We start from the raw sequence: 41,725 nt of genomic DNA on the forward strand, positions 1-41,725 counted from the left end.
CAATATAAACGGTATCGTGGTTGTGAGAAATGGATACATCGCTTATGAGCGCTATTCTCATCAATATGGACCCGACGATACGCATCATGTAGCATCAGTAACCAAAAGTATCATGTCGGCCCTCATTGGGATTGCAATACATGCAGGATACATCAAAAGTGTCGACCAAAACGTTCTGGACTTTTTCCCGGATACTCCTAATAAACAAATACAAGCCATCACCATACGCCACCTTCTCACGATGACAGCTCCCTATCCATTTGAAGACTGGCACGAACCACTCGACAAGATGTGCATGCAGCCTGATTGGATCACCTATACGCTGGATATGCTGGGCCAAGGAGGCACAATCGGCACTTTTAAATACTCCACCGCAGGTGCACACCTGCTATCAGCCATCATCACCCGCAGCACAGGCAAGAGCGCCCGCGAGTTTGCCAACGAGCACTTATTTAAACCGATCGGCATGAAAGAAATCCCCTATTATGGTATGAAATCATTTGGCTTTGACGATCTATTCGGAAAAAACGTGAAGGGATGGGTAAATGACCCGGACGGCAACTCAACCGGAGGATGGGGACTTACGCTGACTCCACGGGATATGGCTCGGTTTGGTTATCTATATTTGAATCATGGTACTTGGAACAATCAACAGATCATTCGGAGATCATGGATTGACGAATCAACAGAGATAAACCCCAATAACTACGGTTATCTATGGTGGCTGCGTGATGAGGATGGCGTTTTCTCATACTCAGCACTGGGCGATGGCGGGAATGTGATTTGCTGTGTTCCGGAGAAAGACTTGGTTGTAGCAATTGCATCGGAATTGATTATTAATGCTCGTGACAGGTGGAAGCTGATTAAGGAATGTATTGTCCAGTCTGTGAAAGATTAAACTTATTTATGGCAACTAGACAGATAAGAAATAAGCGGTAGCCTCCTCAATATCTTTCTCCTTGAGAAGGCTGCCGATAACCGCCAATAAGAAATTCTCGTCCATTCTTATTTTTACCGAAAATCCCATGAAAGTGTCATCTGCTTAGCGATACAAAACCTCCATATCTACTATCCTACCTTCAATCCTCCTTATCTTTCAGCTGAAAAGCAATCAGTTTTCCTAATGCCTCTTCAGCCGCAAACGGAGCAACTATTCCTGAAGGATGTTCATGCTCGTGCTTCAGGCATTCATACATCTTCGGTTCAATGCAAGCCGGATCGATCCATGCAATACACCAGGATGCCCAAAAACGTGATTGCCCTTCACTTTCTTGAGCGATTTTGATGACAAAGGGCAGACTGGGCTTCCCGATTCTCATGAGTGAAATGGCTGCAGCCATTCGTGTATCTTCGGCATGACTTGTTAATAAACGTGATAGCTCCTCCGCTGCTTCACTCGCATCTTCCCCAAACTCACCTAAAACAGCCGCAGCGATATTACGTAAAGAGCCTTCCTCTTTTAAGGCCTCAACCAAAACAGGTATTGCATCTTTTCCTGATCTCTTTAGCTCCCCTATCGCTTGAACAATTGTGATCTCATTTGTATTCGCTAAATTCTGAACAGATAACGACAATTCATCACCATTTGATTTCATAAAAGGGCCCCCTCTCTCGTTTGATAATAGACACTCAGCGTATTCCACAAGGATATACCGGAAAGTGTATTATCTTCCAATTAACATTTAAATACTACAAACACTGTAAATAATCCTGTGAGATCCCATTATAAGAAACTCCGCCGCCTTTTTTAATGTTATCTCGCATCTGCTGAGCACTGACACAAAAGACCCCTTTGGTCAGTTAACCAAAGAGGTCTTATTCATTAAATTCATCTCATCTTATAGAATCAAAAAATTCCTAACGATCTAAAAAGGACGGCTCTACATGGACTGGTAACTATGCAATCTAATATATATTAGGGCAATTGAATTTTAAGAACTAAAACAAAGCAGTGCATTATTGATTGATATCTTTTAGCGCTTGTTTCGGTTGCGAATTGAAAATCAACAATGATGAAATAATGGCAATCATAACCCCTAACGCACCAATCCAGGTAATCGAAGCCAATGATACGTTTTCTACAAAAACGCCCCCTATCCCTGCGCCAACTGCCATAGCGAGTTGCATCATGGACTGATTAATACTGAGCAAAACACCTGACATTTCCGGTTCTATTGTAGCCAGGTGAAATTGCTGTGTCGGACCGGTAGACCATGCGGCAAACGACCATAATATGAGAATCACCAACACTCCGATATAGGAATGAGTGACAAATGACAGCCCAACCAGTGTGATGATATGCAATGTCATCCCGCCAACGAGTGTAAAGGGCACTCCCCATTTATCGGTGCTATATCCCCCAAACTTCGATCCAACCAAACTGGCAATTCCAAATATAAGCAGAACACCGCTAAGCAGCTTGCCGCTTATTCCTGAAATGTTCAAGAGATACGGTGACAGATAGGTATAAGCTACAGAATATCCCCCGAGCCAGAAGAAAGTGATTGATAATCCCATCGCCACTTTCCGTTTTTTGAAAAGAGCAAGCTGTTGAAGCAAAGGTACAGGCTTATCCCCTTCAGTATGCGGAAGAGTAAAGAATATAACGGCCATTGCGATCAATCCCAACAAAGCAATTGCACCAAATACAGACTTCCAGCCTAATGCTACTGCTATCATTCTTCCAAGCGGAACACCAATGATTAAAGAAGCGGTAAATCCCATAACGACAGTAGCGATGGCACTGCCTTGCTTCCCTTCCGATGCAATCTTAGCGGCAATCGTTAATGCGGTGACAACAACCATACCTGCTCCCATCGCCATAATGATCCGCGCTGCAATAAACCATCCATAACCAGGCAGGACAAAGGCCAAGATATTGCCGAACACAAACAAACCGAGAGCATACATCATCAATCTGCGTCTATCCATACTTGCTGTCAATGCCATAAGTACGGGTGTGGAAAGAGCATAGACAAGTGAAAAGATCGTTATAAGCTGGCCCGCGGCAGCCAAAGTTATCCCGAGTGTATGAGCAATGTGATCCAAAATACCCGAAATAATGTACTCTGAAGTTCCGACTAAAAAGCTGACAATGGCTAACATATAAATTTTCCAGGTGTTAGACATAAACGTTCACTCCTTAATTTTATTAGAACAACATATCACGAATTATCGATATGTTAAATTAAAAAATAAACACATCGCAATATGTCGATATGTATGGCGTAAAAATAAACATCTTTTGATGTTTATTTTTATATCTCTGTTTTAAGAAAGTCAGCAAGTTTCCCAATTGCTTCTTCATCTCTTTTGTAATACGTGTACTTTCCGATTCGTTCCGCCTTAATCAGGCCGGCTCTTAAAAGGATGGTGAGATATTGGGAAGCCGTCGATTGCGTCATTTTCAATTTGTCTGTTATTTGACTGACACATACCCCGATTGTGTTCATATCAATCCCTTCATGGGGTGCAAAATGACGATCAGGCTCCTTCAGCCATTGTAAAATTTGCAGCCTTGATTCATTAGATAAGGCTTTGAATACTTCAATTGGTTCCATATCGATTATTATATCGTTATATTCCGATATGTCAATTCGTTTTTTGATGCTAGCTTTTTTTAGGCTTATTTATGACTAATTCTGTGAAATGAAACTGTAGACAGCATACCAAAAACCAAATACTTTTGTTCCTGCTTAAATGTATCATAAAGCTTTAGAAATTGGTCTCTAATCATGGCATTGTACGCTTTGGGGAACCCGGCAGTGGCTTTGTTAATTTTGGCGTCCGCTTAGATTGTGAATTAAAACAATGATGGCATAACTCTAAAAAAAGAAGCGGAAGTTGATTATGTTCAATCAGCTTCCAACCTCTTTGACAAACATTTAATTCTTTATATTAAAGATTTTTCTCTAAATCATTACATAATTTAAATACCATCACTCGTTCACCTGTCCGGGAGCTTAAATCAGTATGAAAACTTTTCACTTCTTCTCCAGTTATCGTAAGGATAATATCCTTAAGACCTTCTATACCTGATTCAACTAGCTCTGAACGAGTTTGTTTGATAGATAACATACCCTCTTTTGATCCACAAACTGCGTATTCAGCTGGTGTTAAAATTCCTTTTAAATTAACGATGATCATATCCCGCAGTATATCAGTTTTAACAGATACAGACCCACGCCCAAGATAATCCTTCTCCCATTGAGTAATGGACTTACTGATCTCTGATTCAATAGAACCTCTCGTTTTTTTCATATATAACACATCTCCTGGCAAATAAATTGGCATATTCTATTAGTTATTTCGTCTCATTAATATTCTCTTACAACATGTCCTTCATATACACCTTCAATATCCAAATCAGTTTTACCGTTTCTTGAGACCACTATCATTTTGGATAACATATTTTCTTCCATCATAGAGTGGACATGCAAAAATCGAACGCTCCCTAAATGGGTTTCCTCAACTTCTTCATAAGATTTTAAATGATAAAAATCGATTGCTTTTCTAATTACTTTTTTCATACATTCCATATTTTCTCGATCAAACGAGCTCATTTCCTCTATTGTTTTCGTTACAAAATCAGTTAAATTAGCGTTCATACAATCTCCTTAGAACTGCTTCTTTCTCCATAGATGGGTGCGTTTAGAAGCTGAACCTTCATTTCATCATGACAAGCAATGATCAGGTAGGGCTTGACCTGTTTTAACATCAGGAACCTCCACAATTGAGGCTTTTCCATCCTTATGATTAACGAGTAAACCTCTAACTTTAACATATGACGGCACTAGTGGATGCTGACGAATGATATCAACACTTTTTTCAACACTAGTACTATTTTCATTTAGCCATTCATCGACCGTACCACCTAAAAATTCAGGCCTGCAGTTTTGAAATAGATAATCCAATGTTTGTATTTTATCTTTCATTGTTTCAAGTTGAGTTAGTACATTACCTGTGGAAGTCCTCTTATCTTTTGTTCCTACAACAACAACCTCCTCAACATCTTCCTGGTAAATCGCAAAAATAACAGACCTCATTATTTCTCCATAAGGATGTGAGATACCGGCACCATAGCTTTGTATAGTCAGCATATTTTCTGCTGGAGTGTTAGTCACTTCTTGTAAAATAGGCTCCAAGCCGTTTTCAATGTCCGTCAAAAATAATACTTTTTTATTTTGATTTCCATTCATATAGCACACCTCTTCTTTATGTTTTTCATTTTTATATTGAGTAACAAATCCATTTGATAATGTTTAGATTCATAATTACCAGCTTTCCCAGCATCCCTCTGGATCAATACTAGCCAGTCGGACCCATCCATTTTGAACTTTTTGCAGAAATACTGAGTCATTATTTAATAACCGTTCTACATATTCTCTAGGTGCTTGGATGACAATTAACAAACGAAGAGGAGAATGATAAGCCTCATAATCTGATTGCATGACGGATTGCCAAGGCAGTCCGGCTAACAAGTCACTTGCATTCCCCTGCATAACTCCGAGACCTGCAGTAACGGTTTGAGTTGCTTTATTTCCGCTGCCATAATAATGAGGTGCTACCGTTGATGCGTAATATTGTAAATTAATCCATTGGGCCACAGTTCCAGGTCCTGCAATAATATTTGCTAGGAGTTCACCGCTTTCGTCCTGCTTCCAATCATAATTATGAAGGAAGGCTCTTCCTTCCAAATCACAATCCTGAGTTAGTTCACGTTGGCCGATAATAAAAGCGGCATTACGAGCCAGTCCCCATTCCGGACGTATCTCACTCCAATCTTCCGCAAATCGGTGTGCCTCAGCCTTCGGGTTTTTAAGTTTCGATTGGACATTCGGTAATTGGGCTAGACGTTCTGAATTTACGTTATGTCTCACTTTCGGCATAACAGCTTCGATACGTTCAAATGCTTCCTGTGCAGCTTTTGAAAGCTCTGGTACATAAAGCCAATGTAATTCATCCACCGTTGTATTATGTTCAGCGGCAGCAAAAACCGTATCCTCAGGGATTTTAATTCCTTCAGTTAAAAGAACTTCTCTTACTTCTGAAAGATTACATAATGCAGCTAAAACTCTTGCATTGAATCCACCGGCCGCTCCACCGCAGGCACCACAGTCAAGAGCTGCCGCATAAGGGTTATTGATACTTTGGCTGCCATGCCCGCAAATCACGACTAATGGTGCGAAATTCTCTGTTAATCCCATCATTTTTAAAGCTTGGCGGGCATGGTTCACTTTTTCTTCCTCAGTAAAACCTACAGGTATTTCTGCCTCTGTGTCATACTCATGATGAAGCGAGAGTTTTGTATCAGGTTTACGTAACCAAGTCTCACGGAGATTACGAATGAAACGATCCGTTTTTCTTGGCACAAAGCTACGTGCTACCATTTGCAGACTAAGCCAAGGCCCGCTTAGCTCAGGTAAAAGCAAGCTCGTAAGTACATTCTGTTTCATCTTTTTAAATGTATGGCTTAATGAATAAACCGCTTGCGTGCGTTGGTTGTATTTTTCGAGTACATCTTCATCTACGAACTCTTTTATTGTATTTTGCGGTTTTTGTATGATCGGCAAGGAGGCATGACTGTGTTTACTGCCGAGTTCACAAGTTGCAATCGGCACCCCAAAGAAACCAGCAATACCAATCGTTTCAAATGGACCTTCTTTTTCTAGTTGACGACGAAAAGGCTCTGATCGTACATCGATGCAGAATGCCAATTGAGCTAATGCAGATTTTTTACCATTGGTTTCACGTTGTTTTGAGATGATCTTCTGACTTAATCGATCAGTGTATGTTTGTTCCCAAGCTTCTAACCAAAGTTTCCTGCGAAGTTTCTCATCAAAGCTGTAGGCAAATGATAAATATTCGTTTTGTTCATCGGCCGACATCTGTGGCCATTCCTCTAATGTAAGTCCCCCCCAATGAATCCAAGCTGCTATAAGGGGAGCAGTTGAAATTTTATTCTCAAATCGTTCATTATGAATAGGTAAATATGGCTTTATAAGAGCCCACTCCATGGATATTCGGACAGCTAAATAATCTGTCAGGAGTTCATGTTCATGGCTCGATTGTTGGGAGCGCCAAAGCATCATCCCTGCCCATCCAGGTAAGGAAAGTAAATGACCTTCAAGATAAGCCTGAAATTCTGATTCTGGGATTTCTAGCGCAACTAAGGCTTCCTGTAAAGCCAAATGTGCCTCTTGCGGCCAACCTTTTAACCTTTCACGCTGCTTTTTACTAAGTGCTGGATCATACTGAATGAGATGCTGCCAGGCACGATAGAAACCTTCCTCACGATTGGGCATTATCCAACCTGCTTGAGAGTCATCAAGATATAATTTACACCACTTAATGACATGATGATCTAGTATATTGACTAACCTTTCACCATCTTGATTCTCTATATATGAACTTATTGGTTGCATATAAAAACTCTCGATATGATCCAATCCACGGCATTCATTCACCAATTTCTCCAGCTTATGCGATGATAAAAGGTCGGAAGGCAGTGGATCTAATTGTAATCCAGCATGACAAAATCGTTCTGCCACGTCCCGTGGGATATTAAAGGAATGTGAATCAAGCCAGCGCTGCAGCCCCATTTCCACAAAATCTTCATCAATCTCACCTTTATTCTTTGCTGAACGGATCATAGATGCACTAGGGTATATATCAACATCCCGAGTGTTTTTCAACCAACCTGCAACCTGATCAAAAGATTGGTTTTCAAGCCCCATCCACGGATTACGTGCAGCAAATGTGGAAATAGGCCAAAGTGGCGCAATCACTCGGCTGGCGGATGTAATTAAAACGTTAAGATCACTTTCTTGAACATCAATATCTGTATCTTTCTTTTTTACATTTTCTTTCGTTAATACGGATGTAATGCCCATCTCAGATTAGCTCCTTATGATAAATATTGTTTAAGGTAGTCTGGGTGACTCTCTACTAACTTTGGTTTTGCTTCACCTAATCGAACTAACCAAAGATAGATTACCGCGAAGAGCACTGAAGAACGATGACGAGCAACCCACGTACCTAAAGCACTGCCAAATAGTAAGAGACATACAACAATGATGACAGCTGACATTGGAGGTTGAACACTTTGAAAATCGATTGTATGCAGCCACTTATAGAAGAGGTTATGAATGATAAAATATACGAGGGCTGCTCCTCCTAAACATATTAAGCCAACAATTCGGCCAATTTTCCCCTCTCCAAAAGCTACGAGCTGAGTCCAAGAAACGGACAATGACCACCCTAAGATCAGCGCACTGATTAATTGATACCCCTCTCCAGGAGCAGCGAGCCAAAAAGCAACGCCTATTACTAAGGCTAACGTACGGCCAGCCGCGATCCATAAATAGGATGATCCCTCATTAGCCCGAGTCGATCCTTCATGCCGCTGTACTGCTGAACCAGCCTGTAAAAACAACGTAGCTTTGAATAAACCATGTAAAATAAGATGAATAATGGCTGCTATATAGGCTCCTAATGCACACTGAATGAGCATAAACCCCATTTGTGCAATCGTGGAGCCTACTAGCTGGCGTTTATAGTCAACCTGGACTAAACTAATACCAGTTCCAATCAATACCGAGATGCCAGCAAGCAGAAGTAAAATAATTGATGCTATACCACCATTAAATAGAGGTGAAAATCGAGTTAGTATAATCCCGCCTGCGTTTACTAAACCTGCGTGCATAATCGCAGAAACAGGAGTTGGAGCAACAATAGACTCAATTAACCATCTTTGGAATGGCCATTGAGCCGCAGGAATGATCACTGCTAACACAATCAATAAATGAATCCCTGTTCTCTCCCAAATCCCCAGTTGAGCTAAACTTTCATTTGTTAAAACCAACGATAACCGCCATTGACCTGTGACTTGAAAAAGCCACATCATCGCGAAAAACAAAGAAAACCAACTTAACAAAAATAACCGGCCAGAAATCTTGGCTGCTTCACTAGCCACATGCCAAGCACTGTTTAACCTAATAAGTAAGGTTAAACCGACAAGAGTTGCTCCCCAAAATATAACCATCAAGCGGAGATCGCCACTTAACCATGTAATTGAAGCAGCACCTGTAGTGAAAGTAAAAAGCGTAAAATATTTTCGATATGATCGATCTCCCATTAAGTAACGTACAGAAAAACGCTGAATGACGAAACCAATTGCAAGAACAAAGAAAGTCATTAAACAAGCTAAGGAATCTAAGTGCCAAGGGCCAATATCTCCACTCACACTACTATCGGCAAGAAGCAGGAAGGAAACCAAAAGCGGTAAAGCCAAGATACCAATATGAATACGAACATAACTCAAGGGTACTCGCGGATGTAAAAACAATAGTCCACTTATCCCGGAAATAATAAGCATAATAAAAAATAATGATGACAAACTCAGCGAAACTAACATTTCAAATTCTCCCTTAGGTAAAATTCTGTCTGTAATTGAATATACATTTCTTTATCACTTTGAATAATTACTTATTTTTTCCAACAAAAAAGCCGACAACTTCAAGATTCAATGATTATCTTAGTCATTGAATCTTGAAAATTGTCGGCTTCACTTCAACTAACTTCAGCAAAGTTTTTTGAAGAGCTACCTTATGATTGGTCATTTTACTATATACAATATTTTAAGTTCCGTCTAAAGGAATGGAATATCGTTAATTTAGTACCTTGATTTATAAATTAAATCGACTTATGTTACTCTTTGTTTTTTATTAGGATACTTTTTCACCCTATCAAAATTTAAAATGAAATATTAAAAGAATGCTAAAGGCCTAATTTTAATAACAAACAAAAATAAACATCTGCGCCGATTATTAAGTTAAGTATAAGATATGCTAAATTTTAAACATTGTCAAGATGTTGGAATACGGAGAATGAAGTATCAAATCCTTCTTTCCCTTTAAATATACATCCTGAATCTTTAACCAAGGCCTATGATATCTACCATTCTAATTTTTTTGTAGAAATACAAGAAAATTTTTATAATCATTTTCTATTTTCTTGTTTAATAAATAACTGAGTTCAATTAGCAACTATAAATGAATACTGGTTCCTACTTTATTTTCAACAGCCTTAACGACCAAAAAATTGAACTAGTTGTTGTGGATATTGTTATAGCTAGAATTCCCCAATTTCTCCGTAGATGTCACTTTCCTTGAAAATACCTTCTTTATATTTTCATATTCTTATGGCAATCTTAAATATCTGTAAAACTAAACATAGCCATCTTTAAAACAAAAAACCCCTTTGGCTAAAACTGTAGCTTTGAAATAAAGGATGATCAAAAATAACACATGAACCTTCAGTTTACGGCAAATTTAAAGAATCCATTTAGAAAAAAAGATAGATCAAAATGGATTCTACAGTTTTGAATACAGATGGAATCTTTATAAAAGAGTTTGATCATTTTAGGTTACGATTTTTTGAACATTAGCACCCGATTGTTGAATAAATCTAAAAATTTTTTGACTTGTTTTCCTTTCTTTTGAAGCGATAAAGAAGCATGTTTTCACATTTTTCATAAATTTTTATGGTAGTTTGAATAACTTTTAGTTTAGGGAATGTTAAATATATAAAAGTTGAAACTGCTAGGCTTATTAATACTCCTGCTAATACATCAAAAGGATAATGAACCCCAACCCATATACGGGAGACTCCCACAAGAACAGCTAACAATACCCATAAAATTGACCAGCCTCTCTTAAAGAGCCAGAATGAAATACAATATGAGAAGAATAAAATTGTATGGTCACTTGGAAAAGAATTGTCTTTTTCTTTATGTATCAGTTTATTAACCTCTCCCAATTCAACAAAAGGTTGATAATTCGAGTGAAATGCCCCTGCAACCTTCCCTATCGTAAAGGCACAAATGAAAGCGATAGATGCACAAAGAATCATAATTCTATTATCCGTATCTCTTGTAAACCAAATAAAAAGAACACTTAGTGCAAGTAAAAAAACCATATATTCAGCAATAAAACTAAATACAGGATTCAAAAAGGGATGTTCTTTTCCTAAGTCATTAACTAGTCTAAACAGTGATATATTAACTTCTGAAATATCCAAACCCAACACCATCCAATCTCTTTTTAGAACATAGTAAAAGAAAATTAGATGACCTGCCATCGAATCAAATTACATTATTTGAGATTAAAGTTACATTTTTGTAAGATTGATGTCACATCATTTATGTAAAAAGGGGACCCAAAATCAATTGGAATCCCCTTATAATTTTTAGTAACCTGCCTCTTTTGTTAAAATAGAAAAATACCCTTAGACAAAAATTATCTAAGGGAAAAAGCATCGCAACATTTTTATAAACGTCGTAACTTTATTTTAAACATCACATCTTTTTTACAAAAATCGTGACTTTATTTCAAAGCAACAAAAACAACCAAAGGGGTTAAACAATTTATTCCACAGTAACACTCTTCGCAAGGTTACGAGGTTTATCAACATCACAGCCGCGATGCAGTGCAGCATAGTAAGCGATCAGTTGCAGTGGAACAACAGACACCAACGGAGCAAGCGCTGGGTTTACTTCCGGCAGTACGAATCTGTCATCCGCATCGTCTAGGCCTTTCAGTGAGATGATGCATGTGTTTGCTCCGCGAGCGGCAACTTCCTTGACGTTTCCGCGGATGCTTAGGTTTACGTGCTCTTGTGTTGCCAGTGCGAATACTGGTGTACCTTGTTCGATCAAGGCAATCGTGCCGTGCTTCAGCTCTCCGCCGGCAAAGCCTTCTGCCTGGATGTATGAAATCTCTTTCAGCTTCAGTGCGCCTTCGACACATACGAAGTAGTCAAGGCCGCGTCCGATGAAGAAAGCGTTTCTGGATACAGTCAGGTATTCACGGGCGATCATTTCCATTTCGTCTTTCTGGTCGCAAAGGGCTTCCATTGCGTTCGCAGCGATACCAAGTTCTTTGACGAGGTCAAATCCGATATCAATGCCGTTTTTGTCAGCAGCCACAGATGCAAGAACCGCAAGAACTGCGATTTGTGCAGTGTATGCTTTCGTTGACGCAACAGCGATTTCAGGACCCGCATGAAGCAGCAATGTGTAGTCAGCTTCACGAGAAAGTGTTGATCCCGGTACGTTTGTGATTGTCAGGGCTTTGTGTCCGAGTGCTTTGACTTGAACAAGTACCGCGCGGCTGTCTGCTGTTTCTCCGCTTTGAGAAAGGAAAATGAAGAGCGGTTTTTTAGACAGAAGCGGCATGTTGTAGGAGAATTCACTCGCTACATGCACTTCAACCGGCACGTTTGCCCACATTTCAATATATTGTTTACCGACAAGTCCTGCGTGGTAGCTTGTTCCGCAGCCAATGATATAGATGCGGTCCGCTTCCGCTACAGCGGCAGCGATATCGCCAGGCACAGACAGTTTGCCGTTTTCATCTTGATACGTTTGGATGATTTTGCGCATGACAACAGGCTGCTCATCCGTTTCTTTCAACATGTAGTGAGGGTACGTGCCTTTTTCGATATCACTGGCATCCAGCTCAGCGATATAAGACGCACGTGTAATGACGTCACCATCAAGATTTTTGATGACAACTTGATCATCAGTGACGATGACCATTTCTTTATCCATCAGCTCTACGTATTCGTTGGTTACTTGAAGCATCGCCATCGCATCAGATGCTACGACGTTGAATGTGTCTCCAAGACCGACTAATAGAGGGCTTTTGTTTTTCGCTACAAAAATCGTTTCTCTGTTTTCGTTGTCGAATAAAGCAATTGCATAAGAGCCTTTTAACAGTGTAAGTGTTTTACGGAACGCTTCTTCTGTATCAAGTCCTCCGTTGACAAATTGCTCGATTACTTGAACAACTACCTCTGTATCGGTGTCACTTTTGAGCTCTACATCTTGTAAATACTCTTGTTTCAGCTGAACATAGTTCTCGATCACGCCGTTATGAACAAGTGTAAAGCGGCCAAGTGCGCTTTGATGCGGGTGAGCGTTTAGATAGCTTGGTTCGCCGTGTGTTGCCCAGCGAGTATGGCCAATTCCGGCTTTCGCTTCTACATTGGCATCCACAACTTCACGAAGATCCGCAATGCGTCCTTTTTCTTTGAACACATGGATTCCCTGTTCGTTGGCAACAGCGATACCAGCAGAGTCATATCCGCGGTACTCAAGCTTTTCTAACCCTTTCAGTAAAATTTCCTTCGCATCAAGCTGACCGATATAACCTACAATTCCACACATATTTTTCTTCCTCCTAAGATTGTAAAAGGAGACGAAGAAAGTCAAATTTCAAGGGGACTTTCAATCGTCCCCTCCTACATGTTTTTTGGAAGATCATGTGATTTCTCTTTGTTCAAGGAGTCACCCCCTTGGTTTGAAGAAATCCTTACGGCTGTGATCTGCATACTCAGCCGGGAGGCATCCGCCGAAAATTCGATAACCTCCATCCTCGTCAACTAAGCCTTTTTCCGGGCGCTTAGTTCGGGCGCTATCATTATAGGTAAAGCAATAATCCCGTCTTTTCTTCCTCAGAGAAAATAAGAACAAGACAAGCTTGATTTTACAGCATGTGCCATGAACGGTCAATTGTTTTTTAAACAACTTTGCCACATGTCTCACAATTATCATATGTAAATCTCGCTTGTCTTGTTCGCTCTCTAATTATAGACTTCGTTACTCCAATCCCATTTCTGACCGGACGACTTCAGCAATGCGATTTACATATTCATCGCACAGCTCTTTCGTCTTCGCTTCAGCCATGACACGGACGAGCGGTTCAGTGCCTGAAGGGCGCACCAAAATCCGGCCGTCGCCGTTCATTTCTTTTTCAACTTCAGAAATAACAGCTTTTACTTTTTCGTTTTCTTCGACTTTATATTTATCAGTTACTCTCACATTGACTAACAGCTGCGGGAACTTCTGCATTTCAGCTGCAAGCTCTGACAGCGGCTTGCCTGTCGCTTTCAAAGTGTTCATCAGCATAATAGCAGACAATAATCCGTCTCCTGTCGTGTTGTAATCAAGGAAAATAAGGTGTCCTGACTGCTCTCCGCCGACATTGTAGCCGTCTTTTTTCATCGCTTCTACTACGTAGCGGTCGCCGACAGCTGTCTGTACGCTTTTGATGCCTTCTTTTTCGAGCGCCTTATAGAAGCCGAGGTTGCTCATTACGGTTGAAACCACTGTATCATCCTTCAAACGGCCCTCTGATTTCAGGTGTTTTGAGCATATGTACATGATTTGGTCGCCGTCAACGATATTTCCTTTTTCATCGACAGCAATCAGGCGGTCGCCGTCACCATCGAACGCAAGACCCAGATCGGCGTTTTTCTCTTTGACAAACGCGCTGAGCGCTTCCGGATGAGTCGATCCGACGCCGTCATTAATATTTAATCCGTTTGGAGAAGTTCCCATTGTTGACACATCTGCATCTAAATCAGCAAACAGGTGTGTCGCCAAGGACGATGTTGCGCCATGAGCACAGTCAAGCGCCACATGAATACCTGTGAAATCTTCATCAGCTGTCTGTTTTAAGAATTGCAGATATTTTTGGCCGCCTTCAAAATAATCGTTTACAAGCCCGAGATCAGCTCCGACCGGTCTTGGCAGCTTATCCTCCGGTTCGTCCATCAGGCGCTCAATTTCAGCCTCCTGTTCATCAGAAAGCTTAAATCCGTCTCCCCCGAAAAACTTGATGCCGTTATCCTGCACTGGATTGTGAGAAGCAGAAATCATGACGCCTGCCTCTGCATCCATTGCTTTTGTTAAATAAGAGACACCAGGTGTAGAAATGACACCCAGACGCATGACTTCTGCGCCAATCGATAAAAGTCCGGCGACAAGGGCTCCCTCCAGCATATGGCCGGAGATGCGTGTATCGCGGCCTATCAGCACTTTTGGACGTTGTTTGTCTTTTGTCAGTACATAACCGCCGAAACGTCCGACTTTAAAGGCCAGCTCAGGTGTAAGCTCACTATTGGCGACACCTCTTACACCGTCTGTTCCAAAATACTTGCCCATTTTATAATCGCTCCTTTTTTATTCCGATGAGGATTGTGAATCCGCAGTGGATTCGTCCTCATCCTGATCTTGGTTTTGATCTTTATTTTCGTCTTGTTTTTGATCATTGCTGTCTTTATCAGTGTTCGTTGTATCTTCTTGCTGCTTGTTATCTTGATCATTCGTTTGTTTATCTGTGTCATCCTGATTTCCTGATGTATTGCCACTGTTATCATTAGTCGATGTATTGCTTTTTTTGGACGTCAGCTTGATTTTGGCGTTTTTCTGCCCCAAGGACCAGGTTACATTTTGAGGCCCATTTACTTCAAGCTTCACGCTATGCTCCCCATCATCTAAATCTGAAACATTCACATATAATTCAATATCAGATTTCTTCAGGCTTTTTATATTAGCGGGAGAGCCTTTAGCCGTCACGTCTATCGCCTGCGATTCAGGATCTAGAAACTCAATGTTTTGAGAGCTGCTCAGCCCTATAGTCTTAATAGGAACATTCTCAAATTTTTGATCCGCTTCACTATCAACTTCAATATGCAAAATCACCTTTGACGGCGAGATTTTTTTGACGCCATCAGGAAGCGGGATGTCTGCCTCGATATCGGAATCCTTGTTAATTTTGCTTAAATCTAAGCTGACGCCGTCAATAAATTCAAGAGAATCCAACACATCCTGAGAGCCGTAAACTGTTACCTCACTGGGGCTGGATTCAATATTCGCTATGCTGACACCGTCAGGAAGGCTTCCTGTCCGTTCAATTTTAAAAGGCACTTTTTTACTCGGGCTTGTCACCGGAACGGTAATCTTGATGACCGAGGGCTCCACGTCGACAGGAAGCGCGTTTCCGTCTTTATCATAAACAGTTACTTTCGCTTCCTTTTCAATCGTTTCATCTGCGTTTTCCAAATTCACTGAAGCTTTCACAAGAGAAATGTTATCAATCACATTTTTAGATCCCGTAATCTGCACATTTTTCGGACTGACAATCGGCTGCTCCGGAGAATAGCCTTTTTTCATCTTGTTTTTATTGTAGTACTCCACTTCTACGGGAAAGCTTTTGGTCGTCCGTTCTTGAATGGTCACTGTCGTAACAGACGGATTGATCGAGATTGTCAGCCCATCCGACACGTTTTTGGCCTTAAGCTCGACCTTATGTGTGCCGGTTTTTAAATTTTCCATGTCGGCATAAATTTCAAAGTTCTTTGTCTGCCTAGCCTTTTTCACGGCGCTTGTCGAGCCTTTTATCGTGACATTAACCGTTTGCGGGACACCTGTCACGACGTAATTTTCATCATCATAATACGCTTTGACCGGTATATCGGTCAGTGTTGCTTCATCAATTGTTGATGTCGGAAAGAAAGATTCACCCGGTTTTTTCGGAGTCGGTGCTTGATTGCTGTTAACCGCCACATAAAGCAAGAGCGCGAAAAGCAGAGCAACGATTTTCACAGCCCAGCGGTTGTTTAAGAATTTATCCATTTTTCTTGCCCCTCCAATACCAGCGGTTAGAAGAAGTGTCTCTGGTGTTTTTCTTAAACTCGGCTTCAAGCATTTCTTTCAGCGCTTCTTCCGTCAGCTCTCTGTGAAGGTCGCCGTTCTTCGCCACACTGACGCCGCCGGTCTCTTCAGACACAATAATCGTCAAACTGTCTGTTACTTCACTAATGCCGACAGCCGCTCTGTGCCGCGTACCCAGTTCTTTTGAAATAAACGGGCTCTCCGAAAGCGGCAGATAACAAGCGGCAGCGGCAATTTCATTATTCTTCATAATCACCGCACCGTCATGAAGCGGAGTGTTCGGAATAAAAATATTGATCAGCAGCTCAGAGCTGACCTTGGCATTCAATGGTATGCCGGTCTCAATATAATCCCCCATTCCAGTATCCCGCTCAATGGTCAGCAGGGCGCCTATACGGCGTTTCGCCATATAATTGATCGCCTTTGTGATTGCCTCAATCGTTTTCTGCTGCGCTTCCTCTACAGGCGTGCCGCTCCTTGAAAAAAAGCGGCCGCGGCCAAGCTGTTCAAGCGCTCTTCTCAGCTCAGGCTGAAAAATAATAATAATTGCTAAAAATCCCCATGTTATCGCTTGGTCCATCAGCCATTGAAGCGTGCTGAGGCCCAAGTATTGGCTGGCCATACGGACAAGCACGATTACTACAATTCCTTTTAACAGCTGAACCGCTTTCGTGCCGCGTATCACCATAATCAATTTATATATCACATACCAAACAAGGAGAATATCAACGGCATTGCCGAGGTACTGCAAAAAAGGGATATCCTCAAAAGCCATTTCCTCGTCCTCCAAGATTTCAGTCATTTCGTATTTTGTGTTTTACGTGTTACGCATATGTACTTTACATAGCGAGCCCATTATACCACATTTCGATTTAGCAAGTGAAATGTGCCCGCCCTCTCAGCCCGTAAAAAAAGAGCAAAGCGACTGACGCGCTTTACTCTTTTCCATTTGGATCTAATGCATGGAGTACACTTTTCCCCGCAGACTTCATTTTGTACCATGTCCAGTCGAATAATTGATTGATTTCTTCAATCTGACCGGTGACTTGTCCAGCAGAGGCCATATACTTTTCGCCGTTTACGACGGTTACATCCCCGTCTATTTTTCCTTTAATAATCAGCTTGCCGTTTTTAACAGTGACATCACCTTTGACCGTCTCACCTTCAGGCACGATCACAGTGTTGTTATGCACCACAAGATTCGGCTGCTTGGACACGCTGAAATTGTGGTCATTATGCCAGCTGTTTAAAAAACCTCCGCCCATCAAAATGATGAATACCGCAGCAGCTGCGATAACGGGATGGGATCTGAACCATCTTTTCACAGAAGCTCTTTTCTTCTCCTTAGGCAATTTTGCCATGACGTTAGCGGTAAAATTCGCGGGGGCTTCAACATGCGATGTGCTCCGGACGAGCGCTATGGATTTTTCCATCTCATAAAAATGCTTTCTGCATTTCTCGCATGTCTCAAGATGTTCCTTTAATACGTCTTCATCTTTTGGAAGGATATCTCCATCAAGATGCATATGCATAAGCTGCACAATTTGTTCAGGACAGCTCATTTCATCACCCCACTTAAAGATCCCTTAATTGTTTTCTGAGAGCCTCTCTGCCTCTGTGAATCCGCGTTTTTACAGTCCCCACAGGAATGTTCAGAATCTCGCCGATTTCAATTAATGAGAGTTCGTCAATATACTTTAATACGATGACTGTTCTGTATTTGTCAGGAAGCTTTAAAATCTTCTGCTGAATCGTGCTTGAGAGCTCCAGCGACACTACTGCATCTTCAGGCAAAACCCCATCTGCGGCGATTTGTGAATACATGGTCAAGCCTTCCGTACCAGCCACCTCTGCATCGAGGTAATAATCAGGCTTCTTTTTGCGAATGCGGTCAATGGTCAAATTGGTCGCGATTCGATAAAGCCAAGTTGAAAATTTCCGGTTAATATCAAAACTGTCGATATTAACGTACGCTCTGATGAAAGCCTCCTGTGCAATATCCTCCGCCTCATGCACATTGCCAAGCATACGGTAGCAAAGCTGATAAATTTTATCCTTGTAAATATCTACGATGTCCGCAAATGCATTTTGGTCGCCTTTTTTGACTTGCTTAATTCTCTTTTTAATCATCATTTCCATATTTATCTAACCTCTGCCTTCACCGGTCTGTATGTATACGAGCTTCGTTTCAAAAGGTTTCAACTTTTTTATAAAATAAGTTTATCAAATTTTTGGCAGGGTGTAGATGGTAATTCGTGAATAAACTACCTTAACATATTTTTAAAATTACTATACAGACTGAACAGTTAGAAATCGGAATGATTTTAAAAAGAAAAAAAGACACCTTTTGGTCAAAGGTGTCTGTGACTGGGCTAGCTGGATTCGAACCAACGCATGACGGAGTCAAAGTCCGTTGCCTTACCGCTTGGCTATAGCCCAATAATGGTGGAGGGGGGCAGATTCGAACTGCCGAACCCTGAGGGAGCGGATTTACAGTCCGCCGCGTTTAGCCACTTCGCTACCCCTCCATATAGATGTAAGAAAAGAGTGCCGGCAAGAGGACTTGAACCCCCAACCTACTGATTACAAGTCAGTTGCTCTACCAATTGAGCTACACCGGCAAGATGGTGGAGGATGACGGGCTCGAACCGCCGACCCTCTGCTTGTAAGGCAGATGCTCTCCCAGCTGAGCTAATCCTCCAAATGGTGACCCGTACGGGATTCGAACCCGTGTTACCGCCGTGAAAGGGCGGTGTCTTAACCGCTTGACCAACGGGCCGTTTGTGTTCTCGTCGAGCTGACAAAAGTTATTATATACAGGTTACCCCCTGTTTGTAAAGAGGAAAATTAAATTTTTTATTTTCAAACTTTTTAACTCCTTTTTTAACTGAAAAAGCCTCCCAACATTTATCATTTCTTTTATGATAGAGACAAACAAATCAAGAGAGGAGAAACCAATATGATTCTAGTCAGTTCTTGCCTTGGCGGCATTGAATGCAGATACAACGGCTCTCATGCCGCATCGGAGAAAATCAGAAAACTCGTCGAAGAAAATAAAGCAGTTATGGCATGCCCCGAGCTTCTCGGCGGCTTCTCAACTCCCCGCGAACCTGCGGAGATCATCGGAGGCAAAGGCGAGGATGTTCTCAATGGAACCGCGAAAATCGTGACAGCTTCAGGAGAAGATGTAACAGAATTATATATGGAAGGCGCCGCTAAAACATTAGCTTACGCAAAAGAAATCAATGCCTCTGCCGTCATATTAAAAGAAAACAGCCCATCGTGCGGAAGCAGTTTTATCTATAACGGCACATTCTCTGGCAAAAAAATCGCCGGCAGCGGAGTGACTGCCGCACTGCTAAAACAAGCGGGCTACCGCGTCATTTCAGAAAACCAGCTAGACGACATATTGTAAGGAGGCCGCCACATGACTCAAGACATTTCTTTATCCTTCTATAAGCCTGAACATTTGCCGGAGCTTCAATCATTCACGCTAAATAACGATGACAAACGTTTTACCTCTCTCCCCAAAGAGGTGCTGACTCAGGCCCTGGGCATACAGGACCGATATCCAGTTGTCATCTTAAAAGACGATCTGCCAGTCGGTTTTTTCATTTTACATACATCAAAAGAAACGCTTGCACCCTATTCTAACAATCCATTTGCTTTACTGCTCAGTTCCCTGTCTTTAAATGCTATGCATCACGGAAAAGGCTATGCCAAAAAAGCAATGCTTCAGCTTCCCTCTTTTGTGAGCGGTTATTTTCCATGGTGCGATGAAATCATCTTGGCCGTCAATCACCTGAACACACGAGCAAAGCACCTTTATATGAAAAGCGGGTTCCTTGATAAAGGACGGCGAAGAATCGGGCCGCTCGGGGAACAGCTGATTCTTCATTATTTCTTATAGTCTTGTATGAAATAAAATTTCAAAAATACAAAAACATAGTTGAAATATCATGACAGAAATGAATATACTGAATAATAAGATATATTATTTTTAAACAGGGGGGCATCCTCATGTCAGAACCATTAAACCTTCACCGTCTTACAACGGAATCACGTAATAGCCAAACAGCGGAAATCCACAAAGCAAACACGCTCGGCATCCTCAAAATGATTAATAACGAAGATTTGAAAGTTGCTGCCGCCGTTCAGCAGGTTCTCCCCGATATTAAAACAGCTGTAGACTGCGCGTACGACTCGTTTCAAAATGGAGGCCGCCTCATATACACAGGCGCCGGCACAAGCGGCAGACTCGGTGTCATGGATGCTGTTGAATGTCCTCCCACCTACAGCGTAAGCTCAGATCAGGTCATCGGAATCATGGCTGGAGGCCCCAAAGCATTTTTGCAGGCAGCAGAGGGCATTGAAGACAGTGAAGAAGCAGGAGCTGAAGATTTAAAAAACATACAACTTACTTCAAACGACACCGTCATTGCCATCGCAGCAAGCGGGCGCACACCCTATGCCTCAGGCGCCCTAACATACGCCCGCAAAGTCGGAGCACACACCATCGCCCTTACTTGTAATGAAAATTCCGCCATCAGCAAGGATGCGGATCACAGCATTGAGGTTGTCGTCGGACCTGAGGCCATTACAGGATCAACACGTATGAAAGCCGCAACCGCTCATAAAATGATTCTAAACATGATATCCACCGCAGTAATGGTCAAAATCGGCAAGGTTTACGAAAACTTGATGGTGGACGTCAACGTCAGCAACAAAAAACTGAAAGAACGTGCCATCAGCATCATCCAAAGCCTCACAAACGCTTCATACGACACAGCCAGAAATACACTGGAACAAGCCGATCATCACGTCAAAACGGCAATCGTCATGCTCAAAACACGTACAGATCAGGAACAAGCTAAGACATTGCTTAATGAAGCAAACGGTTTTATAGACAAAGCAATCGAAAATTACCATTCATGATAAGGAGAGACAAGAATGGCAGCAGGCGGTTTAGCCATCATCCAATCAATGAAGCACAAGCTCCCTCCATCCGAGCGTAAACTTGCAGATTACATCCTAACTCATCCCCACAAAGCAATAGAAAGCACTGTCAGTGAAATCAGCGCCTTAGCCAATTCAAGTGACGCTGCCGTCATCAGGCTCTGCAAATCACTCGGATTAAAGGGATTTCAAGATTTAAAAATGAGAGTAGCAGGGGATCTGGCAAAGCCTACTTTACAAGGCTACCGGGACATTTCTCCCCACGAACCGCTACACTCCATTTCTGAAAAGACAGCCGGCAATGCCATTCAGGCCATTCAGGATACTTCAGACCTGATGGACTACAAAGAGCTGGAACGAGCGGTTTCTCTGCTTCTCAAAGCTCATACTGTGCATTTTATTGGCGTCGGGGCTTCCGGCATTGTCGCCAAGGACGCCCAGCAAAAATGGCTTCGCATTCATAAACAAGCTACCGCGTTCTCAGACACTCACCTTGTAGCATCTTTAATCGCAAATGCAGATAAGGATGACATCGTATTCGCCATTTCGTTTTCGGGAGAGACGCAGGAAATCATTGAACTGCTCACCATGGCTAAGGAAAAAGGCATCACAACGATCAGCCTCACACAATTCAGTCAGACATCCGTCTCTGCGCTGGCTGATGTCCCGTTGTACACAGCACATTCCAACGAAGCCCTGATTCGAAGTGCAGCCACTTCCTCCCGCCTCGCTCAGCTTTTTATGATTGATGTTTTGTTTTTAGGCATGGCCGCTGAGCAGTATGAAGAAACAACCGGCTATATCGATAAAACGAGAGCAGCCATACAATCTATGAGAAAAAAATAAGACATCTTGAAGAGGAGGGGTTTTGATGAGCAAAGATAATAACTACAATCATCTCGCAAAGAAAATCCTTGAGCTATGCGGAGGAAAATCCAATATTTCCTCATATACTCATTGCATGACACGCCTACGTATTACGCCTTACGATGAAAACAAAACAGATATTCAGGCCTTAAGAGATCTGGACGGCGTATTAGGAGTCGTTGAAGCTGAAACCTTACAAATCATCCTCGGCACCGGAGTCGTCAATCATGTCACAGCCGCTTTCTCAAAGCTCGTGTCAGAAGAAGAAGGTGTCGATGTCAAAGAAGCAGCTGCCAAAAAGAAAGCAGATATAAATCGGAAAAACGCCACTCCTTTTAAACTATTCTTACGTAAAATTGCCAGCATCTTTATCCCTCTTATTCCCGCACTCGTCGCTTCCGGTTTAATCACTGGGATTACCAAAGCAATTATACAAGCCGGATGGCTCTCTGCAGAATCACAAATCGCTGTTATCCTGACAGTCATCGGATCAGGACTGTTCACATATCTCGGCATCCTCGTCGGAATTAACGCATCGAAAGAATTTGGCGGTACACCCGCTCTTGGGGCTCTGGCAGGGATCTTGATTATTAATCCGGAGATCGCAAAGATCAGTTTATTCGGAGAACAGCTTCTTCCGGGCAGGGGAGGTCTGATCGGAGTTCTTTTCGCAGCCATATTCATTGCTTACACCGAACAATTTATCCGCCGTTTTATTCCTCAATCTCTCGATATCATTGTCACCCCAACCGTTTCACTATTAATAACCGGAATCGTCACATATGTCGTATTTATGCCTTTAGGCGGCTTCATTTCTGATGCCATTACATCTGGCCTTCTGTCCATCCTGGACATCGGCGGCATCGCTGCAGGCTTTATTCTGGGCGCAACCTTCCTTCCTCTCGTCGTGACCGGACTGCATCAAGGCTTGACGCCTGTGCACATGGAACTGATCAATTCAATCGGCAATGATCCTTTGCTCCCTATTCTGGCTATGGGAGGTGCAGGACAGGTAGGCGCGGCCTTTGCCATCTTTGTGAAAACGAAAAAAACAACATTGAGAAAAGCGATCGCTGGAGGGCTTCCTTCGGGGCTGCTCGGCATTGGTGAACCGCTTATTTTCGGAGTCACGCTGCCGCTCGGCCGTCCGTTTTTAACAGCATGCCTAGGTGCCGGAATCGGCGGCGCTTTTCAAGCTTATTTTCAGGTAGCCACCTTTGCGATCGGTGTCTCCGGGCTGCCGCTTTCCTTTCTCGTACTGCCATCACAAATCATCCTATATATCGTCGGGCTCTTTATTTCATACGCGGCCGGCTTTTTATTGACCTACGCATTCGGGTATAAAGATGAAATGGCTTCTCAGTTCGATTAAATTGTTTCTGTTTTTGGGATAGTAACGGGATAGAAGCACGGAAAGGAGCAAGCCTGTGAAAACTAAAACATTGTCCTTACTCAGTGCCATTTTAATCCTATCTATATTGACGCCAAATGAAACCTTCGCGCAAACAGCAGATTACCAAGTTGAGCCAAAAACCATAAATGCAGAAACTGCACAATTCTCGTCGAAGAAACTAAGGAAGGTTGATCAGATGATTGAACGGGATATTGCAGCAGGATTTCCAGGCGCCGTTCTTGTCGTCGTGAAGGATGGCCGCATCATAAAAAAAGAAGCATACGGCTACAGTAAAAAGTACGAAGGATCAGAACTGCTGCGCCGTCCGGTAAAAATGAAAACCCGCACGATGTTTGACTTAGCCTCAAATACGAAAATGTACGCAACTAATTTTGCATTGCAGCGCTTAGTCAGCCAAGGAAAACTCGACGTCTATGAAAAGGTTTCTGCATATTTGCCTGATTTCAAAGATCAGCCGGGAGACCTTATTAAAGGAAAAAACAAGATTCGTGTCATCGATGTTCTCCAGCACCAGTCCGGGCTCCCCTCAAGCTTTTACTTTTACACGCCGGAAAAAGCCGGCATGTACTATTCTCAGGATCGGGACAAAACGATTGAATATTTGACAAAAATCCCGCTCGATTATGTAACAGGGACAAAACACGTATACAGTGACATCGGATATATGCTCCTCGGCTGTATTGTCGAAAAACTCACCGGTAAACCGCTTGATATCTACACGGAGCAAGAACTTTACAAGCCGCTGGGACTGAGACATACCATGTACAATCCGCTGCAAAAAGGCTTTAAACCAAAGCAGTTCGCAGCTACTGAACGTATGGGCAATACGCGCGACGGCGTTATTCATTTCCCTAACATCCGCACAAACACGCTGCAAGGAGAAGTTCATGACGAAAAAGCGTTTTACTCAATGGGCGGCGTGTCCGGCCATGCCGGATTGTTCTCAAATGCTGATGATATGGCCATTCTGCTGCAAGTCATGTTAAACAAAGGCTCATACCGCAGCGTTTCTTTATTTGATCAAAAAACAGCCGACCTATTTACAGCACCTTCAGCAACAGATCCGACATTCGCACTTGGCTGGCGACGAAACGGAAGTAAAAGCATGGAATGGATGTTTGGCCCTTATGCCAGCGAAAAAGCTTACGGGCATACCGGCTGGACAGGGACAGTTACCGTCATTGATCCAACCTACAATTTAGGCATCGCATTGTTAACAAATAAAAAGCATTCACCAGTAGCTGATCCAGAGGAAAATCCAAACGTGTTTGAGGGTGACCAATTTTCAACAGGCAGTTATGGGAGCGTCATTACCGCGATTTATGAAGCGATGGAATGAATGATTCAACGATAGGAGGAAGTTTCTATGAAACCTGTCTTTCCGCTTATCCTTTCAGCCGTTCTCTTTCTTTCATGTTTTCTCGGCGCCAGTCAGACAAAAGCCACTTCATCCAGTGGCTCAGCCGACGCCAAGCAGATTGTCAATCGCATGACATTAGATGAAAAACTCGGCCAGATGCTGATGCCCGATTTCAGAAATTGGCAAAAGGAGGGCGAGTCCTCTCCGCAAGCCTTTACAGAAATGAATGAGGAAGTCGCCGGCCTCATCAAAAAATATCAATTCGGCGGCGTCATTCTTTTTGCAGAAAATGTAAAAACAACAAAGCAAACTGTACAGCTGACAGACGCTTACCAAAAGGCGAGCCCTAAAATCCCGCTGATCCTGAGTATTGACCAGGAAGGCGGCATCGTAACGAGATTAGGGGAGGGCACTAATTTCCCAGGGAATATGGCGCTGGGCGCAGCCAGAAGCAGAATCAATGCCTATCAGACCGGCACCATTATTGGGAAGGAGCTTTCTGCCTTAGGCATTAATACAGATTTCAGCCCTGTTATGGACATTAATAATAATCCTGATAATCCAGTAATCGGCGTACGGTCATTCAGCTCCAATCGAGAACTGACAGCACGACTCGGTTTATATACGATGAAGGGTTTGCAGCGGCAAGATATCGCCTCTGCCCTCAAACATTTCCCGGGACATGGAGACACAGACGTTGACAGCCATTACGGACTGCCGCTCGTTTCCCATAATCAAGAAAGGCTTCGTGAGGTCGAACTCTATCCTTTTCAAAGAGCAATTGATGCCGGTGCTGATATGGTAATGACAGCTCACGTTCAATTTCCTGCCTTTGACGACACCACATACAAAAGCAAACTCGATGGATCGGACGTTTTGGTTCCGGCTACACTCTCGAAAAAAGTGATGACAGGTCTTCTTCGTCAGGAAATGGGCTTTGATGGCATCATCGTTACCGATGCTCTCAATATGAAAGCAATTGCAGATCATTTTGGCCAGGAAGATGCGGTAGTCATGGCTATAAAAGCCGGCGTCGATATTGCATTAATGCCTGCCTCAGTTACTTCGCTGAAAGAAGAACAGAAATTCGCACGTGTTATTCAAGCCTTAAAAGAAGCCGTGAAAAACGGAGACATTCCTGTACATCAAATCAACAAATCGGTTGAACGAATCATTTCCCTGAAAATAAAACGCGGTATGTATCCAGCTCGAAATGACGACAGCCTAAAAGAAAAAATAGCGAAAGCCCAGAAAATCGTAGGAAGCAAGCGTCACCTGAAAGCCGAGAAAAAAATAGCTGAAAAAGCAGTGACCGTATTAAAAAATGAACAGCACACCTTGCCGTTCAAACCTAAAAAAGACAGCCGAATCTTAATTGTCGCGCCTTACGAAGAACAAACTGCTTCGATTGAACAAACCATTCGCGATCTCATCAAGCGAAAGAAAATCAAACCCGTGTCCCTCAGCAAAGTCAATTTTGCCAACCAAGTATTTAATGCCGAGCATGAAAAACAAGTAAAAGAGGCTGATTATATCATTACTGGCTCCTACGTCGTGAAAAATGATCCTGTCGTTAACGACGGTGTTATCGACGACACCATATCAGATTCAAGCAAATGGGCCACCGTCTTTCCGAGAGCTATGATGAAAGCCGCACTGCAGCACAACAAACAATTTGTCTTAATGAGCCTGCGCAACCCATATGATGCCGCCAATTTTGAAGAAGCTAAGGCACTCATTGCTGTCTATGGCTTTAAAGGATACGCAAACGGGCGTTATCTTCAACCTAATATTCCGGCCGGGGTTATGGCGATATTCGGCCAAGCAAAACCTAAAGGCACACTTCCAGTTGACATTCCAACAGTCACGAAACCGGGAGACATCCTTTACCCATATGGCTACGGGTTAAATATCAAAACGGGAAAACGGCTTTAACAAGGAGGGGCACATGCGAAAAACAATATTCGCTTTTCTTACAGGTCTCATGATGTTCGGAACGATAACAGCTGCCTCAGCATCACCCGATTCCAGGAATCAAACGGCTAAAAAACCTAAAGTCCAGACCGGCATAGATACGCTTTTCCCGGATTATAAAAAGCAGCTCAAAGGAAAACGAATTGGATTGATCACCAACCCAACCGGCGTAAACGCAGCTCTGAAAAGCAGTGTCGATATTCTTTACGAGAACCCTGATATCAAGCTGACAGCTTTATTCGGTCCTGAGCACGGCGTCCGCGGCGACGCTCAGGCGGGAGACGAAGTAGGCTCTTACATTGACGAAAAAACCGGGATTCCTGTATACAGCCTCTACGGAAAAACGAAGAAACCGACTCCAGAGATGCTGAAAAATGTCGATGTTCTTATGTTTGACATTCAGGATGTCGGGACCCGTTACTACACGTACATTTATACAATGGCATACGCAATGGAGGCCGCTAAAGAAAACGGCATTCCTTTTATGGTGCTGGACCGCCCGAATCCTCAAGGCGGGAAACATATTGAAGGACCGATCTTAGAGCCTGAGTACGCCTCATTTGTCGGACTGTATCCCATTCCGTTAAAGCACGGAATGACCATAGGCGAATTGGCTTTACTATTCAACAAGGAATTTGACATTGATGCAGATCTGACAGTGGTGAAAATGAAACACTGGAAACGAAAAATGGATTTTGACGATACCAGACTGCCTTTCGTCCTCCCTTCACCTAACATGCCGACGGTGGAGAGCACATTTGTTTATCCCACAACCGGGCTGATTGAAGGAACGAATATATCCGAAGGGCGGGGAACGACAAAGCCATTCGAATTGATTGGGGCTCCCTTTATCAAAAGCACAGAACTTGAAGAAGCATTAAACAGCCTTAATCTGCCGGGCGTGACATTCAGGGCGGCTTCCTTTACACCGACATTTTCTAAACATCAAGGAACGCTTTGCCACGGTGTGCAGCTCTATGTGACAGACAGAGAAAAGTTTGAAGCAGTAAAAACAGGTCTGTCACTCATTAAAACAATACACGACCTCTATCCTGAGGATTTTGAGTTCCTATCAACAGGTTCATTTGATAAACTGGCAGGCAACGGCTGGATCAGGACAAAAATTAAAAACGGCGCTTCTATTGAAGACATCATTGACAGCTATGAAAAACCACTCCAACAATTCAGCAAAACAAGAAAAAAATATGTCATCTATTAAGACGTAAGCATCGTATGTTACACGTGTAACATATTCTTACCGAACAAAAGACCCTTACTTTCACATCTGAGTAAGGGTTTTTTCATGACAAAAAACCACCCGCTTTATATAGGAAAACTTTCATTTATTTGGTACAATCTTATTGAAAATGATTATCAATTGAATGTTTCTGAAAAGGTGGTCTACTCTTGCAAAATACAGTGATTTATCATCCCATACAAATTGAATATCTGAAAAAAACAAGTGATCTCTTCTCAGAACAGCAATTAACCGATTCATACGTGCTGATCTTTCATTTAAAAGGAAACGGCCATATTTCGATCGGAACAAACATCAGTCCTCTGCAAAAAAAGACGCTTTATGTTTGTCCGCCTCACGAGACCTTCGGCTTTACGCCCGCAGGCGAAGGACATATAGATGCCTGTCTGATCAGGCTTCAAAGCTACATAAAGGAAACCGGGCAAGATATCTTAACACCATGTACAGAAACGGAATTAGCCAAACTGAAGCTTGTGAATGTTTCACATATCGAAAACCTTACAGCCCGGCTTCAAGAGCTTGCAGCGCTATGGAATGAATCGTCTCAGCTTTCACAGCTAAAATGTGTGATTGAAGTACAAAGCCTGATTTATGACCTCTTCACTGCCAGTTCAGCTGACCAGACGGATACACATTCAGCAATCGAAAAAACAAAACAATACATCGAAACCCATGCCGATACAAAAATTACACTTGCCCAGCTGTCGCAAATGGCAGGAATCAGCGCCAAACACTACAGCGAAACCTTTAAAAAATGGACAGGTCAAAGCGTAACAGAATTTATCACAAAAACGCGAATCACCAGAGCAAAACGGCTCATGTCAAGATCAAACTGCAAATTGAAAGAAATCGCTCATCAAACCGGCTATCAGGATGAATTTTATTTCAGCAGAATCTTTAAAAAACATACAGGCTGTTCACCTACAAGCTATATGAAAAAACGCCAAAAAAAAATTGCTGCATACGGAAGGGGCACAATGGGACATCTCATCCCTCTTCATCACATACCGTTTGCGGCCGCGCTGCATCCAAAATGGACGTCTTACTATTATCAGCATTATTCGACAGATATCCCCGTCCAGCTCAGCGCATACCGGTTTAATGAAAAGTGGAAAGAAAACCTGCACACGTTATCTCAGGCTGAACCAGATGTGATTTTGAGCATGGATTCTATTACTTCTGAAGAACAAAATCGCCTGAATCGCATTGCAGAAGTGATTTATCTTCCTTCAGAAGAAAGCTGGAGAACTCACTTTCTGCAAACAGCTTCATTCTTAAAGGAAGAGACCGAAGCAGAAAAGTGGCTCGCGGCTTATGACCAGCAGACGGCGGCCGCCAAAAGAACACTTCAGCACGCCGAAGGGCTGCGTTTTCTCTTTTTAAGGCTGCATAAGCAAGACTTTTACCTGGCACATAATCGGAGCGTCCGCGAAGTCTTCTTTGGAGATTTAGGATTTCGCTCGGCAAAAACGGCAGACACGCCCTCAGAGCAAGCGATTTCGTTAGAAAATATCGCAAATTGCCAAGCTGACTGCATGATGCTTTTTCTATTTAAAGAGCCTGAAACCATTGCTTATTACCAGCAATTGCAGCAGACAGAAGCGTGGCAAAACCTAAGCGCGGTGCGGAATAACCGTGTTTATCTTCTATCCTTTGACCCGTGGAATGAATACTCAGCTTGCGGGCACGAACGGATCGTTCAACAAACCATTTCTTTACTATCCGGTGATAGTCCATGATAAATATGGAATTTGTCCATGGTGTTATATCTGTTCATTCTCTATAATTCCAATTGATAATAGTTATCAATTGAACAGGAGGCTCTATAGATGAAAAAGATATCTCTTACCTTATTAATCTTGCTTCTCGCGCTTACGGCGGCAGCTTGCGGCAGCAAAAACGAATCGACTGCCAGCAAGGCAAGCGGCACAGCATCTGAGAAGAAGAAAATTGAATACCTTGATAAAACATATGAAGTAACTGTACCGACAGACAAAATTGCCATTACGGGAAGCGTTGAATCGATGGAAGACGCGAAACTGCTTGACGTTCATCCGCAAGGCGCGATTTCATTCTCCGGCAAATTCCCTGAAATGTTCAAAGACATCACTGATAAAGCCGAAGCAACCGGAGAAAAAATGGAGCCAAACATTGAAAAGATTCTTGAAATGAAGCCAGACGTCATCCTTGCTTCAACAAAATTCCCAGAAAAAACACTGCAAAAAATAAGCACAGCCGGCACGACGATCCCAGTTTCTCACATCTCTTCAAACTGGAAGGAAAACATGATGCTGCTTGCCCAGCTGACTGGAAAAGAGAAAAAGGCGAAAAAAATCATCGCAGACTATGAACAAGATCTAAAAGAAACAAAAACAAAAATCAATGAAAAAGCAAAAGATTCAAAAGCGCTTGTCATCAGAATCAGACAAGGCAACATTTACATTTACCCTGAACAGGTGTACTTCAACTCCACACTTTATGGTGATTTAGGCCTTAAAGCGCCGAATGAAGTAAAAGCTGCAAAAGCGCAAGAGCTGATTTCATTAGAAAAATTAAGTGAAATGAATCCTGACCATATCTTCGTCCAATTTTCTGATGATGAAAATGCAGACAAACCTGAAGCATTAAAAGATTTAGAGAAAAATCCAATCTGGAAAAGCCTTAAAGCAGTCAAAGAAGATCATGTATACGTCAACTCAGTAGATCCTCTCGCACAAGGCGGCACAGCTTGGAGCAAAGTCCGCTTCCTGAAAGCGGCTTCTGAAAAATTGACACAAAACTAATTCAGAGTAGGTTTTTTTATGTATTCAAAACAGTGGACACGTATCATATTGATTACTTCTCCATTTGCTATTGCACTATCGCTGATGCTTTCAATCCTATATGGCGCAAAGCATCTAAGCACAGATATTGTTTTTACATCTCTTATTCATTTCGATCCGGGAAACACAGACCATCAAATTATATGGCATTCCCGGATTCCAAGGGCTGCCGGCGCTCTGCTCATAGGGGCAGCCCTTGCTGTTTCTGGAGCGCTTATGCAAGGCATAACGCGCAATTATTTAGCTTCGCCCTCCATTATGGGCGTTTCAGATGGTTCCGCGTTTATCATCACGCTTTGTATGGTTTTGCTCCCGCAATCGTCTTCGTTTGAAATGATCATTTACTCTTTTATCGGCTCAGCGTTAGGAGCTGTGTTAGTATTTAGCCTTGCCGCCATGATGCCTAACGGGTTTACCCCCGTGCAGCTTGCCATCATCGGCACAGTCACAAGCATGCTGCTCAGCAGTTTATCAGCGGCCATGTCGATTTATTTTCAAATTTCACAAGATCTCAGTTTTTGGTACAGCGCCAGACTTCATCAAATGAGTCCTGATTTCCTGAAGCTAGCCGCTCCGTTTTTCCTGATTGGCATCGTAATGGCCATTTCTCTCAGCAAAAAGGTGACCGCTGTATCATTAGGTGACGACATTTCTAAAAGTTTGGGGCAAAAGAAAAAAACCATTAAAATCATGGCGATGCTCTCAGTCATCATTTTAACCGGCAGTGCTGTAGCGCTGGCCGGAAAAATAGCGTTTGTCGGATTGGTTGTTCCGCATATCACGAGATTTCTTGTCGGCTCTGATTACAGCAGGCTGATTCCGTGTTCCTGCATTTTGGGCGGAATCTTTTTAACCCTGTGTGATGTCGCAAGCAGATTTATCAATTATCCGTTTGAAACACCGATTGAAGTCGTGACATCCATTATCGGCGTGCCTTTCTTCCTTTATTTGATTAAACGAAAAGGAGGGGAGCAAAATGGCTAAAAAATATGCCGTGTTCATCGCTTTGATTCTCGTTGTCAGCTATTTCAGCTTAACGAGCGGATCATTTTCTGTTCGTCCGGCTGAGCTGCTCTCCACTCTTTTTCAGATCGATCCGAATCCGCAGTATGAAATTTTGCTGTTCGATTTAAGACTGCCGCGGATCGTCATGGCAGCCATTATCGGGCTCGGTCTTGGCATTGCAGGCGCGGTCATCCAGGCCATCACACGAAACGGACTTGCAGACCCGGGAATTCTCGGAATCAACGCAGGGGCGGGAGCCGGGATTGTTGCATTCATGCTCTTGTTCCAAGGCCAGAAAGAAGTGACATCCGTTGCTGCAGCGATGGGAATGCCGTTTTTCGGATTGATAGGCGGACTGATTGCGGCGATCCTGATTTACATATTTGCATGGCACAGAGGCAATTTAGATTCAGGAAGAATTATTTTGGTAGGAATCGCGATCAATTCAGGATTCAGCGCACTGTCTTTGTTTTTATCATTAAAAATGGACCCGCAAGACTATCAAATGGCCATGGTGTGGAAAAACGGAAGCATCTGGTCTGCCAACTGGACGTACATCACAGCCGTTCTCCCATGGATGCTGCTGTTTATACCGATTCTTATCGCCAAGTCCCGCTTGCTCGACACCATTCGTTTTGATGAAGACACAGTCAGAAGCCTCGGTATTTCATCAAATAAAGAAAAAACCATCCTGCTCGTTGCCTGTGTAGCCATCATCAGCGCCTGTGTCTCCGTAGCGGGAAGCATGGCGTTTGTCGGCTTAATTGCTCCCCATATTTCACGGAGACTGGCTGGTGTCGAACACCGCTACATCCTGCCACTGAGCGGTTTAATCGGCATGCTGCTTGTAATAAGCGCAGACTTTGCCGGAAAACTGTTTTTCCAGCCCGCGGAAGTGCCCGCAGGCATCATTTTGGCGATCCTCGGTGTTCCTTATTTCTTATATCTGCTTTTTAAGCAAAAAAAGGGGGAGAATGCTTGAACGGATCCCTTTCAGAGCATAAAGCCGGGAAAAGGAGGTTCACGCTGTACCTCCCTCCTTCCTACAGTCCAGGCAGCAGGGCATTTCCTGCTGTTTACGTGCAGGATGGCAGTTCTTTGTTTCAAGACCAAATCGAATTATTAGAAAGCGCATTTCAACAGCGAAGGCTGCCTGAACTCGTGCTGATCGGTATCGAACCCGAAAACCGGCTAAATGAATACACGCCTTGGCCGGCTGCATCACTTAGTGATCGGTTCCCGGACTTCGGCGGAATGGGATACCACTATCTGTCTAATATAACGAAACAGTTCATTCCGCTTATCGAAGAAAACTGGAACGTCACCAGGGAACCGCAATCAAGAGGAATGATCGGTGCCTCATTAGGCGGCCTCATCTCAATGTTCGCCTTATTAAAGTACCCGTCGGTGTTTGGAAAAATAGGTTCTATCTCAGGTTCATACTGGTACGAGAACGCACCGGAAACCGTTCATTTATCTTCTTTAAAGCCCGGCACTTCAAGTGTTTTTATGTCTGTCGGCAGTAACGAAGGCCGTGAGAAACAATCCATTCAGCGGAATATGCTGCAGAATACAAAGCAAGTGCACCAAAGTTTAAAAGAAAAAGGCTTCACTGAAGAGCAACTGTGTCTTTCAATTGAAAAAGGGGCGGTGCACCACCGTAAGCACTTCTGCCAACAGTTCATCATCGCGCTCAAATGGCTATACGGAAAAAACCGCTCAACCCTATGAGCGGTTTTTTTCATGCTTTCTGCAATACAGGTTTTAATTCAAAGCGATTCAGCATATAGCCAAACAAAGCAGCCAGTATCTGCTGAAACAGCATGCCGATGACAACGGGAACGGCAACCTGAGACGGGAAGAACGTAACGGCAAGAACTGCGCCGGCACTGATATTTCTCATGCCGCCCGTAAAAATAAGAGAGACAATTTCCTCCTGGCGCCTTTTCATCATTTTTCCGATCAGCCAAGCAGCGGCATAGCCTGTTAACGCGATAAAGAAAACCGTCATAGCTATACCTACAAATCTCAAATCAACCGCTTTGAAATAAGGGGCAATCGCTGAACTGTTAATCGCAATCACAGCCATCAGGCAAAGCTTTGAAAAAGGTGACAGCGCACTGCTCACAGATGCAGTTCTTTCGGGAGATGACAGCTGATTAAACAGCATGCCCAGAAAAGAAGGAATCACGACCATCACAATCAGCCCTTTCATCATTCCCCACACATCCATATGAACCTGAGCGCCGGCAAGCAATGAAAGGCTCAGCGGTACGATTAACGGTGACAGCACAGTATCAACTAAGATAATTGAAAGCGTCAAACCGACATTCCCTTTGTACATCGCTGCCCAAATCAAGCTTGTAATCCCCGTAGGAATCACAACAGCCAATGTTAAACCGGTGATCGTCAAAGGATCGCCTTTAAAAATAAGATGGCCGCTGCCCCAAGCAAAAAGCGGCATAAAAATATGAAGAACAAATAGTGCAAGAATCATAGGTAGAGGATGAGACAACGCGTGTCTCAAAGATTGAAAGTTAGCGCTCAAACTGCCTGCAAACGTAATAAAAGCAAAGATCCAAGGCACAGCCCATTCATACCCATTTAAAAACTGAGACAGCAGCACGCCCAACACCACACTAGTCGGCGTTAAAAGCGGCATCACTCTCCCCAATACACGGTTCAGCTTCTGAAGCATCATATGCAAGTCCCCTATTTAAAATTTCTCTTCTCTCTATTATATCAATGCTGTTCAACCGTATGTTATATAAAAAAGCCCAGATCTCGTTCATCTGGACTTCCCTATTTTATGCCATCTGTTTCATAAGGGCTTTACTCGCATTGTTCAAACCTTTTAACTCAGCTTCAATGCCTTGTTCTTTAAATTTCGCAACAATCTTATCAAGCGCTGCCGCTCCTGAATCATCCCAAACGTGAGCTTCAGTTAAGTCAATCACGACCCGTTTAATATCCTCTTGATAAATAAACGCATTCGTAAGATCAGTCACTGACGCAAAAAAGATTTGCCCCTTCACTTGATACGTTCTCAGCTTTTGATCCTCTGCATGAGAAACAATTTTCAGCTTCGAGATTTTTGCCACAAAGAACACGGCACTTAAGAGAACGCCGACGAATACGCCTTTAGATAAGTCATCCGTCACAACAACCGTCATCACAGTCACAACCATGACAATCGAGTCGGTGAGCGGCGCTTTTTTGAGGCCTTTTAAAGAAGACCAATCAAATGTGCCGACAGAAACCATCACCATAACAGCCACTAACGCAGCCATCGGAATTTTCACTACAACCTGACTTAACACCGCAATTAAAAACATCAGAAATGCACCGGCAACAAATGCTGACAAGCGTCCTCGTCCACCCGCTTTTGTATTAATGACAGATTGTCCGATCATAGCGCAGCCAGCCATACCGCCAAAGAACCCGGTCACGATATTCGCAATTCCCTGTCCGCGGCTCTCTTTATTTTTGTCACTATCCGTGTCCGTCATCTCATCAATAATCTGTGCTGTCAGTAAAGATTCTAGCAACCCTACAAACGCTAAAGCGATGGAATAAGGAAAAATGATTTGCAGTGTTTCGAAGGTAAACGGAACATCCGGGATTAAGAAATGAGGCAATGAACTAGAAATATTCCCCATATCCCCGACCGTCCGCACATCCACATGGAAAGTGACAGCAATAATCGTCATCACAATAATCGCGACAAGCGGAGACGGAACCGCAGTCGTAAACCTCGGCAGCACATAAATAATAACCAACGACCCGGCAAGCATCGCATACATGCTCCAAGAAGCACCTTCAAACTGAGGGAGCTGCGCAGAGAAGATAAGGATCGCCAGCGCATTTACAAACCCGATCATCACAGAACGCGGGATGAATTTCATTAATCTCGCTATTTTACTGATGCCTAAAATCACCTGAATGATTCCTGTCAAAATCGTAGCCGCAAATAAATACTGAAGCCCATGATCAGCAACCAGCGACACCATAACGACCGCCATTGAGCCAGTAGCAGCTGAAATCATGCCTGGTCTGCCGCCAAAAATAGAAATAATAATGGCTATACAAAATGACGCGTAAAGACCGACCATCGGATCAACACCGGCTATAATAGAAAAGCCAATCGCTTCAGGTATTAACGCTAATGCAACTAAAATGCCAGCAAGAATGTCTTTTCGGATATTTCCGAACCATTGCTGTTTTAATGTAAAACTATTATTCAAATATAACGACTCCTTTTTAAAAAATAAATCCGCACCGTATCTGTTGTATTGGGAGCTTTCTTTATTTTACGGGAGAAAATGAAAAGGAAAACGATCGGAGAAAAAGGGGAAACGTTGAGTATATTGTATTGAGGCAAGGAGTTATTATACAAAGAGTATCATATTAAATTTTATTCAAATACGCAAGGTGAATGCTGAAGAAAAATATGGCTCAAACTAAGTTTGAGCCATTTCGCTGCATTATATCATATCCGGATGGGAAACAAGAATCGTTTTAACTGCGGCAATATCTTTTCTCTCATTTGACAACGGATCTATTCCCATCAATTCCTGGATGGCAGCCTCATAGTTCTCAAGCGGGGTTTTCTCCGTAATCAGTTCAGAAAGCTGGGGCATGTCCGCGGCACATGATACCGCATTCTCCATAATCTGCCGAGCCTCTCCGGTTCCGACGATCGTCACCCCGTTAGAAAGCAGCTGAAAAGGCCTGATTTTCATTTCATACGTATCATCAAACCCCATCGGCACAAGCCTTCCGCCCTTGTCAATTAACGGATATGCCCAATCCAGCTGATTGCCGATCGCGTCAAAGATCACATCAAATGTTCTTCCTTGGTTAATCCGCCTGACCTCATCTGCCGTTAAATCCTGCGGGTGATAAACATAGTCAGATATCCGGCGTGCCGCTTCTGACCGATACTCTCCGATCTCGGTCGCAACGGTCAGCCTTGATAGTTTTTTCACCATCATTTGAACAAGCAGCCCAATCGGCCCTGACCCTAATACAAGTACAGAATCGTCAGGTTTTATTGCAGCCCGCTCTATCACATTTAATACACAAGAAAGCGGCTCAATTAAAGTGGCTCGTTCCCATTCCATATTGTCCGGGATTTTATACATAAAACGGTCCTCGCCTACGTAATAATCGGCAAAAGTGCCATGCGCCCCTAATCCCAGCTGCCAGTCTTCAAACGTTTCACAATAACAAGTTAAACCTTTCCGGCAATAATAACACTTCCCGCAAAACTGAGTCGGATCAATTACCACGCGATCACCAGGCTTAACGTTTTTAACATCAGGCCCTGTTTCTGTCACCACTCCCACAGATTCGTGTCCTAGGATCATATTGTGAGTCGCATGCATCTTTCCTTTTAGAACATTTAAATCCGTTCCGCAGATGCCTGTCCCGTATATTTTAACTTTCACATCGTTCATTTTTTTGATTTGAGGTTCTTCTACTTCTTGCATTTCAAGCCGATCATTAGGAGTCCAGACCAACGCTTTCATATGTCTCTTCCTTTCTGTCCCAGCGAATTTGATCCAGCAGCTTCTGATGCAGCTCCTTCGTTGATGCAGCGATGCATGACTGCTGGTTATTGTAGCTAAGATCCGTCAGAAGTGTATCATCCAAGGACTTTCCATACGCATCAGTAATCACCACACCTGCTTTTTTCGCCAAAAACACACTTGCGGCAATATCATATGGAAACAGATGCAGGACCTGTCCATTCCCCACATCCTGAAAATCTTTCAGCAGCACAGGATCATCTTTTAATAAACGATTGCCGATATCTACATAGGCATCCATCTGCCCTGTAATAATCCTGGAGATTGAATAAGAAGCGCTATTGAAAACAAATACGCCGCCATTATTCGCTGACTGATCAATCAAATGACCGTACGCATCAATCATCAGGTGCGCGGGATGCCCATTAAACTCAAGGCTCCAGAACATATGTTTAATGTCTGTCACTTTGCTCAGATTTGGCAGGGTGCCACGATAGCCTTCATAATAAATCCCTTCAGAATAAACATCCGCGTACATATAGGCACCAGTTTTCAGCTCAAGCAGAAAAGCAAATTCAATATCCTTAATCTTTGCATCAGGCTTGTATGCAGCTAATGCGATAGAGATACAAGACATTTCAAGTCCTGCAGCTGCCGGGCGGGTGCCGTCAATCGGATCAACGATCAAAATATATTGAGGATTGTCCCCAAATACCTTCAGGCCGCCATCTTCCGTATAAAACGCAACTGATTCCTCTTTGCTATTCACATATTCCAGCACTGCATTCTCGGCAGCGGCATCAATGTTAAACTGTGCATCTCCGCCTGGGGAATACCCATTAACTAACCGGTTTTTCAGTGTTCCTTTCTGTCCCTTCACTTCTTCATAAACAAATTTTCCAAGCTCTATAATATATTCTTTCACTTGATATCCTCCAATAGCTTACGAAGTTTGAAACAAAGCACCTCAGCCTCACTAAATGTAATCGTGAGAGGCGGACGGATTTTAAATACATTTCCGAATCCATAACGGGAAGTCCGTAAAATTAACCCATAATCCATAGCCCGTTTCGCAATGTAATTGGTCAGCTCTACATCAGGCTCATTATTCTCTTTTACAATTTCAACACCGATCATCAAACCTACACCTCTGACGTCAGCAATAAATGTGAATTCTTTCTTCATATGCTCTAAGGAATCCATAATGTAATTCCCGACAGTTGTTACATTTTCTAAGAAGCCCGGCCGCTGCATGATTTCGATTGTCTTACAAGCAGCTGCCGAAGCCATCACGTTCGAGCCATAAGTAAATGAGTGATTGTGGCCGGCTAATCCCATGTATTTTTCTTCTGTGAGGGTGGCGGCAACCTGGAATCCCGTGCCTCCCAATCCTTTTGCAACAGTCATCATATTCGGTTTCACATCAAAGTAATCAGCGGCAAACATCTTGCCTGTCCGACCGAATCCGGTTTGAATTTCATCAAAAATAAGTGCAATATCATGCTCATCACAGAGCTTTCTTAATTGCTTAAAGTACTCCTTAGGCGGAACGATGTTTCCTCCGTTACCGGAAATCGGTTCAATAATCATCGCGGCAATTTTTCCGTTACTCGCATATTCAATAAAATCATTAATTCTTTCTACACAAAGCATTCCGCATGAATCTGGCTTCTGATTGTAAAAACAACGGTTGCAATAGGGGTCAGGCACCTGTAAGCCAAAAGAAAACTGAGGGGGGAATGGCTCTCTTCGAAATGAATTTCCGGATAACGCAGACATCATATACGTTTGGCCAAGGTGGCTTCGGAATAAAGAAATGACATCTGTTTTTCCAGAATAGTTTTGAGCCATTTTAATAGCTCCTTCATTCGCAGCAGAGCCGCTGCTAACCTTAGGGTGAACTTTAGTGAGATTGTCGGGGGAGATTTCTACAAGTTTTTCAGCTAGTTTATTAACGGCGTTGGTTTGGTAGGAAGAAGTGACGTGTATCAGCTGGTCAGCCTGTTCTTTGACTGTATCAATAACTTCTTTATTGGTATAACCCAAATTTAAGTTGAAAGTAGCAGAGGCACAATCAATATACTCATTGCCCTCTGAATCGTACAAATAGATGCCTTCACCTCTTTCCATGACAACGTCATCCACTTTGTAATACAAACTGTCTGGATTCGTAATTTCTTTAGTCCCCACTACCAACACCCCTATTCATAAAATATGTAAAACTCGTTAATCATCGTATAAATTCTAGAAATTAATGTCAACTAGATAAATAGTAAAAATTGTTAACTATTTGTTAACGTTTGCATGAAGGGTTTCTATTCAAACTTCATATGTTATGATAGAAATAAATGGGTTTATTGTAAAAAAACTAAATACAAACAGAGTAAAAAGCTTATTTTTACTACCAGTCCTATTATGTAAATCCTAGGTGAGTATTATTTTTATTAAAGGAGATTAATGAATGAAAACTCGTTTACTGTGGATTGGATGTTTATCTTACGGATCAATCGCCTTTACTCTCGTTATCCTCGGTGCTGTCCTGCCGGAGTTGCTTTCCCATTACGCACAAAGCTACAGTAACGGCGGAGTATTAGTATTTTCGCAATTTATGGGGTTTTTAATTGGTGTACTGGGAATGCCTTATGCAGTAAAGAGATTGGGCCGAAGAAAAGTAGTTGTTATTGGACTTGCCATGATCAGCTGCGAATTGTTTATTTATTTCCTTCCTCCATGGCCTCTGCTTTTTCTTCTTGTCAGTATGGCTGGACTTGGCGCCGGACTCGTAGAATCTTGTGTAGGAACAATTATCCTAACAGCAATTAAAGAAAAACAAGCAATTGCCATGAGTAAGATGGAAGTAGCGTACGGTTTAGGAGCCCTTTTCATGCCGTTGCTGTCTGGTTTCTTAATCAGCAATAATGTATGGACATTGGCCTTTCTTGTTTTGGGGTTAAGTTCATTTCTTTTGATGCTTGTTTGGAGCCGAATGAGTTTTGGCAGTTTAGACGATTTGCTCATCCGTCAAACAAACACTTCGGGCAATGGTAAACAACAAGCACCTATCAGTTTTCGAAAACATGGCTTACTGTTTATTTCTTTAGCAGCTGCTTACTTCTTTTTTTATGGAGGCAGTGAAGTATCGATTGTTCACTTTATCCCTTCCATCTTCGCTGAAAAGTGGGAGATCTCTAACTCCTTAGCAACATTGACGGTAACAATATATTGGATCGGCATGATCATTGGCCGTTTACTGACTGGCCCGGTTTCCGAAAAACTAACCTATCATCGTTATCTAAGGCTGATTAACATCGGCGGCCTCATTTCACTTTGTATTTTAGCAATTAGTAATACGGCTTTTGCAGGATTTGTTCTGTGTTTCTTTTTAGGGTTATTTATGGCTGGTATGTTTGCCATTGCTTTAATTATCACCAATCAATTCTACCCTGGAAAAACAGAACAAACGACAAGCATGTTGCTCGCTGCCAATGGATTAGGCGGTTCTATCCTGCCAATCGCAGTCGGATGGAGTCTAGATGAGTTCCCCGTACAAACTGCATTTTGGTTATTTACGACTCTCATGTTGATCATGCTGGGGATTGTATTAGTATTAAAAATATTAGAGAACTTGAAAAGCAGAAAGCTCGATAAAATGAATACTGAAGAAAGCAAATCAGTACAGATATAAAACAAAAAAACCCAGCTCAATGAGCTGGGTTTTACCTTGCTTGGCGGCGTCCTACTCTCACAGGGGGAAACCCCCGACTACCATCGGCGCTGAAGAGCTTAACTTCCGTGTTCGGTATGGGAACGGGTGTGACCTCTTCGCTATCGCCACCAAACAAATTGAGAGTGTTCTCTCAAAACTAGATAACAGGTGTGACATCATGATTAGAAATGTGGTTAAGTCCTCGATCGATTAGTATCTGTCAGCTCCATGTGTCGCCACACTTCCACCTCAGACCTATCAACCTGATCATCTTTCAGGGATCTTACTTCCTTGCGGAATGGGAAATCTCATC

At 42.8% G+C, this 41,725-nt stretch carries 35 protein-coding genes, 5 tRNA genes and 2 rRNA genes (1 of these 42 running past the window's edge); 15 read left to right on the forward strand and 27 right to left on the reverse strand.

Going from position 1 to position 41,725, the window contains the following annotated elements; genetic code table 11:
• Positions 1-898 carry the 3' portion of a serine hydrolase domain-containing protein gene (locus LWH95_RS03750; protein WP_232918988.1) on the forward strand. 98 nt of this gene lie to the left of the window's left edge, so only the last 898 of its 996 coding nucleotides appear in the window; its start codon lies beyond the left edge, outside the window; it ends in the stop codon at positions 896-898.
• A 181-nt stretch (positions 899-1,079) separates the two neighbouring features.
• Here the strand turns inward: LWH95_RS03750 and skfG are convergent, their stop codons facing one another.
• The 20 genes from skfG to LWH95_RS03850 all read right to left on the reverse strand — a co-directional run bounded on the left by skfG (position 1,080) and on the right by LWH95_RS03850 (position 19,298).
• Positions 1,080-1,595 carry a sporulation killing factor biosynthesis/export protein SkfG gene (gene skfG / locus LWH95_RS03755; RefSeq protein ID WP_060397822.1) on the reverse strand — a complete coding sequence of 172 codons (516 nt, stop codon included), beginning with the start codon at positions 1,593-1,595 and terminating at the stop codon, positions 1,080-1,082.
• A gap of 361 nt (positions 1,596-1,956) precedes the next feature.
• The gene (locus LWH95_RS03760) at positions 1,957-3,129 is read right to left on the reverse strand and encodes an MFS transporter (RefSeq protein ID WP_232918989.1); all 1,173 of its coding nucleotides are present in this window, start codon (positions 3,127-3,129) and stop codon (positions 1,957-1,959) included.
• Between the two features lie 128 nt (positions 3,130-3,257).
• Positions 3,258-3,560, reverse strand: coding sequence for an ArsR/SmtB family transcription factor (locus tag LWH95_RS03765; protein ID WP_003234907.1), 303 nt, complete (start codon positions 3,558-3,560; stop codon positions 3,258-3,260).
• 337 nt (positions 3,561-3,897) lie between these two features.
• Positions 3,898-4,260, reverse strand: a complete 363-nt coding sequence (locus tag LWH95_RS03770; RefSeq protein WP_060397820.1) for a DUF2294 domain-containing protein — start codon at positions 4,258-4,260, stop codon at positions 3,898-3,900.
• A 56-nt stretch (positions 4,261-4,316) separates the two neighbouring features.
• Complete coding sequence (locus LWH95_RS03775; protein ID WP_003241434.1) at positions 4,317-4,607, reverse strand: DUF6407 family protein; 291 nt, start codon at positions 4,605-4,607, stop codon at positions 4,317-4,319.
• Between the two features lie 66 nt (positions 4,608-4,673).
• Positions 4,674-5,198: a carbonic anhydrase gene (locus tag LWH95_RS03780; protein ID WP_232918990.1), complete on the reverse strand. Its 525-nt coding sequence runs from the start codon at positions 5,196-5,198 to the stop codon at positions 4,674-4,676.
• A gap of 75 nt (positions 5,199-5,273) precedes the next feature.
• Positions 5,274-7,892: a DUF2309 domain-containing protein gene (locus tag LWH95_RS03785; RefSeq protein ID WP_232918991.1), complete on the reverse strand. Its 2,619-nt coding sequence runs from the start codon at positions 7,890-7,892 to the stop codon at positions 5,274-5,276.
• A gap of 14 nt (positions 7,893-7,906) precedes the next feature.
• On the reverse strand, positions 7,907-9,415 hold the full coding sequence (locus tag LWH95_RS03790; RefSeq protein ID WP_232918992.1) for an NADH dehydrogenase subunit 5: 1,509 nt from the start codon (positions 9,413-9,415) through the stop codon (positions 7,907-7,909).
• A 1,052-nt stretch (positions 9,416-10,467) separates the two neighbouring features.
• Positions 10,468-11,091, reverse strand: a complete 624-nt coding sequence (locus LWH95_RS03795; protein ID WP_003241444.1) for an undecaprenyl-diphosphatase — start codon at positions 11,089-11,091, stop codon at positions 10,468-10,470.
• Between the two features lie 334 nt (positions 11,092-11,425).
• Positions 11,426-13,228, reverse strand: coding sequence for a glutamine--fructose-6-phosphate transaminase (isomerizing) (gene glmS / locus LWH95_RS03800; RefSeq protein WP_003241446.1), 1,803 nt, complete (start codon positions 13,226-13,228; stop codon positions 11,426-11,428).
• 432 nt (positions 13,229-13,660) lie between these two features.
• The gene (glmM, locus tag LWH95_RS03805; RefSeq protein ID WP_003241450.1) at positions 13,661-15,007 is read right to left on the reverse strand and encodes a phosphoglucosamine mutase; all 1,347 of its coding nucleotides are present in this window, start codon (positions 15,005-15,007) and stop codon (positions 13,661-13,663) included.
• An 18-nt stretch (positions 15,008-15,025) separates the two neighbouring features.
• Positions 15,026-16,480, reverse strand: a complete 1,455-nt coding sequence (gene cdaR / locus LWH95_RS03810) for a CdaA regulatory protein CdaR (protein ID WP_232918993.1) — start codon at positions 16,478-16,480, stop codon at positions 15,026-15,028.
• Positions 16,473-17,294 (reverse strand): diadenylate cyclase CdaA, encoded by an 822-nt coding sequence (cdaA, locus tag LWH95_RS03815; protein WP_003223651.1) that lies wholly within the window; start codon positions 17,292-17,294, stop codon positions 16,473-16,475. The genes cdaR and cdaA overlap by 8 nt, the downstream gene beginning before the upstream one ends.
• 160 nt (positions 17,295-17,454) lie before the next feature.
• Complete coding sequence (gene rsiW / locus LWH95_RS03820) at positions 17,455-18,081, reverse strand: anti-sigma-W factor RsiW (RefSeq protein WP_003241455.1); 627 nt, start codon at positions 18,079-18,081, stop codon at positions 17,455-17,457.
• 13 nt (positions 18,082-18,094) lie between these two features.
• Positions 18,095-18,658 carry an RNA polymerase sigma factor SigW gene (gene sigW, locus LWH95_RS03825; RefSeq protein WP_003241457.1) on the reverse strand — a complete coding sequence of 188 codons (564 nt, stop codon included), beginning with the start codon at positions 18,656-18,658 and terminating at the stop codon, positions 18,095-18,097.
• Between the two features lie 228 nt (positions 18,659-18,886).
• Positions 18,887-18,958: transfer RNA gene (locus tag LWH95_RS03830), tRNA-Gln, on the reverse strand.
• Between the two features lie 4 nt (positions 18,959-18,962).
• Positions 18,963-19,047 (reverse strand) — tRNA-Tyr (locus tag LWH95_RS03835).
• 20 nt (positions 19,048-19,067) lie between these two features.
• Positions 19,068-19,140, reverse strand: a tRNA-Thr gene (locus LWH95_RS03840).
• Positions 19,141-19,144: 4 nt separating this feature from the next.
• Positions 19,145-19,220 (reverse strand) — tRNA-Val (locus LWH95_RS03845).
• Positions 19,221-19,223: 3 nt separating this feature from the next.
• A tRNA-Glu gene (locus tag LWH95_RS03850) sits at positions 19,224-19,298 on the reverse strand.
• 180 nt (positions 19,299-19,478) lie between these two features.
• Here LWH95_RS03850 and LWH95_RS03855 point away from each other — a divergent pair.
• The 13 genes from LWH95_RS03855 to LWH95_RS03915 all read left to right on the forward strand — a co-directional run bounded on the left by LWH95_RS03855 (position 19,479) and on the right by LWH95_RS03915 (position 33,906).
• Entirely contained in the window at positions 19,479-19,934 is a 456-nt protein-coding gene (locus tag LWH95_RS03855; protein WP_003241460.1) for a DUF523 domain-containing protein, read from the forward strand.
• Positions 19,935-19,946: 12 nt separating this feature from the next.
• Positions 19,947-20,429 (forward strand): GNAT family N-acetyltransferase, encoded by a 483-nt coding sequence (locus LWH95_RS03860; RefSeq protein ID WP_019257306.1) that lies wholly within the window; start codon positions 19,947-19,949, stop codon positions 20,427-20,429.
• Between the two features lie 110 nt (positions 20,430-20,539).
• Entirely contained in the window at positions 20,540-21,454 is a 915-nt protein-coding gene (murQ, locus tag LWH95_RS03865) for an N-acetylmuramic acid 6-phosphate etherase (RefSeq protein ID WP_119913306.1), read from the forward strand.
• Positions 21,455-21,469: 15 nt separating this feature from the next.
• Positions 21,470-22,321: a MurR/RpiR family transcriptional regulator gene (locus LWH95_RS03870; RefSeq protein WP_003241465.1), complete on the forward strand. Its 852-nt coding sequence runs from the start codon at positions 21,470-21,472 to the stop codon at positions 22,319-22,321.
• 25 nt (positions 22,322-22,346) lie between these two features.
• Positions 22,347-23,714, forward strand: coding sequence for a PTS transporter subunit EIIC (locus LWH95_RS03875; protein WP_133488698.1), 1,368 nt, complete (start codon positions 22,347-22,349; stop codon positions 23,712-23,714).
• A 55-nt stretch (positions 23,715-23,769) separates the two neighbouring features.
• Positions 23,770-25,095, forward strand: coding sequence for a penicillin binding protein PBP4B (gene pbp4b / locus LWH95_RS03880; protein WP_133488700.1), 1,326 nt, complete (start codon positions 23,770-23,772; stop codon positions 25,093-25,095).
• A 27-nt stretch (positions 25,096-25,122) separates the two neighbouring features.
• Positions 25,123-27,051 carry a glycoside hydrolase family 3 protein gene (locus LWH95_RS03885; protein ID WP_133488702.1) on the forward strand — a complete coding sequence of 643 codons (1,929 nt, stop codon included), beginning with the start codon at positions 25,123-25,125 and terminating at the stop codon, positions 27,049-27,051.
• 13 nt (positions 27,052-27,064) lie between these two features.
• On the forward strand, positions 27,065-28,309 hold the full coding sequence (locus LWH95_RS03890; RefSeq protein WP_232918994.1) for an exo-beta-N-acetylmuramidase NamZ family protein: 1,245 nt from the start codon (positions 27,065-27,067) through the stop codon (positions 28,307-28,309).
• Between the two features lie 188 nt (positions 28,310-28,497).
• Positions 28,498-30,087 (forward strand): bacillibactin transport transcriptional regulator Btr, encoded by a 1,590-nt coding sequence (gene btr / locus LWH95_RS03895; RefSeq protein ID WP_133488707.1) that lies wholly within the window; start codon positions 28,498-28,500, stop codon positions 30,085-30,087.
• A 90-nt stretch (positions 30,088-30,177) separates the two neighbouring features.
• Positions 30,178-31,131 (forward strand): iron ABC transporter substrate-binding protein FeuA, encoded by a 954-nt coding sequence (gene feuA, locus LWH95_RS03900; protein WP_060397806.1) that lies wholly within the window; start codon positions 30,178-30,180, stop codon positions 31,129-31,131.
• Between the two features lie 18 nt (positions 31,132-31,149).
• On the forward strand, positions 31,150-32,154 hold the full coding sequence (locus LWH95_RS03905; RefSeq protein WP_003241480.1) for a FecCD family ABC transporter permease: 1,005 nt from the start codon (positions 31,150-31,152) through the stop codon (positions 32,152-32,154).
• Entirely contained in the window at positions 32,147-33,157 is a 1,011-nt protein-coding gene (gene feuC / locus LWH95_RS03910; protein ID WP_133488709.1) for an iron ABC transporter permease FeuC, read from the forward strand. Before LWH95_RS03905 ends, feuC begins: the two co-directional genes overlap by 8 nt.
• A complete protein-coding gene (locus LWH95_RS03915) occupies positions 33,154-33,906 on the forward strand; it encodes an alpha/beta hydrolase (RefSeq protein WP_133488711.1) in 753 nt (250 codons plus the stop codon). The genes feuC and LWH95_RS03915 overlap by 4 nt, the downstream gene beginning before the upstream one ends.
• 10 nt (positions 33,907-33,916) lie before the next feature.
• On the opposite strand, the gene LWH95_RS03920 is transcribed toward LWH95_RS03915, so the two are convergent.
• From LWH95_RS03920 to LWH95_RS03940, 5 genes are all read right to left on the reverse strand, one after another.
• Positions 33,917-34,837: a bile acid:sodium symporter family protein gene (locus LWH95_RS03920; RefSeq protein ID WP_080030901.1), complete on the reverse strand. Its 921-nt coding sequence runs from the start codon at positions 34,835-34,837 to the stop codon at positions 33,917-33,919.
• Between the two features lie 145 nt (positions 34,838-34,982).
• Entirely contained in the window at positions 34,983-36,419 is a 1,437-nt protein-coding gene (locus LWH95_RS03925) for a SulP family inorganic anion transporter (RefSeq protein WP_133488713.1), read from the reverse strand.
• 240 nt (positions 36,420-36,659) lie between these two features.
• The gene (locus LWH95_RS03930; RefSeq protein ID WP_133488715.1) at positions 36,660-37,706 is read right to left on the reverse strand and encodes a zinc-dependent alcohol dehydrogenase; all 1,047 of its coding nucleotides are present in this window, start codon (positions 37,704-37,706) and stop codon (positions 36,660-36,662) included.
• Positions 37,681-38,631 (reverse strand): inositol monophosphatase family protein, encoded by a 951-nt coding sequence (locus tag LWH95_RS03935; protein WP_133488717.1) that lies wholly within the window; start codon positions 38,629-38,631, stop codon positions 37,681-37,683. The genes LWH95_RS03930 and LWH95_RS03935 overlap by 26 nt, the downstream gene beginning before the upstream one ends.
• Positions 38,628-39,896 carry an aspartate aminotransferase family protein gene (locus tag LWH95_RS03940; protein ID WP_232918995.1) on the reverse strand — a complete coding sequence of 423 codons (1,269 nt, stop codon included), beginning with the start codon at positions 39,894-39,896 and terminating at the stop codon, positions 38,628-38,630. Before LWH95_RS03940 ends, LWH95_RS03935 begins: the two co-directional genes overlap by 4 nt.
• 271 nt (positions 39,897-40,167) lie before the next feature.
• Here LWH95_RS03940 and LWH95_RS03945 point away from each other — a divergent pair, with 271 nt between their 5' ends.
• Positions 40,168-41,391: an MFS transporter gene (locus LWH95_RS03945; RefSeq protein ID WP_232918996.1), complete on the forward strand. Its 1,224-nt coding sequence runs from the start codon at positions 40,168-40,170 to the stop codon at positions 41,389-41,391.
• Positions 41,392-41,429: 38 nt separating this feature from the next.
• Here the strand turns inward: LWH95_RS03945 and rrf are convergent.
• Both rrf and LWH95_RS03955 read right to left on the reverse strand, forming a co-directional pair.
• Positions 41,430-41,545, reverse strand: a 5S ribosomal RNA gene (gene rrf / locus LWH95_RS03950).
• Between the two features lie 57 nt (positions 41,546-41,602).
• Positions 41,603-41,725, reverse strand: a 23S ribosomal RNA gene (locus LWH95_RS03955); the annotation flags it as partial.

This window comes from Bacillus sp. G16 (genome assembly GCF_021282335.1).
Taxonomy (GTDB): Bacteria; Bacillota; Bacilli; order Bacillales; family Bacillaceae; genus Bacillus; species Bacillus inaquosorum.

What these genes read in the sequence shown, in the direction of transcription:
- skfG (WP_060397822.1), bottom strand. Translation starts at nt 1,595, where the DNA reads ATGAAATCAAATGGTGATGAATTGTCGTTATCTGTTCAGAATTTAGCG.
- LWH95_RS03760 (WP_232918989.1), bottom strand. Translation starts at nt 3,129, where the DNA reads ATGTCTAACACCTGGAAAATTTATATGTTAGCCATTGTCAGCTTTTTA.
- LWH95_RS03765 (WP_003234907.1), bottom strand. Translation starts at nt 3,560, where the DNA reads ATGGAACCAATTGAAGTATTCAAAGCCTTATCTAATGAATCAAGGCTG.
- LWH95_RS03770 (WP_060397820.1), bottom strand. Translation starts at nt 4,260, where the DNA reads ATGAAAAAAACGAGAGGTTCTATTGAATCAGAGATCAGTAAGTCCATT.
- LWH95_RS03775 (WP_003241434.1), bottom strand. Translation starts at nt 4,607, where the DNA reads ATGAACGCTAATTTAACTGATTTTGTAACGAAAACAATAGAGGAAATG.
- LWH95_RS03780 (WP_232918990.1), bottom strand. Translation starts at nt 5,198, where the DNA reads ATGAATGGAAATCAAAATAAAAAAGTATTATTTTTGACGGACATTGAA.
- LWH95_RS03785 (WP_232918991.1), bottom strand. Translation starts at nt 7,892, where the DNA reads ATGGGCATTACATCCGTATTAACGAAAGAAAATGTAAAAAAGAAAGAT.
- LWH95_RS03790 (WP_232918992.1), bottom strand. Translation starts at nt 9,415, where the DNA reads ATGTTAGTTTCGCTGAGTTTGTCATCATTATTTTTTATTATGCTTATT.
- LWH95_RS03795 (WP_003241444.1), bottom strand. Translation starts at nt 11,091, where the DNA reads ATGGTGTTGGGTTTGGATATTTCAGAAGTTAATATATCACTGTTTAGA.
- glmS (WP_003241446.1), bottom strand. Translation starts at nt 13,228, where the DNA reads ATGTGTGGAATTGTAGGTTATATCGGTCAGCTTGATGCGAAGGAAATT.
- glmM (WP_003241450.1), bottom strand. Translation starts at nt 15,007, where the DNA reads ATGGGCAAGTATTTTGGAACAGACGGTGTAAGAGGTGTCGCCAATAGT.
- cdaR (WP_232918993.1), bottom strand. Translation starts at nt 16,480, where the DNA reads ATGGATAAATTCTTAAACAACCGCTGGGCTGTGAAAATCGTTGCTCTG.
- cdaA (WP_003223651.1), bottom strand. Translation starts at nt 17,294, where the DNA reads ATGGCTTTTGAGGATATCCCTTTTTTGCAGTACCTCGGCAATGCCGTT.
- rsiW (WP_003241455.1), bottom strand. Translation starts at nt 18,081, where the DNA reads ATGAGCTGTCCTGAACAAATTGTGCAGCTTATGCATATGCATCTTGAT.
- sigW (WP_003241457.1), bottom strand. Translation starts at nt 18,658, where the DNA reads ATGGAAATGATGATTAAAAAGAGAATTAAGCAAGTCAAAAAAGGCGAC.
- LWH95_RS03855 (WP_003241460.1), top strand. Translation starts at nt 19,479, where the DNA reads ATGATTCTAGTCAGTTCTTGCCTTGGCGGCATTGAATGCAGATACAAC.
- LWH95_RS03860 (WP_019257306.1), top strand. Translation starts at nt 19,947, where the DNA reads ATGACTCAAGACATTTCTTTATCCTTCTATAAGCCTGAACATTTGCCG.
- murQ (WP_119913306.1), top strand. Translation starts at nt 20,540, where the DNA reads ATGTCAGAACCATTAAACCTTCACCGTCTTACAACGGAATCACGTAAT.
- LWH95_RS03870 (WP_003241465.1), top strand. Translation starts at nt 21,470, where the DNA reads ATGGCAGCAGGCGGTTTAGCCATCATCCAATCAATGAAGCACAAGCTC.
- LWH95_RS03875 (WP_133488698.1), top strand. Translation starts at nt 22,347, where the DNA reads ATGAGCAAAGATAATAACTACAATCATCTCGCAAAGAAAATCCTTGAG.
- LWH95_RS03885 (WP_133488702.1), top strand. Translation starts at nt 25,123, where the DNA reads ATGAAACCTGTCTTTCCGCTTATCCTTTCAGCCGTTCTCTTTCTTTCA.
- LWH95_RS03890 (WP_232918994.1), top strand. Translation starts at nt 27,065, where the DNA reads ATGCGAAAAACAATATTCGCTTTTCTTACAGGTCTCATGATGTTCGGA.
- feuA (WP_060397806.1), top strand. Translation starts at nt 30,178, where the DNA reads ATGAAAAAGATATCTCTTACCTTATTAATCTTGCTTCTCGCGCTTACG.
- LWH95_RS03905 (WP_003241480.1), top strand. Translation starts at nt 31,150, where the DNA reads ATGTATTCAAAACAGTGGACACGTATCATATTGATTACTTCTCCATTT.
- feuC (WP_133488709.1), top strand. Translation starts at nt 32,147, where the DNA reads ATGGCTAAAAAATATGCCGTGTTCATCGCTTTGATTCTCGTTGTCAGC.
- LWH95_RS03920 (WP_080030901.1), bottom strand. Translation starts at nt 34,837, where the DNA reads ATGCCGCTTTTAACGCCGACTAGTGTGGTGTTGGGCGTGCTGCTGTCT.
- LWH95_RS03930 (WP_133488715.1), bottom strand. Translation starts at nt 37,706, where the DNA reads ATGAAAGCGTTGGTCTGGACTCCTAATGATCGGCTTGAAATGCAAGAA.
- LWH95_RS03945 (WP_232918996.1), top strand. Translation starts at nt 40,168, where the DNA reads ATGAAAACTCGTTTACTGTGGATTGGATGTTTATCTTACGGATCAATC.